The sequence below is a fragment of the Stenotrophomonas sp. SMYL20 genome (genome assembly GCF_036320045.1).
Lineage (GTDB): Bacteria > Pseudomonadota > Gammaproteobacteria > Xanthomonadales > Xanthomonadaceae > Stenotrophomonas > Stenotrophomonas maltophilia_A.
The window spans coordinates 153245-207144 of sequence record NZ_JAWIRT010000001.1 but is presented as its reverse complement, the minus strand read 5'-3'; the positions used below and the strand labels follow the sequence as shown (position 1 = coordinate 207144).

61 protein-coding genes and 3 pseudogenes (1 of these 64 cut by a window edge) are annotated in these 53900 nt (G+C 64.4%); 25 read left to right on the top strand and 39 right to left on the bottom strand.

Annotated elements, in window-relative coordinates:
- From V3B48_RS00955 to V3B48_RS00900, 12 genes are all read right to left on the bottom strand, one after another.
- Positions 1–1488: the 5' portion of an ATP-binding protein gene (locus V3B48_RS00955; protein ID WP_329892997.1), read on the bottom strand. 837 nt of this gene lie to the left of the window's left edge; the window shows 1488 of its 2325 coding nt (coding positions 1–1488); its start codon is at positions 1486–1488; the stop codon falls past the left edge of the window.
- Entirely contained in the window at positions 1485–2231 is a 747-nt protein-coding gene (locus V3B48_RS00950) for a response regulator transcription factor (protein ID WP_235202836.1), read from the bottom strand. The genes V3B48_RS00955 and V3B48_RS00950 overlap by 4 nt, the downstream gene beginning before the upstream one ends.
- A 44-nt stretch (positions 2232–2275) precedes the next feature.
- Positions 2276–2803: a GNAT family N-acetyltransferase gene (locus V3B48_RS00945; protein ID WP_032127338.1), complete on the bottom strand. Its 528-nt coding sequence runs from the start codon at positions 2801–2803 to the stop codon at positions 2276–2278.
- 135 nt (positions 2804–2938) lie between these two features.
- Positions 2939–3472 (bottom strand): lipocalin family protein, encoded by a 534-nt coding sequence (locus V3B48_RS00940; protein ID WP_032127337.1) that lies wholly within the window; start codon positions 3470–3472, stop codon positions 2939–2941.
- An 8-nt stretch (positions 3473–3480) separates the two neighbouring features.
- Positions 3481–4554, bottom strand: a complete 1074-nt coding sequence (locus V3B48_RS00935) for a class I SAM-dependent methyltransferase (RefSeq protein ID WP_329892996.1) — start codon at positions 4552–4554, stop codon at positions 3481–3483.
- Positions 4551–5336: a DUF1295 domain-containing protein gene (locus V3B48_RS00930; RefSeq protein ID WP_121503240.1), complete on the bottom strand. Its 786-nt coding sequence runs from the start codon at positions 5334–5336 to the stop codon at positions 4551–4553. Before V3B48_RS00930 ends, V3B48_RS00935 begins: the two co-directional genes overlap by 4 nt.
- Positions 5333–5878 (bottom strand): DUF2878 domain-containing protein, encoded by a 546-nt coding sequence (locus tag V3B48_RS00925; protein ID WP_329892995.1) that lies wholly within the window; start codon positions 5876–5878, stop codon positions 5333–5335. The genes V3B48_RS00930 and V3B48_RS00925 overlap by 4 nt, the downstream gene beginning before the upstream one ends.
- Before the next feature lies 1 nt (position 5879).
- Positions 5880–7139 carry a cyclopropane-fatty-acyl-phospholipid synthase family protein gene (locus V3B48_RS00920; RefSeq protein ID WP_329892994.1) on the bottom strand — a complete coding sequence of 420 codons (1260 nt, stop codon included), beginning with the start codon at positions 7137–7139 and terminating at the stop codon, positions 5880–5882.
- Positions 7136–7903 (bottom strand): DUF1365 domain-containing protein, encoded by a 768-nt coding sequence (locus V3B48_RS00915; protein ID WP_329892993.1) that lies wholly within the window; start codon positions 7901–7903, stop codon positions 7136–7138. The genes V3B48_RS00920 and V3B48_RS00915 overlap by 4 nt, the downstream gene beginning before the upstream one ends.
- Entirely contained in the window at positions 7900–9177 is a 1278-nt protein-coding gene (locus V3B48_RS00910; protein WP_329892992.1) for an FAD-dependent oxidoreductase, read from the bottom strand. Before V3B48_RS00910 ends, V3B48_RS00915 begins: the two co-directional genes overlap by 4 nt.
- Position 9178: 1 nt before the next feature.
- Positions 9179–10129, bottom strand: a complete 951-nt coding sequence (locus V3B48_RS00905) for an acyl-CoA desaturase (protein ID WP_032127330.1) — start codon at positions 10127–10129, stop codon at positions 9179–9181.
- Between the two features lie 82 nt (positions 10130–10211).
- Positions 10212–10979, bottom strand: a complete 768-nt coding sequence (locus tag V3B48_RS00900; RefSeq protein WP_329892991.1) for a hypothetical protein — start codon at positions 10977–10979, stop codon at positions 10212–10214.
- A 135-nt stretch (positions 10980–11114) separates the two neighbouring features.
- On the opposite strand from V3B48_RS00900, the gene V3B48_RS00895 reads away from it, so the two are divergent.
- From V3B48_RS00895 to V3B48_RS00885, 3 genes are read left to right on the top strand one after another with little or no spacing between them, the layout of a single operon-like run.
- Positions 11115–11738, top strand: a complete 624-nt coding sequence (locus tag V3B48_RS00895; RefSeq protein WP_285302503.1) for a sigma-70 family RNA polymerase sigma factor — start codon at positions 11115–11117, stop codon at positions 11736–11738.
- Positions 11735–12409 (top strand): ChrR family anti-sigma-E factor, encoded by a 675-nt coding sequence (locus V3B48_RS00890; protein ID WP_121503245.1) that lies wholly within the window; start codon positions 11735–11737, stop codon positions 12407–12409. The genes V3B48_RS00895 and V3B48_RS00890 overlap by 4 nt, the downstream gene beginning before the upstream one ends.
- Positions 12410–12422: 13 nt before the next feature.
- Positions 12423–13115 carry an oxidoreductase gene (locus V3B48_RS00885; protein ID WP_121503622.1) on the top strand — a complete coding sequence of 231 codons (693 nt, stop codon included), beginning with the start codon at positions 12423–12425 and terminating at the stop codon, positions 13113–13115.
- Between the two features lie 2 nt (positions 13116–13117).
- Here V3B48_RS00885 and V3B48_RS00880 read toward each other — a convergent pair whose 3' ends face one another.
- Genes V3B48_RS00880 through V3B48_RS00870 form a run of 3 tightly spaced genes read right to left on the bottom strand, consistent with a single transcriptional unit; the run spans position 13118 to position 18211 of the window.
- Positions 13118–15517 (bottom strand): response regulator, encoded by a 2400-nt coding sequence (locus V3B48_RS00880; protein WP_125894041.1) that lies wholly within the window; start codon positions 15515–15517, stop codon positions 13118–13120.
- On the bottom strand, positions 15510–15977 hold the full coding sequence (locus V3B48_RS00875) for a response regulator (RefSeq protein WP_032127326.1): 468 nt from the start codon (positions 15975–15977) through the stop codon (positions 15510–15512). The genes V3B48_RS00880 and V3B48_RS00875 overlap by 8 nt, the downstream gene beginning before the upstream one ends.
- Positions 15974–18211 carry an ATP-binding protein gene (locus V3B48_RS00870; protein WP_329892990.1) on the bottom strand — a complete coding sequence of 746 codons (2238 nt, stop codon included), beginning with the start codon at positions 18209–18211 and terminating at the stop codon, positions 15974–15976. Before V3B48_RS00870 ends, V3B48_RS00875 begins: the two co-directional genes overlap by 4 nt.
- 252 nt (positions 18212–18463) lie before the next feature.
- On the opposite strand from V3B48_RS00870, the gene V3B48_RS00865 reads away from it, so the two are divergent.
- Positions 18464–18757, top strand: coding sequence for a hypothetical protein (locus tag V3B48_RS00865; RefSeq protein ID WP_032127324.1), 294 nt, complete (start codon positions 18464–18466; stop codon positions 18755–18757).
- Between the two features lie 16 nt (positions 18758–18773).
- On the opposite strand, the gene V3B48_RS00860 is transcribed toward V3B48_RS00865, so the two are convergent.
- Entirely contained in the window at positions 18774–19259 is a 486-nt protein-coding gene (locus V3B48_RS00860; protein ID WP_329892989.1) for a TspO/MBR family protein, read from the bottom strand.
- Between the two features lie 71 nt (positions 19260–19330).
- The gene (locus V3B48_RS00855; RefSeq protein WP_329892988.1) at positions 19331–21526 is read right to left on the bottom strand and encodes a hypothetical protein; all 2196 of its coding nucleotides are present in this window, start codon (positions 21524–21526) and stop codon (positions 19331–19333) included.
- A 133-nt stretch (positions 21527–21659) separates the two neighbouring features.
- Here V3B48_RS00855 and V3B48_RS00850 point away from each other — a divergent pair, with 133 nt between their 5' ends.
- On the top strand, positions 21660–22139 hold the full coding sequence (locus V3B48_RS00850) for a GNAT family N-acetyltransferase (protein ID WP_329892987.1): 480 nt from the start codon (positions 21660–21662) through the stop codon (positions 22137–22139).
- 20 nt (positions 22140–22159) lie between these two features.
- On the opposite strand, the gene V3B48_RS00845 is transcribed toward V3B48_RS00850, so the two are convergent.
- A complete protein-coding gene (locus V3B48_RS00845; RefSeq protein ID WP_329892986.1) occupies positions 22160–23008 on the bottom strand; it encodes an AraC family transcriptional regulator in 849 nt (282 codons plus the stop codon).
- Between the two features lie 89 nt (positions 23009–23097).
- On the opposite strand from V3B48_RS00845, the pseudogene V3B48_RS00840 reads away from it, so the two are divergent.
- A pseudogene (locus V3B48_RS00840) lies at positions 23098–23436 on the top strand (DUF6265 family protein); the annotation flags it as partial.
- On the opposite strand, the gene V3B48_RS00835 reads toward V3B48_RS00840, so the two are convergent.
- Positions 23387–24022, bottom strand: coding sequence for a DUF3693 domain-containing protein (locus V3B48_RS00835; protein ID WP_329892985.1), 636 nt, complete (start codon positions 24020–24022; stop codon positions 23387–23389). The pseudogene V3B48_RS00840 and the gene V3B48_RS00835 sit on opposite strands and share 50 nt — an antisense overlap.
- 159 nt (positions 24023–24181) lie before the next feature.
- Positions 24182–24844 carry a hypothetical protein gene (locus tag V3B48_RS00830; RefSeq protein WP_329892984.1) on the bottom strand — a complete coding sequence of 221 codons (663 nt, stop codon included), beginning with the start codon at positions 24842–24844 and terminating at the stop codon, positions 24182–24184.
- 62 nt (positions 24845–24906) lie between these two features.
- Here V3B48_RS00830 and V3B48_RS00825 point away from each other — a divergent pair, with 62 nt between their 5' ends.
- The 10 genes from V3B48_RS00825 to V3B48_RS00780 all read left to right on the top strand — a co-directional run bounded on the left by V3B48_RS00825 (position 24907) and on the right by V3B48_RS00780 (position 30517).
- Positions 24907–25185 (top strand): hypothetical protein, encoded by a 279-nt coding sequence (locus V3B48_RS00825; protein WP_329892983.1) that lies wholly within the window; start codon positions 24907–24909, stop codon positions 25183–25185.
- Positions 25182–25358, top strand: coding sequence for a hypothetical protein (locus V3B48_RS00820; protein WP_329892982.1), 177 nt, complete (start codon positions 25182–25184; stop codon positions 25356–25358). Before V3B48_RS00825 ends, V3B48_RS00820 begins: the two co-directional genes overlap by 4 nt.
- Entirely contained in the window at positions 25348–25479 is a 132-nt protein-coding gene (locus V3B48_RS00815; RefSeq protein WP_329892981.1) for a hypothetical protein, read from the top strand. Before V3B48_RS00820 ends, V3B48_RS00815 begins: the two co-directional genes overlap by 11 nt.
- Positions 25469–26575 carry a replication initiation factor domain-containing protein gene (locus tag V3B48_RS00810; RefSeq protein ID WP_329892980.1) on the top strand — a complete coding sequence of 369 codons (1107 nt, stop codon included), beginning with the start codon at positions 25469–25471 and terminating at the stop codon, positions 26573–26575. The genes V3B48_RS00815 and V3B48_RS00810 overlap by 11 nt, the downstream gene beginning before the upstream one ends.
- 4 nt (positions 26576–26579) lie before the next feature.
- Positions 26580–26879 carry a hypothetical protein gene (locus tag V3B48_RS00805; RefSeq protein ID WP_005413368.1) on the top strand — a complete coding sequence of 100 codons (300 nt, stop codon included), beginning with the start codon at positions 26580–26582 and terminating at the stop codon, positions 26877–26879.
- A 217-nt stretch (positions 26880–27096) separates the two neighbouring features.
- A complete protein-coding gene (locus V3B48_RS00800) occupies positions 27097–27231 on the top strand; it encodes a hypothetical protein (RefSeq protein ID WP_255211727.1) in 135 nt (44 codons plus the stop codon).
- 117 nt (positions 27232–27348) lie between these two features.
- Positions 27349–28305 carry a virulence factor TspB C-terminal domain-related protein gene (locus V3B48_RS00795; RefSeq protein ID WP_329892979.1) on the top strand — a complete coding sequence of 319 codons (957 nt, stop codon included), beginning with the start codon at positions 27349–27351 and terminating at the stop codon, positions 28303–28305.
- On the top strand, positions 28305–28589 hold the full coding sequence (locus V3B48_RS00790) for a DUF2523 domain-containing protein (RefSeq protein ID WP_024957393.1): 285 nt from the start codon (positions 28305–28307) through the stop codon (positions 28587–28589). The genes V3B48_RS00795 and V3B48_RS00790 overlap by 1 nt, the downstream gene beginning before the upstream one ends.
- A complete protein-coding gene (locus V3B48_RS00785; protein WP_329892978.1) occupies positions 28586–29803 on the top strand; it encodes a zonular occludens toxin domain-containing protein in 1218 nt (405 codons plus the stop codon). The genes V3B48_RS00790 and V3B48_RS00785 overlap by 4 nt, the downstream gene beginning before the upstream one ends.
- Positions 29804–29935: 132 nt before the next feature.
- Positions 29936–30517 (top strand): DUF6680 family protein, encoded by a 582-nt coding sequence (locus V3B48_RS00780; protein WP_329892977.1) that lies wholly within the window; start codon positions 29936–29938, stop codon positions 30515–30517.
- 97 nt (positions 30518–30614) lie between these two features.
- On the opposite strand, the gene V3B48_RS00775 is transcribed toward V3B48_RS00780, so the two are convergent.
- From V3B48_RS00775 to V3B48_RS00765, 3 genes are all read right to left on the bottom strand, one after another.
- Positions 30615–31064, bottom strand: a complete 450-nt coding sequence (locus V3B48_RS00775; RefSeq protein WP_329892976.1) for a DUF3653 domain-containing protein — start codon at positions 31062–31064, stop codon at positions 30615–30617.
- Positions 31065–31150: 86 nt separating this feature from the next.
- Positions 31151–31567, bottom strand: coding sequence for a hypothetical protein (locus V3B48_RS00770; protein ID WP_329892975.1), 417 nt, complete (start codon positions 31565–31567; stop codon positions 31151–31153).
- Positions 31564–32082 carry a hypothetical protein gene (locus tag V3B48_RS00765; RefSeq protein WP_329892974.1) on the bottom strand — a complete coding sequence of 173 codons (519 nt, stop codon included), beginning with the start codon at positions 32080–32082 and terminating at the stop codon, positions 31564–31566. Before V3B48_RS00765 ends, V3B48_RS00770 begins: the two co-directional genes overlap by 4 nt.
- Positions 32083–32297: 215 nt before the next feature.
- On the opposite strand from V3B48_RS00765, the pseudogene V3B48_RS00760 reads away from it, so the two are divergent.
- Positions 32298–32669 (top strand): annotated as a pseudogene (locus V3B48_RS00760) (integrase); the annotation flags it as partial.
- Between the two features lie 16 nt (positions 32670–32685).
- Here V3B48_RS00760 and V3B48_RS00755 read toward each other — a convergent pair.
- The 3 genes and pseudogenes from V3B48_RS00755 to V3B48_RS00745 form a co-directional block, all read right to left on the bottom strand.
- The gene (locus V3B48_RS00755; RefSeq protein ID WP_329892973.1) at positions 32686–34446 is read right to left on the bottom strand and encodes a hypothetical protein; all 1761 of its coding nucleotides are present in this window, start codon (positions 34444–34446) and stop codon (positions 32686–32688) included.
- Positions 34447–34504: 58 nt separating this feature from the next.
- Positions 34505–34621 (bottom strand): annotated as a pseudogene (locus V3B48_RS00750) (integrase core domain-containing protein); the annotation flags it as partial.
- 463 nt (positions 34622–35084) lie between these two features.
- Positions 35085–35801: a hypothetical protein gene (locus V3B48_RS00745; protein ID WP_329892972.1), complete on the bottom strand. Its 717-nt coding sequence runs from the start codon at positions 35799–35801 to the stop codon at positions 35085–35087.
- A 168-nt stretch (positions 35802–35969) separates the two neighbouring features.
- Between V3B48_RS00745 and V3B48_RS00740 the strand changes: the two genes are divergently transcribed.
- From V3B48_RS00740 to V3B48_RS00730, 3 genes are all read left to right on the top strand, one after another.
- A complete protein-coding gene (locus V3B48_RS00740; protein ID WP_329892971.1) occupies positions 35970–36725 on the top strand; it encodes a tetratricopeptide repeat protein in 756 nt (251 codons plus the stop codon).
- Positions 36726–37182: 457 nt separating this feature from the next.
- Positions 37183–37539: a hypothetical protein gene (locus V3B48_RS00735; protein ID WP_329892970.1), complete on the top strand. Its 357-nt coding sequence runs from the start codon at positions 37183–37185 to the stop codon at positions 37537–37539.
- A gap of 81 nt (positions 37540–37620) precedes the next feature.
- Positions 37621–38010, top strand: a complete 390-nt coding sequence (locus V3B48_RS00730; RefSeq protein WP_329892969.1) for a hypothetical protein — start codon at positions 37621–37623, stop codon at positions 38008–38010.
- A 104-nt stretch (positions 38011–38114) separates the two neighbouring features.
- Here V3B48_RS00730 and V3B48_RS00725 read toward each other — a convergent pair whose 3' ends face one another.
- The 10 genes from V3B48_RS00725 to V3B48_RS00680 all read right to left on the bottom strand — a co-directional run bounded on the left by V3B48_RS00725 (position 38115) and on the right by V3B48_RS00680 (position 47182).
- Positions 38115–38741 (bottom strand): nucleotidyltransferase family protein, encoded by a 627-nt coding sequence (locus V3B48_RS00725; protein WP_329892968.1) that lies wholly within the window; start codon positions 38739–38741, stop codon positions 38115–38117.
- Complete coding sequence (locus V3B48_RS00720) at positions 38717–39778, bottom strand: XdhC family protein (RefSeq protein ID WP_329892967.1); 1062 nt, start codon at positions 39776–39778, stop codon at positions 38717–38719. The genes V3B48_RS00725 and V3B48_RS00720 overlap by 25 nt, the downstream gene beginning before the upstream one ends.
- Positions 39779–39787: 9 nt before the next feature.
- Positions 39788–41992: an aldehyde oxidoreductase molybdenum-binding subunit PaoC gene (gene paoC / locus V3B48_RS00715; RefSeq protein ID WP_329892966.1), complete on the bottom strand. Its 2205-nt coding sequence runs from the start codon at positions 41990–41992 to the stop codon at positions 39788–39790.
- Positions 41992–42942, bottom strand: a complete 951-nt coding sequence (locus V3B48_RS00710; protein ID WP_329892965.1) for a xanthine dehydrogenase family protein subunit M — start codon at positions 42940–42942, stop codon at positions 41992–41994. The genes paoC and V3B48_RS00710 overlap by 1 nt, the downstream gene beginning before the upstream one ends.
- Positions 42939–43586 carry an aldehyde dehydrogenase iron-sulfur subunit PaoA gene (gene paoA / locus V3B48_RS00705; protein WP_329892964.1) on the bottom strand — a complete coding sequence of 216 codons (648 nt, stop codon included), beginning with the start codon at positions 43584–43586 and terminating at the stop codon, positions 42939–42941. The genes V3B48_RS00710 and paoA overlap by 4 nt, the downstream gene beginning before the upstream one ends.
- A 367-nt stretch (positions 43587–43953) precedes the next feature.
- The gene (locus V3B48_RS00700) at positions 43954–44286 is read right to left on the bottom strand and encodes a hypothetical protein (protein WP_032127302.1); all 333 of its coding nucleotides are present in this window, start codon (positions 44284–44286) and stop codon (positions 43954–43956) included.
- 147 nt (positions 44287–44433) lie between these two features.
- A complete protein-coding gene (locus V3B48_RS00695; RefSeq protein ID WP_329892963.1) occupies positions 44434–44928 on the bottom strand; it encodes an Ohr family peroxiredoxin in 495 nt (164 codons plus the stop codon).
- A gap of 21 nt (positions 44929–44949) precedes the next feature.
- Positions 44950–45717 (bottom strand): SDR family oxidoreductase, encoded by a 768-nt coding sequence (locus tag V3B48_RS00690; protein WP_329892962.1) that lies wholly within the window; start codon positions 45715–45717, stop codon positions 44950–44952.
- Between the two features lie 128 nt (positions 45718–45845).
- Positions 45846–46877 carry a LysR substrate-binding domain-containing protein gene (locus V3B48_RS00685; RefSeq protein WP_329892961.1) on the bottom strand — a complete coding sequence of 344 codons (1032 nt, stop codon included), beginning with the start codon at positions 46875–46877 and terminating at the stop codon, positions 45846–45848.
- Positions 46874–47182, bottom strand: coding sequence for a sigma factor-like helix-turn-helix DNA-binding protein (locus V3B48_RS00680; RefSeq protein WP_329892960.1), 309 nt, complete (start codon positions 47180–47182; stop codon positions 46874–46876). The genes V3B48_RS00685 and V3B48_RS00680 overlap by 4 nt, the downstream gene beginning before the upstream one ends.
- A gap of 89 nt (positions 47183–47271) precedes the next feature.
- Here V3B48_RS00680 and V3B48_RS00675 point away from each other — a divergent pair, with 89 nt between their 5' ends.
- The 3 genes from V3B48_RS00675 to V3B48_RS00665 all read left to right on the top strand — a co-directional run bounded on the left by V3B48_RS00675 (position 47272) and on the right by V3B48_RS00665 (position 49168).
- On the top strand, positions 47272–47751 hold the full coding sequence (locus V3B48_RS00675) for a carboxymuconolactone decarboxylase family protein (protein ID WP_154349089.1): 480 nt from the start codon (positions 47272–47274) through the stop codon (positions 47749–47751).
- Between the two features lie 55 nt (positions 47752–47806).
- Positions 47807–48211, top strand: coding sequence for a cupin domain-containing protein (locus V3B48_RS00670; protein WP_285301808.1), 405 nt, complete (start codon positions 47807–47809; stop codon positions 48209–48211).
- A 75-nt stretch (positions 48212–48286) separates the two neighbouring features.
- Positions 48287–49168 carry an RNA polymerase sigma-70 factor gene (locus V3B48_RS00665; RefSeq protein ID WP_329892959.1) on the top strand — a complete coding sequence of 294 codons (882 nt, stop codon included), beginning with the start codon at positions 48287–48289 and terminating at the stop codon, positions 49166–49168.
- Between the two features lie 115 nt (positions 49169–49283).
- On the opposite strand, the gene V3B48_RS00660 is transcribed toward V3B48_RS00665, so the two are convergent.
- The 3 genes from V3B48_RS00660 to V3B48_RS00650 all read right to left on the bottom strand — a co-directional run bounded on the left by V3B48_RS00660 (position 49284) and on the right by V3B48_RS00650 (position 51584).
- The gene (locus V3B48_RS00660) at positions 49284–50204 is read right to left on the bottom strand and encodes an MBL fold metallo-hydrolase (RefSeq protein WP_329892958.1); all 921 of its coding nucleotides are present in this window, start codon (positions 50202–50204) and stop codon (positions 49284–49286) included.
- Positions 50205–50476: 272 nt separating this feature from the next.
- On the bottom strand, positions 50477–50953 hold the full coding sequence (locus tag V3B48_RS00655; RefSeq protein WP_329892957.1) for a nuclear transport factor 2 family protein: 477 nt from the start codon (positions 50951–50953) through the stop codon (positions 50477–50479).
- A gap of 61 nt (positions 50954–51014) precedes the next feature.
- Positions 51015–51584: a TetR family transcriptional regulator gene (locus tag V3B48_RS00650; RefSeq protein WP_329893038.1), complete on the bottom strand. Its 570-nt coding sequence runs from the start codon at positions 51582–51584 to the stop codon at positions 51015–51017.
- Positions 51585–51753: 169 nt separating this feature from the next.
- Between V3B48_RS00650 and V3B48_RS00645 the strand changes: the two genes are divergently transcribed.
- Both V3B48_RS00645 and V3B48_RS00640 read left to right on the top strand, forming a co-directional pair.
- Entirely contained in the window at positions 51754–52707 is a 954-nt protein-coding gene (locus V3B48_RS00645) for an alpha/beta hydrolase (RefSeq protein WP_329892956.1), read from the top strand.
- A gap of 828 nt (positions 52708–53535) precedes the next feature.
- Entirely contained in the window at positions 53536–53802 is a 267-nt protein-coding gene (locus tag V3B48_RS00640; RefSeq protein ID WP_329892955.1) for a hypothetical protein, read from the top strand.
- The last annotated feature ends 98 nt before the right edge of the window (positions 53803–53900 follow it).

Below are 53900 nucleotides of genomic sequence, written 5' to 3'. Positions count from 1 at the left end.
ACGTCTCGGGCCCTCCTCGTTCTGCTGGAATGGTCGGAACAGAAGCGCCAGTTGAGCGGGTGCGATGCCGATGCCGCTGTCGATCACATCCAGCAGCAGCTCCCGGGGAGACAGGGCGGGTTGTAGTTGCAGGCGCACCTCGATACCGCCGACATCGGTGAATTTCAATGCATTGCCCAGCAGGTTGTCGATAATCTGGCGCAGTCCATCAGCATCGAGCACAACCACCGGCGCTGGATCGGGCGCGCGATCCAACTGGAGTGACAGCCCTCTCCGTAGTGCCTCCGGCCGGATTGCTTCCAGTGCGCGGGCACAGAGTTGGCCGACGTCGCAGGGCGTGGGATGCGGCCTGAAGCTGCCGCTGGCAAGGCGCGAGAACGCCAGCGAGCGATCGAGCAGCCTGCGCAGCGAGTGGCCGGCGGCAAGGGCAGCCGCGAGCAGTTCACGCTGCCCCTTGGGCAGGTGTGACTGGCTCAGCAGGTCGATCGAAGCCAGTACTGTCTGCGCGGAATTGCGCACTTCATGGCTGATCATTCCCGCCGCGCGCCCGAGGCGTTGTTCCGCGCGGCTGATTCGCCAGCGTAATGCCTGCCAGAGCACGGGCAGGCCGATGAGTGCCGCGGCCAGACACAGCAACCAGAGCAGGAGCGGGGAACGCACCCGATCCAGTGCGCTCTCGATGGATGTGGGCAGCATCTGCTGCGCCCACAACTCCAGCAGGCCTGCGTGCTCTTCGAGGGTGATGGCGCGCAGCGCCTGATCGATGCGCGCCAGCAGCTGCTGGTCCTCCCGGCGGACAAGCAGGTGCAGATCGGTGGAGAATCCGCTGTCGAACGGGTGCAATTGCAGGCTTCCCGTGAAGTGCTGCCGGATCATCGAGTGCAGCGTTGCTTCCAGGCCGATCGCAGCATCGGCGTTGCCGCTTTCAACAGCGGCCAGGGCCGCATGGCGGTCGGGGAGATGCAGGAGGTGGATCCGGGGGTGGTGGATCGTCAGCCAGTCGGCATAGGGGCCGCCGTCAACCACGGCCAGCAGCTGCGCCCTCACGCCGGTAATGTCACGGGGCGGGTGCTCGCCTTTACGCACAGCCAATACCGTCTTGCCGCCATGGAAAGCGCCGGAGGCCCTCAGGTCGGGACAGGGAAGCGGGTGATGCGAGGGGCTGCCCATGACCAGCACCAGGTCGGCCTCGTCCCGGCAGACGGCAGCGACCGCTGCGCTCGTGCTGGGGTAGTTGAGATCGCGGAAGCGCAGGCCGGAATGCCGAGCCACAAGCCTGGCATAGCCATGGGCGAGGGTGGGCAGTGCGCTTGAATCCGCCAGCGTTGGGGGGAGCGGTCGCAATGATGGCGCGGTGGCAACCCGCACTTCGCGGCCGGCGGACCATCTCCGCAACTGTGCATCCTCGGCCGATGCAGCCGGCAGCAGGATCAGGGCCAGCAACAACGTGCACGACGTGCGCAGACGGAGGCGAACGCGCCGCCTCATTGGAGCTCCAGCTGCTGCCGCAGTGCATAGATCTCCACGTCATTGCGCAACCCGAGCTTGCGCAGGGCGGCGACCTTCTGGGTGCTGACCGTCTTGACGCTGCGGTGGCGGCGCAGCGCGATCTCCGAGACAGTCAGGCCGGCCAGGAGCAGGTCCAGCACTTCGCGTTCATTGCGGCTGAGTTCCTCGCGGCACGCCGGGAACAGGCAATCGGCAGGGAGGCGGCACAGCCCCTGCGAGATGCGCACGATGGCATCAGACAGCATCTCCAGGGGCTCGGACTTGCTGACTACGCCGGAGATGCCGCTCGCCAGCAGGTGGTCGATGCGGGTGGTTGGCGTCAGCGTGGCGAAGGCGAGCAGGGGGATATGTGGAAAACACTTGCGCAGCAGGGGAACCAGCTCATCACTGCTGCGGTCGCCAGGCGCCAGGGTGAGATCGATGATGGCGACATCCACTGCCAACTGGCGCAGGCTGCCGATGAGCTCATCGCTGCGGGTGTGGCTGGCGACAATGCTGAAGCGGACGTCGCGGGACAGGTGCAGGGCGGTGCCGCGGCGGACGATTTCGTGATCGTCGAGGAGTGCCAGCCGCAGTCGGCGCGGTGCAGGATATCCATTCATGCGCAGGGAGGTGATCGGCGCCCGCAGGGCGTGGCGATCATTCTGGCGCCGCTGTCGCGTCGAGCATCGAACTTGTTGGAATTTTGCGATTATTCCTAAGAATCGATGCGTAAAGCCCATCAATTCAATGCCGCCGATTGATGAGGTGGATCGTCAGTACCCAATCAAGCGCTTCGGGGTACTTCGCTCGCGCTGCGCAGGTCGCGGGCCATTTCGCTGGTCGCAGCCCATCCGAGATCCGCATACAGTGGTTTCCCTTGGGTGGTAGCGTGCAGCACCGCGTAGGCCACCGCTCGTCCGGCGAATGCATGGTCGGCCAGTTTCATCAGTTGGCGGGCGATGCCGCGACGCCGATAGCCGGGCTCCACGTAGACATTGAGTACGTAGCCGCGCGTGTCCTGCTCTGGATGGGCGGGGTGGGGCGGCCAGTCGATCAGCATCAGACCAATGCCTGCGATGGGTTGTCCATTGTCGGAAAGGACATGGCCGAAGTAGTCGCCTGACACCAGGCGCGGTTCGAGCCAGGTACGGAACGGGGCCGCCATCTGCTGAAGGATCTCTTCGCTCCGGCCGCTTTCACGGAACATCGCTTCTCGGTGAGCGCAGATGAGGTCGAGGTCGCACGGAAGGATCTGCCGGACTTCGAATCCATTCCAGGAGGTTGTGATGGCATCGTCCGCGGGGCTGTTCATCGATCGTGTATCCGTTCCGGCCTTGCTGGCCTGCCCAGCATCGTATCTGCAGGGCGCGTCGCGAGTGCACCACGTTGCAATGATTGATGATCGACTGATGCTCCAGGACGATCGACCCGGGCAGAAGGTGCCGCGTCATCGCACCGATTGCGGCACCCGCCTCAGCTTGCGGGTGTCGTAACCCATGGCCGCAATCCGCTCGACCGCCTGCTGGTAGTCACTGTCCGACACCTGCGGGGTGCGGGCCATGTACCAGACGTAATCGCGCTTGCTTCGTGCCACGATGGTCTGGCGGTAGCTTTCATCGAGCCAGGCGATCACGTACTCAGCCTGGATCGGCCAGATGAACTGCATGCCCCAGACCGCGCCGTTGCCTTCCTTCTCGACACGGCCGATGGGGTGCATGGACTTCTGTGGCGCTTCGAAGCTGCCTTTGCGGTACGTGAAGGTGGTCTGGATGCGTCCATCGGGGCGCAGGGCATAGCTCTCCACGGCGTCGAAGGCCTCGCGCTCAGGGCGCGACGGGATATGCGCGATTACGTACCAGTCGCCCATGAAGCGCGGTACATCCACCGACGGCGGACGCGGCAACGGGCGGGTGTCGCTGGAGTTGCAGCCGGAACCGAACAGGCCCACCGCGATCAGGGGGAGCAGCGGAAACATGCGCATCGGGCACCTCAGCGGGGTCGGAACAGATAGTGGGCCACCAGCCACTGCTGGCCGTCGTCGTAGCCGAACAGCTCGGCGCATGCCATCCAGAACATCCGCCAGCGCTGCCACCAGACCTTCGCTGCAGCCTGGCCATAGGTGGCGATCAACACCGGCATCACCCGCTCGCGGGCCGCATCCTGGTTGGCCAGCCAGTGGTCGGCCGTGCGCTGGTAATGGGTGCCGTCCAGTAACCACCGTTGCTTCAGGCGCAGGTCGCGCTGGAAATGCAGCAGTGTGTCGGCTGCCGGCATCAGTCCGCCGGTAAAGAAGTGGCGACCCATCCAGTTGTCGCCGCCGTCTGTCTCGAACGGATACATCAGTGTGCGATGGGCGAAGATGTGCACGAACAGTGCACCGTCTGGTTTCAGCCACCGTGCGATGGCTGCCAGCAGGCGCTGGTAGTTGCGTACGTGCTCGAACATCTCCACCGAGACACAGCGGTCGAACCGGGCCGTCGGCAGGTCAAGCTGGTTGACGTCGCGGGTCATCACCTCGACGTTGCCCAGGCCGCGCGCCTGGCACTGCGCCATGATGTACTGGCGTTGGCTGTGCGAGTTGGAGACGGCGGTGATATGCGCCTGCGGGTAACGTTCGGCCATCCACAGGGTCAATGAGCCCCAGCCGCAGCCCAGCTCAAGTATCTGCTGGCCATCGGCCAGTCCGGCGCGCTGGCCGTACAGTTCCAGCATGGCGTCCTCGGCCTGGTCCAGCGTTTCGCGCCCGGTGGCGTAGTAGCAGCTGCTGTACTTCAGCCGCTTGCCCAGGCAGGCCTGGAAGAATGCCGCGGGAACTTCGTAGTGCTGGCGGTTGGCCGCTTCGGTATGCAGCGCGAGTGGGCTGTCGGCCAGCTCGGTGATGCGCTGGCTGAAGCGTGCCGATTGGCCTTCGATGCCGCCTTCGCTTTCCTCATGCAGGCGTTGCGCGCACAAGCGGCGGATGCCCGCACGCAGCGCCGCATCGGGCACCAGCCCACGTTCGGCCCAGGCGATCAGCCCGGTTTCCGCATCTTCGGCCGGATTCAGTGACGGGATCGCGCTCATGCGGAGTGCTCCTTGGAAGAACGGGGGAACCAGGGAAAGAACATCGATGTAGTGCGCTGGTAGGCGCGGTAGTCGTCGCCGCGGCTGCGCAGCGCTTGCTTTTCAGTGAAGGGAATGCCGCTGAGATAGCGCAGGAACACGTACATCAGCAGCGGGCCGGCCCAGGCCAGCCACCACAGTGGCGAGCCGACCGCGAGCAGGACGTAGCTGAACCAGTGCAGCCACTCGAAGAAGTAGTTGGGGTGGCGGGAGTAGCGCCACAGCCCCTCGCGGCAGGTTCGGCCGTTGTTCGCCGGGTCGGCGCGGAAGCGGGCCAACTGGTGGTCGGCCAGGCTCTCGCCGCCGACGCTCAGCAGCCAGACAAGTGCGGCGGCCACGATCCACAACGTCGTGCTTGTCTGCGGACTGGCCGCCACCGCGACGAAGGGCAGGGCGAACAGCACGACCAGCAGCGCCTGGGCCATGAAGAAGCCGAAGATCTTGCCTTGATGCCCTTGCCAGTGCTCGCGCAGATAACGGTAGCGGCCGTCTTCCTGTTCGTGGCGGACCCGGCGCCACAGGTGAAAAGCGAGTCGACTGCCCCACAGGCCACCGAGCATGCCGAGCGCCATCCGTGGCGCCGCCGCACCATCGCCGAGCCACGCCAGCAACAGGGCTGACGCGCCCACGCCCTTGGCCCAGAGCACATCGACCACGCCGATGTTGTGATGGCGGCGCTGCCAGGCCCAACCCCAGCTCATCACCAGTACGGCATACAGCAGGACCCACAACAGATTGATCATGACGGTGCTCCTGCCAGGGGCGGCGGGAAGGTGCGGGAGCCGCGACGAGCGGCCATGCACAGCAGCGAAAGCGCGATGCTCCAGCCCACACCCAGCACCAGCAGGCCCTGCCACAGCGGCGCAGTGAAACGCACCGCCTCGAAACCGCGCGCTGCGGAGAGATACGCCAGCGGGGCCAGCAACAGGCCAAACAGGGCTGGCAGGGCAGGGTGGCGCAGCAGGAAGCGCATCGAAGTGGTCAGCGTCATCGCAAACGCGGCCCACAACGCCATGATCCAAAGGGGCGGAGCCCAGCCCAGCGGGGCAGCAGCGTAGCGCACGGCGCCGCTGGCGGCGGCACTGGCGTCGACCAGCCACGCGCAGGCCAGCGCCAGCAGCATCAGCCGAAGGTCCAGCCGAGGGTGCGGTGAAGTCAGCAGCTGGCTGCCGATATAGATCGTTGCGGCCAGCAGCGCCGGCCACTGCCAGCCTCGCCCTGCGCCGGCCACGGCACACAGCCAGACCAGCTGGTTGCCAAGCAGATTGGTCCAGAACCGGCGCATGTCAGCGGCTGTCGCCCGCAGCGAGGACGGGCCGGTGGTCCGGACGGGCCAGCAGCAGATGCGAGACGCCGATCGAACGTTCCAGGAAGCCGCCCTCGCAATAGGCCAGATAGAACTCCCACAACCGGCAGAAGTGCGCATCAAAGCCCTGCGCCTGCACCGCAGGCAGCTGGGCCAGGAAGCGCTGGCGCCAGGCGCGCAGGGTCAGTGCGTAGGAGTGGCCGAAGTCCTGCTGGGCGATCAGCTGCAGGTCGCTGGATCGGGTCTTGGCGGCCATGATCGCGTTGATCGATGGGATGAAGCTGCCCGGAAATACATAGCGCTTGATGTAGTCGACGCTGCGCCGGGCCTGTTCGTAGCGATGGTCCTCGATGGTGATGGCCTGCAGCAGGGCAACGCCATCCGGCTTGAGCAGGCGTTGCAGTGTAGCCATGTAGGTGCCCAGGTACTCGGCGCCGATCGCTTCGATCATCTCGATCGAGACCAGCTTGTCGAACTGGCCATGCAGGTCGCGGTAGTCCTGCATCAGCAGCGTGATCTGATCCTGCAGGCCCGCCGCCACTACGCGTTGGGCGGCCAGCGCATGCTGTTCCGCGGAGATGGTGGTGGTGGTCACATGGCAGCCATAGTGCTGGGCGGCGTGTACCGCGAAACCGCCCCAGCCGGTGCCGATCTCCACCACACGGTCGCCTGGCTTGAGCTGCAGCTGCTGGCAGATGCGGTCCAGCTTGCGCCGCGAGGCGGATTCCAATGACTCGGATTCGCTGTCGAACATCGCCGACGAATACATCAGGTCCGGCGACAGGAACAGGGCAAAGAAGTCATTGCCCAGGTCATAGTGCGCGGCGATATTGCGGCGGCTGCCTTCACGGCTGTTGCGGTGCAGGCGGTTCCAGACCCGCAGCATCCCCCCACCCAAGCGGGCCGGGCCACGCTCCATGCCATCGAGCAGATCGCGATTGCGCACCAGCAGCCGGATCAGTGCCACCAGATCATCGCAGTGCCACTCGCCCTGGATGTAGCTTTCACCTGCGCCCACGCTGCCTTGCGCAGCAACCTTGCGATAGAACGCCGGGTCATCGATGGTGACGGTGACATGCAGTTCACCACGGGCATCGCCCAGCCAGACTTCGCCCAGTGCATCGCGCACGCACAGCCGACCGTCGCGCATGGGGGCAAGCTGGGCCAGCAGGCGGCGGCGCAGGAACGCGTCCAAGGCACCGGGGCGCGGCAGGGCAACCCAGGGAGTCATCGAGTTCATCTCGGTTTCTCGGCAAGAGTGGGATGGTCGTGTACCGGGTTGCGTTTCAACCACAGCCGCAGTGCGTGCCAGTGAATGGCGGCCACCACCTGGGTGGTCATCAGGGGATAGCAGGCCAGGACCCGGGCCAGCCCGCGGCCATCCAAGGCACGCCGCTGCATGGCCTGGGTGGCATCAAACTGGCGCACGCCGTCCCGCCAGACCTGCATGTGCACGCGCAGATCCTCTTCAGGGCGGTTGAACCGCCAGTCGTAATGGCAATCCATTGGCATGAACGGCGAGACATGGAAGCACTTGTCGAACCGCCAGCGCAGTGAGCTGCCTTCGTGCGTGGCGGTAGCGACCGGCAGCACATAGGCGTGCCGTTCCTTCCAGGGCGTGTTGGTGATCTCGGCGACAATGCAGTCCAGCGTGCTACCGTCGGCCTGGTAGCAGTAGTAGAAACTGACCGGGTTGAACACGTGCCCGGCAAAGCGGAGATGGGTGAGCAGGCGCACCGGGCCGGTCGGCCGGTAGCCAAGCGTGTGGGCAGCGTGATCGCGGATGGCATCGGCCAGTGGCCGTGCGGGATCGCCGAAGTAGTCGCTGCGGCGGAACTCGGCCAGGTTGCGGCGATTGACCGACCACAGCCAGCGCCCGGCGAACACCGTATCGAGTTCGTCCAGATCGAGCAGCAGCTGGGCGATGGGGTAACGGAAGGCATGCGGGTGCGGATGATGCCGGCGATGCATCACCTGCCCGATGTAGAGCGCGCTGGCACTCATGCCGCCACCTCATCCGCGGCGGATGCCAGCCGATGTGGAGCGCAGGCCTGCAGGGCATCGACCACGCGGCGGGCGCTGCGGATGCCATCCTCATGGAAGCCCCAGCCCCAATAGGCGCCTGCGAACCACGTATGGCGACGGCCCTGCAGTTCCGCCCAGCGCTGCTGTGCCCGCACCGCGGCGTGGTCGTGCACCGGGTGGGCATAGCGCAGCGTACGCAGTACTTTGGCCGGATCGATTGCCTCGCTGCGGTTGAGCGTAACCACCAGGGGCGTATCGCCGGGCAGGCCCTGCAGCAGGTTCATGCAGTAGCTGACCGTGCAGGGCGCGGCGCGATCCTCTGGCACGTGCGCGTTCCATGCCGCCAACGCCTTGCGGTTGCGCGGCAGCAATGACGCATCGGTGTGCAGCACCGCTTCATTGGTTTGATAGCGGATGGCGCCGAGCACGTCGCGCTCGATGGGGTCGGCGTCGCGCAGCAGCGCCAGCGCCTGGTCGCTGTGGCAGGCCAGGATGACCTCATCGAAGCCTTCCACGCCGGCCGCGCTGTGCACGCGCGCGCCCCAGGGCATGCGCTCGATCGACTGCACCGGGCACTCCAGCCGCTCATGCACCCGCCAGCGGGCGCGCAGGGCATCGACATAGCGTGCCGATCCGCCGCTCACCACCCGCCAAGGCGCGCGCCCGCTCATCTGCAGCATCTGGTGGTTGGCCATGAACTGGGCCAGGTAGCGCGCCGGGAAGTCCTGCACGGTGGCGGTCGGTGAGGACCACAGTGCCGAGGCCATCGGCAGCAGGTGCTCGTCGATGAAGGCCTCGCCATAGCGCTGGCTGCGCAGGTACTCGCCGAGCGTGGGGCCGTCTTCCTCGGCCAGCAGCAACGGCGCATCCCGATAGAACCGGCGCAGGTCGGCCAGCATGCCCCAGAATCGAGGTGACACCAGGTTGCGGCGCTGGCAGAACAGGCCATCCAGCGAGGTGGCGTTGTACTCCACGCCGCTGCGCTCGCTGTGCATCGAGAAGCTCATCGTGGTCGGCTGCGAAGCCACACCCAGCTCGTCGAAGAGCGCGGTCAGCAGCGGATAGTGCTGGGGATTGAACACGATGAACCCGGTATCCACCGCCATGCGTGTCCCATCCACCTGCACGTCGTGCGTGTGGGTATGACCACCGAGGTAGTCGTTGGCCTCGAACAGCGTGACGTCGTGCTGGCCATCGAGCCACCAGGCACTGGCCAGCCCCGCGATACCCGAGCCGATGACGGCGATGCGCATGTCAGTACCTCGCCTTGGCCAGGACCCACTCGGGGATGGGCTTGAGACCTTTGACCAGGCCCAGGGCGGCCATCGCGCGCAGTCCGTACCAGGTCAAATCCACTTCCCACCAGCGGAAGCCCTGGCGGACAGTGCCGGGGAAGAAGTGGTGGTTGTTGTGCCAGCCTTCGCCGAAGGTGAGCAGCGCCAGCCAGAGGTTGTTGCGGCTGTCATCGCGTGTGTCGAAGCGGCGGCGGCCGAATCGATGCGCCAGCGAATTGATGGTGACCGTGGCATGGAACAGCACGATGGTGGAGATGAAGAAGCCCCACACAAGCAGCTGTGGGCCGGAGGTGTGCAGGCCCGGTGCCCAGCGCTCCAGCCCGGCGCCCAATGCATACAGCGCTGCGGCCAGCAGTACCGGTACGGCCGTATCGAAACGGTCCAGCCAGCGCAGTTCGGGGAAGCGCGCCAAATCCGGTACCCGTGACAGATCGGTGGCGAACGCCTCGCGGGTCAGGAACCAACCCATGTGGCTGCGCCAGAAGCCGCCCTCGCGTGGCGAGTGCGGATCCAGCGGCTGGTCGGCATGCCGATGGTGATGGCGATGATGGGCGGCCCACCAAAGCGGCCCACGCTGCACGCTGGAGGCGCCGATGACAGCGAACACGAACTGCACCGGCCGCGATGCCTGGAAGGTCCGGTGCGAGAAATAGCGGTGATAGAACGCCGTGATGGCGAACATGCGCACCGCATAGAGCACTGCGGCGACGATCACCGCTGTCCATGAGATTCCGACCCAGAGCACAGCGATGCAGGCCAGGTGCATCAGTGCAAATGGCACGGCGCGCAACCAGTCGATGCGGCCGGGCTGTTCGCCGGTGGTCTCTGCGACGTTGCCGGTGTCGATCCAGCGCTGCAGCGTACGCAGCAGGCGCGAGCGTCGACGGGGGAGGGGCGCTACAGAGGCCATTGGGGGATCTCGGCGGGTGTCGTGTCTACCTGTACGCAGCAGCGCGTGCAATGGATGCGCTGCGACGCGAAGAATCTCGACTTCACCTGGGCGTCACGGCGCAGCGGTCGACCAGAGGACGCGTCCAGGCCTGCTGCCATTCCGCGGCAGTCTGCTCGGCAGCAGGCGAGCTGAAGCGCACCGTCACCTGCGGGTAGCTGCCGCGTGCATCGCGCAGGTTGCTGGTACCGCGGAATTCCAGCAGGCGGCGGTCGGTGCTGGCATAGACGAGTGACAGACGCGGGGCGATGCCGCCGTACCAGGTGTCCAGACTGACGTCGATCGACTGCCCATCAATACCCTGCCAACGTACCGGACCGATGCGCCGCACCTGCACCGGGAAGTAGCGCTGCCGCCCCGGCACCAGGAAGGGCAGACTGATGCGTTCGCCGCGCAGCAGCGCCGGCCAGTGCAGGCGCACCGCAGCGTCGAACCCTGCATCGATCACCGCGTCCGGCGGCAGTTCAAGCCGGCGCTGACGCGGCTGGCTGGCGGCATCTTCCTTCCAGGCAATCGACACCGAGTCGCCAGTGGCGTCGACTTCGGCGGTCTGGCCGCTGCGGCGGTCCTGCAGCGAATAGCTCCGTGCCTGCGGGCGGGCGCTGGCGGGCAGATGCTTGCGGGCGAAGGGCTGGCCATCCGGGCACTGGTACAGCACCCAGCGCTCGGCACCCTCTGTTGCCTCGCGCCGCCAGTGCACTTCACGGTAGAGGATGTCGCCCTGCGCGGAGGTGGCCACACCCTCACTTCGCAGCCAAGGTGCCGCCAGCGCGGCATGGGGCAGGCACAGCAGCAGCCAGGCAGTGCGCATGGTGTTCATCCGGAAGGGTAGGTCTCTCAGGTCATACGGCGGGGGCGCCCGGTTGGATGCGCAGTGCCGACTGCATCCAATGGCTGCCCCTGCACGTACAGAGGACAGACCTTCACCCGCCCGCCGCGAACGCAGATGTACCCTGACGCCGCCAGCACACTCCTCAACTTCGATACCGCACGTACCGTGTCCAGTTCCCAGCAGCCGAGCAGCGAGCCGACGAACTGGGCCGGTGACATGGACGGCGTGGCGCGGCTGCGCGACCGCGAGTGTTTCATGCGGATCTACGACTACTTCATGCCGCGGCTGTGCGTGTACCTGCGCGGCCTGGGCGCACCCGATGCCGTAGCCGAGGAGCTGGCGCAGGAATGCCTGTTGCGCCTATGGCTGCGGGCCGCCGATTTCGATCCGGCACAGGGGGCGCTGAGTACGTGGCTGTATCGCATCGCCCGCAACCTGCATATCGATCGAGTGCGCCGCGAGCGCAGCTGGATGCAGGTGCAGGCGGCAGTGGAGGACGCGGCGACGCTGGATGTGATCGAGCGCAGCAGCGCCGAGCAGTTCGCCGACCAGGCGCGTCTGCGCCAGCGCATCAACGAGCTGCCTGCGGTGCAGGCGCGGCTGGTGCGGATGTCCTATTTCGAGGCCAAGAGCCACAGCGAGATCGCCGAAGCGCTGCGCATGCCGCTGGGGACGGTCAAATCGCACCTGCGCCGTGCCTTCCTGCAACTGCAGGCGAAAGTGGGAGGTGTGCTGTGAATCCGCACCACCACCTGCACGAATCCACGCTGATGAGCTATGCCGCGGGTGCGCTGCCGGCGCCGTTGAGCATCGTGGCCGGTGCCCATCTGGAGCAGTGCCCGCATTGCCGTCAGCGCCTGCGCGATGCTGAGGCGATCGGTTCGGTGCTGCTGGAGCAGACCCAGCCGCCTGCAACCGATACGCGGCGCGAACAGTTGCGCGAGGCCATGCTGATGCAGCTGGTCGCGGAAACGCCGATGGCCATGGCGGAATCCATGCGCCCTATGCCGAAGGAGCGGCCCGAGGCCGATCCCGATCATCTGCCGGCGTCACTGCATCCCTACTTTGGCACCTCGCTGGGTGACCTGCGCTGGCGCTGGATGGCGCCGGGGGTGCACTGCATCCGGGCCGAACAGATGCCCTCGCTGATCATGCTGAAGATCGCCCCCGGCAAGTGCCTGCCCATGCACAGCCATGGCCGCAGCGAGCTGACTCAGATCCTGCGCGGTTCCTACAACGACGCGCTGGGGCTGTTCGCGCCGGGTGACGTTGCGGATCTGGACGAGGAGGTGGAGCACCAGCCGGTGACCGCGCCGGGTGTGCCGTGCATCTGCGTGTCTGCGTTGGATGCGCCGTTGGTGTTCAGCGGTTGGCTGGCGCGGAAGATCCAGCGTTTCGTGAAACTGTGAGGCGGGTGCGCTGATGGTCGGGACGGGTGCATTGCGGATTCTGTTGACCGGTGCCGCAGGCCTGGTCGGGCAGGGCGTGGTGCTGGCCTGCCAGCGCTCACCGCAGGTCTCCCGCCTGACCGCGCTGGTCCGCCACCCGGGTAGTCTGCGCGGCACCGGCAGCGAACTGATTGTCCCGGACTTTCTGCGTATCCAGGAGCGGGTGGAGGAGCTTGCCGGGTTCGATGCATGCCTCTACTGCGCCGGTGCGCCACCGGTCGGCACCGCCGAGGCCGAGTACCGACGCGTTACCGTGGACACCACGCTGGCGGTGGCCCGTGCCTGGGCGGCCGCGAATCCCGAGGGATGCTTTCTGTATGTATCCGGTGCGGGTGCAGACCCTCAAAGCCGGCTGATGCCGCTGAGGGTCAAGGGCGAGACCGAAGTTGCTTTGCAGGCCCTGCCGGTGCGCTCGGTGATGCTGCGCCCGGGTGGCGTCAGGCCGGTCGCGGGAACCGGCACCCGTCATGCCCTGTTGAAGCCCTTGTACTGGGGCGGCGCGCCGTTGATGAAGCTGGCCGGTGCGATTGCGCCTTCGTTGATGACCAGCAATCTGGCCCTGGGCCAGGCGATGATTGCACTGGCCGCCAGGGAGCATCCGCCGGCCACGGTGGAGTGCGCGGACATCAACCGGATCGCCGCTGGCATGCGCGATCCGGCGTCCTGACCTCAGTGCGGCGTCGCCTCCAGCGCGGTGCGCACCGCCGCTGCAAGATCACTGCGGGTAAACGGCTTTGGCAGCAATGAAACGGCGCGTCCCTGGCTGCCCACCTGGTCGTGGTCGCGTGGATAGCCCGACGTGAACAGGACGGCGACTTCCGGCCAGCGTTCACGTACTTCGTGCACCAGTTCCCAGCCCGACATGCCGGGCATCACCACGTCCGAGAACAGCAGATCCACCTTGGTATCGGGGCGTTCCAGCAGCCGCAGTGCGGAGGGGCCGTCGTGGGCTTCCAGCACGCGGTAGCCGAGCAGCCGCAGCGCATCCACCGTGTGGGCGCGGACATCGTCATTGTCCTCGGCCACCAGAATGGTTTCCTCGCGCGGTGAGTAACCCGCCAGGCCGGTCTGTGGGGTGCGTGCTTCGCAGGGCAGGGACAGCGGAGAGCGCGGGAACATCATGGTGATGCTGGTACCGCCGCCTTCCACCGAGTCGATCAGCACGTGGCCGCCGGACTGCTTGACGAAGCCATGCACCATCGACAGGCCAAGCCCGGTGCCGCGGCCAACCTGCTTGGTGGTGAAGAACGGCTCGAACACGCGCGCCAGGGTCGCCGCGTCCATGCCGTGGCCATTGTCGCGCACCCGCAACATCACGTACTCGCCCGGCGTTGCATCGGGAAACAGGGCGGCGTAGTCGTGGTCGAGGTGGCTGTTGTCGACTTCGATCACCAGCCGGCCGCCATGCGGCATCGCATCGCGGGCATTGACCGCCAGGTTCAGTACGGAGGCCTCCAGCTGGCTGATGTCGATCTCCACACACCAGATGTCCTCGGCATTGCGGATCTCCAGCTGCACCAGCTCACCCAGTGCACGCTGCAGCATGTCGTGCATGTCCAGCAGGCGTTCGTTGAGGTTGGCGGCCTGGCTGTGCAGCGGCTGGCGACGGGCAAACGCCAGCAGGCGCTGGGTCAGGCTGGCGGCACGGCCGACGCCTTTCAGTGCATTGTCCAGTGCACGGCTGACCATTGCCCCGGGTTCTCCGGCGCGTTCATTGAGCAGCATGGCGTGCTCGACGTTGCCGGAGATGACCGTCAGGATGTTGTTGAAATCATGGGCGATGCCGCCGGTGAGCTGGCCGACCGCCTCGATCTTCTGTGACTGGCGCAGCGCGTGTTCTGCTTGTAGCCGCGCGGTGGTTTCCACCGCCTCGGAGACCACGGCGGTGACCACGCCTTCGGTGTCCAGCAGCGGGCGGAACGAGAAGTCGAAGCTGCGCCGCCCGGTCGGGAGTTCCAGTTCCAGTGCATGCAGCGAACTGCGGCCCTGTACGGCTGCGGCGACGGCCTGGTCGATCAGCGCACTGATGCCATCGGTTGTGGCAAACCAGAGCGATTCCCCGAAGCGCGCGCCAACGGTGTCCTTCTTGTCCGCAAGCACCGCGGCCAGTGACGCGTCATTGGCATCAACCACGCGTCCGGACAGATCCAGCAGCACCTGATGCTGGAAGCTGGATTCGAAGATCGCCTGCAGGCGCCGCTTGCTGGCCCTCAACTCGGCGGTGCGTGCCTGCACCTGTCGCTCGAGAACCTGGTTGTCCTCGCGCAGCGCCAGTTCGGCCTGCTTCAACAGTGAAACATCGCTGCCCATGCAGATGTAGCCGACCACGCTGCCATCGGCCGCATGTTCCGGCACGCAGTCCATCTGCACGAATCGTGATTCGCCGCTGCGGTGGACCAGTTCGACCTGGAAGCTGGTGCGCTCGCCCTGCAGTACCCGCTCCAGGCTGGGCAGGGCGTGCTCGAAGGCGGAAATGCCGCTGACATCCCGTGCCGCGCGACCCAGCAGTTCGGCCAGGCTGACGCCGTGCCAGTCCAGGAACGCCTTGTTCGCGAAGCGGTAGCGATGCGCCGTGTCGAGCTGGGCGATCAGCGCAGGGACGGCATTGGTTACCTGCTGCAACTGCGCCTGGCTGTCGTTCAGTGCGGCCTGCGCCTGCACAAGCTGGGTGCGTTCATGGGCCTCCTGCCGCGCACGACGGATCGCATCCGGCAGGCGCTGCAGGCGCTGCTTGACCACGTAGTCGCGCGCGCCGCGGGTCAGCGCCTGCACGGCCAACTCCTCGGTAAGCGTGCCGGAGACGAAGATGAAGGGCGTCTGCGGAATCCGCTCGCGCGCCAGCGCCAGTGCAGCGTCGCCGTCGAATCCGGGCAGCACATGATCGGCCAGGATCACATCGAAGGCGCGATTCTCAATTGCCTCGATGAAGGCATTGCGGGTCCACAGGCGCTCGGCCTCGAAATCGAGGCCGGCACGCTGCAGCTGTGCGCTGATCAGCTCCGCATCAAGCGCGCTGTCCTCCAGCATGAGGATGCGCAGGCGCTCGCTGCGGCGCGATCCATCACGCATTGTGCTGCCCTGAGCCGTTGGGCCGATGCGGCGGGGGCTGGTTGGTGATGCCCCAGAACATGCCCAGCCCCTGGATGGCGTCGAAGAACTCCTTGAAGTCCACTGGCTTGACCACGAATGCGTTCACGCCCAGTTCGTAACTGCGCACGAGATCCTGTTCTTCGCGCGAAGAGGTCAGCATCACCACCGGGGTGCTGCTCAGCTGTGGGTCACCACGCACCTGTTCCAGCACTTCCAGGCCGTTCACCTTGGGCAGCTTCAGGTCCAGCAGCACCACCACCGGGCCGCCGTGCATGGCGCCGGCGAACTTGCCTTCGCAGCGCAGGTAATCCAGCGCCTCGGCACCATCGCGTACATGGATGACATCGTTCAGCAACTGGCAGCGCGACAACGCGGCCAGCGTCAGCTCGGCATCCTTGGGGCTGTCCTCCACCAGGAGGATCGGCCGCAGGTCCCTCATGGGTGATCTCCTGTGGAACGGGGTAGGGTGAAATGAACTGTGGCGCCCTTGCCGGGCTCGCCCTCGGCCCAGGTACGGCCGCCATGGCGGCCGATGATGCGGCGTACATTGGCCAGACCGATGCCGGTGCCTTCGAATTCTTCGACGTGATGCAGGCGCTGGAACACACCGAACAGCTTGTCCACGTAGCGCATGTCGAAGCCGCAGCCGTTGTCACGCACGAAGAAGTGGTCTTCGTCGACGTTGCGCTCGTGACCGACCTCGATAACGGCCTGCTCGCGCTCGCGGGTGAACTTGATCGCGTTGGCCAGCAGGTTCTGCCAGACCAGACGCAACATCGTGGGATCGGCCTCCACCTCCGGCAGCGGCGCCAGCGTCCATTGCACGTCGCGTCCGGCGTAGTCCAAAGCCAGGCTCCGGTGCACATCTTCGGCCAGCGCCGCCATATCCAGCCGTACCCGGCCGAGCGTGGAACGGCCCATCTGCGAGAAGCTCAGCAGATCGTCCACCAGTGTCCCAGCGGATTTGGCCGACTCCACGATCGTATCCAGGAAGCGGCGCTCGGTATCGTTGAGGCGTTCGCCGGCCGAGCTGCCCAGCAGCTCCGAATAACCGACGATGTGGCGGAACGGCGCGCGCAGGTCGTGGCTGACCGAATAGGAAAACGCTTCGAGTTCCTTGTTGCTGCGGACCAGCTGCTCGTTGAGCTCGGCCATTTCCTCGGCCTTGCGCAGCACGATATCGACGATGGCCGTGCGCATTTCGTGTGCGGCATCGCAGTCGGCGTCGGACCACGGCAGGCTGCGCTGCTGCACGGTCTCTTTCCAGGCTTCGAATGAACTGCGCGGGGACAGTGCCACGCCGGGCGCCGCCGCTTTGCGTGGGTCGCCACCCCAGCGCACGGTGCGCACCACTTCCGGGCGGAACCACATCAGATAGCTGTCGTGCAGCTGTGAAATGGACACCGCCAGTACGCCGCTGGCCACATCGGACAGGCGCGCGCCGGGCGCCCAGTCGGCTGCCAGATGGTCACTGCAGTACGTTTCCTGCCCGGTCTGCTGGGTAGCCAGCCAATCAGCCAGGGCCAGCACGTCGCTGGCGGGTGGGCACTCACCCACGCGCATGCAGTCGCCCTTGTGCACGATGGCCGCACCGGCAGCGCCGGTCAGCGACAGCAGGCTGGCTTCATCGTGGCGCAGCGCAGCCATGAAATCCTCGTCGCCGGCCATGCGTGCCAGCAGCTTGACCAGCACCGAACGGCGCGCCACGCGCTCTTCGATGGCGCGTGCACGCTCCTTCAGGGCGATCTGCAGTGACAGGATCTGGCCCATGAACTCGCAGGCAGTGCGCACGTGGTAGGGCAGGCGGCGTGGCTGCACCGTGTGGCAGGACACCAGACCCCACAGCTGGCCCTCGTGCACCAGTGACACCGACATCGACGCGCCAGTGCCCATGTTGCGCATGTACTGCAGGTGCACGGGCGAAACGCTGCGCAGCACGGCCAGGCTCAGGTCGGTGGCCGGCGCGTCGCGATGGTCCTCGGCCCGCATCAGCGGGGTAGGGGTATAGCTGTTGTCCGCGATCAGGCGCACCCGATTGCGGCGGTACAGCTCGCGGGCCTGCGCAGGAATGTCCGACTCGGGGAAGCGCAGGTCCAGGTAGGACGGCAACAGGCCGTTGCCATCCTCGGCGACCACGATGCCGTTCCAGCCGGGATCGAACTGGTAGACCAGGGTGCGATCGAAGCCGGTCAGCCGGCGCATGTGCGCGGCCGCCAGCTGGCACAGATCTTCCACGGTGGCAGCCGATTCGATGCCTGTCATCAGTTCGCGGATCGACGGATACAGTTCTTCCAGCGAACCAGGCTGGCCGGGAACCGGCGCCTCCAGCTCGATCAGCAGATCGGTGGCGGAGCGATGCACCAACAATTGATGGCGGCCGTGGCCATCCAGGTGCACGGCGCCGACATGCGCGCTGCTGCCCACCGTGGCCTGCTGGAACAGCGCCTGGAAGGGCGCCAGCACGCCGCCCAGTACCTCGCTGACATGCTGCATCAACGGTTCGCCGAGCTGCTGCAGCAGCCCGGGATGACTGACGGCGCGCTCGCGCACCCGCAGGGACTGCGGTTCAACGACCAGAAGCACGCCGTAGGGCTGGATCGCGCCGGGGGTGTGGATCGGTTCGCGCGCGCAACTGGACAAGGCAGTGTCGTGCGTGGACTCGGCAGAAGGCATCAAAGGCGGGACTCATGATTCGTGGATGGCTGGAATGGCCCAGCGTTGCATCCGGCATGCACGGATGGTGACGCAAAATCGTGCATTCGCATACCAGCACGTGCGTGTGAAGAACGTTTCATTCAAACCTGAATTCTTCATTTGAGCATTCCAACAGCACTTGCATGTTTCGCGAAAGGTACATGTGCGCTGCACGCGCGCTCGACACCCACTTGCCTAGGGTGAACGCACATTCCTGAGTGACCACGCCCCGTGAACCTGCAGACCTTGCCTTCAACGCCATACCGCATGCTTGCCGACAGCTGCCAGTTTGAGCTGCTGGATGTGGATGCCCTGCAGGATCCGGCCAGCGGGCGCCTGCTCCACCTGTACTCGCTGGTTGCGCGCTGTCTGTGCTGCGAAACGGTGTTCAAGGCGGAGGAAGGGCAAGGGCTGGTCAGCCACACCGCCGCGCGCGTGGTGCGATGCCCCACAGGTTGTGGCCAGCAGGCGTTCAAGCCGGCGTTGCTGCGTGCATGGCAGCCGCAGCGCGTCGCACAGGCCTGAGAGTCCTGATACGGGGTCACAGCACCCCGGGATTGGCACGCCATACCGCGAGGTTGAGCGCGGATGCGAACGATATCCAGGCCAGGTAAGGCAGCAGCATCACCGCCGCACCACGATGGATGCGGGCGAATGCAACGATCGTTGCGCACACCAGCGTGATCAGTACCAGGATGTCGACGAAGGCCAGCGCGCCCAGCTTCCAACCGAAGAACAGCCAGCTCCAGAGGGCATTGACGGCCAGCTGCACCAGATAGAGCACCAGGGCCGGTTGCGCGTTGCGCCAGCCGCGTTCGCGCCAGACCAGCCACGCCGCAATGGCCATCATGGCGTAGAGCAGGCTCCATACCGGGCCAAACACGCTGGCAGGCGGTGCCCAGGCGGGCAGGTTGAGGGTGGCGTAGAAGCTGGCGGCGGAGGCCGATGCCCATGCGCCGACTGCGGCCGCCGCAAAGGTGATCACGCCCCATCCCAGAAGACCCATAACCTGTGAACGCCGCTTCATTCCGTGCCGCTCCATCCTGCGTTTACCCGCTCATACGAACGGAAGCGGCAAATGGATGCAGCCCGGGGCGATCAGTCTGAAGAACCCGCGGCGCTTTCACCTTCGGCAGCCGGCAACAGCGAAGGGCGCTGATCGAACCATTCGCGCGCCTTGGCCAGATGCCACTGGCGCTGATCACCATCAAGCTCGATGCCCGCGCCCAGCAGCCCCCAGCGCAGATAGAGATCGCCACGCTTGCGCTGCTCCAGCAGATCCAGCCGCGCACGTACCGACAGGCGATCATTCTCGGCCTGAAGTCCGTCGATCACCAGATGCCCCGGGCGCCAGCGCAACGTGGCCTGTGCATCGACCTGGCCGGAATCCAGCAGGGACAGCGTCCAGCGCGGGTAGTCGGTGCGCTTGGCGAACACGGCCAGCAAGGGGCGAGCATCGCTCAGGGACAGATCGGTGGTAGCGTCCACCTGGAACGGGGACTGCGCGTCGATTCGCCCTCGTTTGAAGGCGGCGCGGCCCTTCCACGCCGTGGTGCGCTCGCTGCCGGCCACCTGCACATTACGCAGCTCCACGGTGGTGCCGGACAGATCGAAATGACGCTGGTTGAAGTCCCCGCGGCGAAGCGTCGCGTTCACGTCGACATCGCCGCCCATGTCCAGGCCCGCCACCTTGGCGCTGGCATTGCGAGCCAGCAGCCGCGCGGTGCCGTGACCGACGCGGCCATCGGTGTCGAGCGTGGCGTCGCCGCTGAGGCTGCCGGTGCCACGCAGCAGGCGCACCTGTTGGGAACCAAGGTAGCGGTTGTAGGCGGCCAGGTCCGGGATGGTCGCTTGGCTGAAGCGCAGCCGCGCACGAACGCCCTTGCGCAGTTCCTGCAGGCGGCCATCGCCGGTGAGGTCCACGGCCAGGTCGCGACCGTCGAACAGGCGTACATCCTTCGCATCGCTTGGGCGAGCGGTGAAGCGGGGCAGCCGGATCGCCAACTGTGCCTGAGTGGGGCTGTCGGCCTTCAGCTCGCCATGCGCACTGGCCGTGCCGGCCAGCCGCACGCCAGCGACCTCGGCCACGGCGGCAGCCGAAGGGATGTCCACGGTACTGCCTTCGATCAGTTGGCCATTGCGCAGGTGCAGATCTGCTTTCAGGGTGCCGCCGCCATCCAGCTGCAGCCACGGCTTGCGCACGAACAGGGCAGGGATCCAGTTGAGCGAGGTGAAGGTCCATTCGCCGCGCACGGTGCCGGAGCTGCGTTCCAGCAGCTGGGCAGGGTGCTGGAAGGGAACCTCGCGCCCGGTGATGTGCAGGTCGGCATCGATGCCGGCGGCCGAATCCGGGCGTGGCGGCAGGCGGGCCTGCAGGCGCAGGTCGTTGGCCACATTGAGCTGCAGGGCCAGCACGCCGCGATTGGGCGCGCCATCGCCGAGAAAGAGCGGCACCTGCCAGAGCGCGCGGTCACCGGGTTGCAGTTGGCCCTCGATCAGGTGGACCGCTAGTTGCAGGCGTCCGGGCACGGGCGCGCTGGAGATCTTTGGCGTTGTGGCATCCGTATCCATGCGCAGGCCCTGGCTGCGCGCATCCACCTCAAGTTGCGCATGCAACAGCTTCAACTTGGCCAGGCCGGGCGCCTGGTCGCGATAGTGCCGCGGATAGCTGAAGCGCGCGGTCAGATCCATGTCGCCCAGCAGCTGCACGCCGTCATAGCTGGTGTCTGCCTTGCTGAACGAGACCTCGGAATCGAACAGTTCCGATGGGCCGCCGCGCAGCTGCTTGAGGAACCCGACCGTGCCCTGGCCCTTGCCGATGATCAACAGCTTGCCGAGCCGGGCGCTGCGGATGCTGTCGCTGTGGATGGCGTCGAAACGCAGGGTCCAGCCCTGGTCGCCGCGCGGGGGCGACGGAATGGCGTCCTCGACGCGACTGATTTCGGCCGACACGCCTGTGGCCTGCAATCGGGGAACCCGCACTTCGCGACGGAACAGGGGCAGCACGGCCAAGCGAGCGCTCGCACGCTCGGCATGCAGTACGTAGACGGTGTGGTTGACGTGGCCGCGCATATGCACGTTCCAGGCAATGACGTGGCCCGGCAGCAGCGTGATGGCCGGGCCGGTCGTCATCACGAACTTGTGCGGCTTGCGGTTGGTGACCTGGTCGAACAGCGGGGTGTTGAGGAAGATGTTGCCGGTGAGCAGGTAGAGAACGTACACGCCCAGTAGAACGTAGCCAGCGACGCGCCATCGGTGGAACCGGAGCGGGATGCGCGCGGGAATAGGTGGCATGTACTGTTCCAACGGCTGGAATTCACTCAACTATTGCGGAACCGATGGCGGTGGCGCGTGAAGCGCGTGCGGGGCGCTTGCTGGATTCTGCTAGTGTCCGCCTTGTGCATCACGCCACTCCGCGAGGAATCGCATGGAAATCCGACCCGCCAGCGCGGACGACATCGAGACCATGTGGGTGATCTTCCAGGCCGCCATTGCGACGGAAGACGCGCTTCCGTTCGCCGGCACCTTCGAGGCCGGGACCTTTCGGAGCCATTGGTTTGGAGTGCAGCCGGCCTTTGTGGCCGTTCTGGAAGGGCGCGTGGCCGGAATGTACAAGATGGGTGCCAACTATCCAGACCTGGGAGCGCACGTGGCCAGCGCTACCTATGTGGTCGATCCTCGGGTACAAGGTCGCGGCATTGGTCGGGCGCTGGTGGAGCACAGTCTTGATCGAGCCAGATCGGAAGGCTTCCTGGCCATGCAGTTCAATTACGTGGTCAGTACCAATGCGCCAGCGGTTGAGCTGTACCGGAAGCTGGGTTTCGCCGTGGTCGGGACGCTACCGGCGGCGTTCCGGCATCCGGCACTGGGGTTGGTTGATGTGTATGTGATGCACCGGTTTCTATAGGGCGACGTGGGGTAGGGGGCTTACAGTAAGGGGCCGTCGCTGGTTCCGCGCACGAAGGCGGCGGCCAGCCGCAGCGCATTGTCGCTACCGCGATCGTCTCGCAGCGCGTGGACCAGCCGGGCGGGCGTGACACCCGTCCAGCGAACCAGATCATGCGTGGCATGGGCCTGATCGCTGTAACCGTGGCGCGCAGCGGCGGTCGCAATGGTCATGGTTTCTCCATCCAACGTGCGCAAGAACGCCTGCAGGCGGCGCACACGGGCGTACTCCTTCGGCGTCATGCCCACGGCCGCCAGAAAACGGGACTGTAAGCCACGCAGGGACATACCAAGCCGCCGCGCCAGTTCGGCGATGCGCAGATCGCCCTCCATCGCATCCAGCTGCGCAACGGCCTGTTCGACACGCTCGTCCAGAGCGAAGCTGGCACAGCGATCCCGCAGGACCTGCCAGAGAGGCTCGGGCGTGTTGGACACCGCACTGGCGCGTGCGGCTGCACTGAACGTTTCGGCAAAGAAGGCGTCCAGCGTGTACAGGTCCGGCGCCTGGTCGCAAAGCCCTGGCAGGCGGGCGCCGGCAATCAAGGCGCTCGCGGCAGGCTGCAGGCGCACGCCGATGCAGGACACCGGGCCGACAGCCTGCAGACGAATCGGGCCGCATTGCTGTGCAGCGAAGCAGAACGGCAGATCGGAGCGGATCCGGCCATCTGCCCCATGCAGATACAGCGGCACGCCCAGTTCCGCAAGCAACTCGCAGCGGCCATCGGGATAGATGACCTGCACGTCATTCCCGGGTGCATCGTCGCGCAGCCACCAGAGGCACTGGACATGACGGCGCAGGTCGTCGGGGGCAGGGCGCTCGCGGTAGTCCATGCGGCATCGGACGCCATCCTGCGCATTTTTACAAGCGCCCTTGGTGGCCCTGCCGCTAGCCTGCAGCCAACCATCCAGGAGGTCAGTACATGTTGAAGTCGAAGGTGGCGTTGTTGGGCGCAGGCCTGGCGTTGGGAAGCGGCGCGGCCATGGCTGCACCGGCCGAGTTTGACTGGCTGGCCGGGCATTGGTGTGGCGGTACCGAGGAGCGCAGGCTTGATGAGGTCTGGCTGCCCGAGGCCGGCGGCGCCTTGCTTGGCATGTCGCGCACGCTGAGCCACGGCGATATGGAGTCATTCGAGTACATGCGTCTGGTGCCTGCAGGCAAAGCGGCTGGCCTGCATGTGCAGCCCAATGGCGTGGCGCCGACCACGTTCGTCATTGCCGAACATGGCGCGAACTGGGTGGTGTTCGAGAATCCGCAGAATGACTTCCCGAAACGCATCGAGTACCGGCGGGATGGAACGTCATTGCAGGCGAGCATTTCGGGACCGGGAGATGATGGGAAGATCCTGCGGATTCCGTTTGACTATCGACGCTGTGGGGATTGAGTGGGAACGCTGGCCAAGAGTGAGGGTCAGGGATCTGAGGACTGGGGGGCTCTGGCTTCCTGGGCAGCGATCTTGCGCGTAACATAATATACATACTGCCGCCCTCGGCACCGCTAACCGCCTGAATTTGGGCGGTTTTTGCGTTTGCTAGGCCTGGCATCGACAGCGCTACCAGCGCGACGACCGCAGCCGCCGCGCTCATTCTGTCCAGCATGAGGCGCCATAGGGCCCTCTCCGTGGCTGACTGCGCGCGCTCCGCGTGGATCATGGCAATCCAAAGCGGGCCATCGAGTTTTCCAAGAGCGCAAAGTTGCGCAATTCGCTCGTCCGGGATCGGATTTCGACCGGAACGCCAGGTGCTGACGACTGCGCGGGTCATACCCAGGCGCTGAGCTAAAGCATTGTCAGAAGGGAAGTTTCCGGCTTCCCGGACCTTGTCAAGTAGATCGTTGACGCTGCTCATGTATGCGATTCCGTTGACATGCCGTTTGCGGATCACTATACATCGTCCCCGTATGCGGATTCGCATACATCGCCATCGGTACCCCAGGGCCGTTGGCGGACCCCCAAGAAGCTCTGAACAGGGACGCGAACTATGTCGAGGCGCAAGCAGAACGGCGCGCTACTTGTCCTGCGAGGAATTGATGACACGCATGGCCATTGCGCGGAACTCAGCGCACATCTGAATCAGCTCGTCGCCGACATCAGCGATCTGCTCACACAGGTCTACATCAAACGGCTCTACGTCATCTTCATTTCCAAGCGGGTGCCCTCCGTCCATATCAATGGCATCAATAAGGCCTTGCACGGCATCAAGGGCGGCGTTGATACGAGCGGCCAGCGGCGACGCGTCCAAGGGCATGTGCTTGAGGGCGTCAACTCCTACGTCAACGGGTTTCGAAACTGTCCGAAGTACTTTGGTGGTGATTCGAAGTCTTCCGTAAACTCGCTGATCCGCGGGCAAGCTCAGGAACCTGTCGACGCTACTCTTAACCAAAGCGGCGTCGGCGAGGGCCAAGATCGCGGAAGTTACGTGTGTCCGGCGCTCATCTGCTGCCGCTGCCTTGGCGTGACGAATTTCGTCCTTCCGCTGCAGGTGCCCGACCAGCGCAAAGAAAATTGCGCCGAGTCCAATAGCCCACGTCCCGTAGGCCGCAAGCCAATCAGCGTTACTTCCCGAGCCGTCGCCAGGAAGACTCCAGGTCATTTCTGCAGTCACCCATACGGCAGCAGCACCTACGACAAATGCGATGGAAATGACCGCTGCGAACAAGCCTACGGACATTTGAAGCCTGTTCTTTCCCATGTCGCCCCCTGTGGCGTCCTTGTCAATACGGGGATTCTGGCATGATCCAGCCCCTTTTCGCATTCTCCCTTCTCGCATCCATCGTGGCCGTCTCCATTGGCTGCGCCCGCATCGTCTCGTGGCTACTCGACCGGCGTGATTACACCGCCTCGCATCAGTCCCGCGAAGCCGTCTTCGTAGCCCAGGCCCGCGCCGAGCTGGCAGCAACCGGCTGGACCCCTGATCACGAAACCCTCTATCAGGCCGAAATCGCCGCCACCAAGCGCGGCGATTTGCTGGGCGCCGCTCGCTACGCCGAAGAGCAGGAGCGCGCCGCATGAGCAGGTATCCCTCATTCGCCGAGCTCGCCGAGTTCGATATGGGCCTCACGGCGTGCGCTGTCTTTCTCGCGCTCGCTCTCGGCGGGGCCATCGTCTCCATCGTCATCGAGCAGGCATGGCTGGCGCTTCGACGCCTGTGGAAGCTGCGGAAGGATCGCTCCAATGGCCGCTGATATTGCTGAGTTCCTCCGCGATCCGCTCGTTGTCGCGACTGCCGGCGGCGTGCTGGCGACGGTCGTGTATTGGACTGTCGTGTTCGCGCTGCGCAAGAAGGGGGCGGGCAATGGTCGGTGATCGCGCGGTGCTGGCCGAGTCGGGACTCCCCTCGTCTAACAGGGGAGTCAGTGAATTCAGGAACCCCGAGGGAACCCTGACGGTCGGCATTGACTGGTTCTCCGCCTCTGTAGACATGCTCGCAGTGTTGAACGAACTGGCATTCCGTGAGGGCGAGTCATACGAAGAGATTCGGCAGTGGGTCGATTTCAGCGCCGACAACGCCCGCGTAGTCGCCCTGCAGATCTTCTGCTGGTTCTTCGCCGGGCTGGGGCTGGAACTGGACGAAGTAGCAGGGGGAGGGCGGTTCTACCTGTGGCGCATCAAGATCCTCAACGCTGAGAAGAAGTTCGTTGGAATGATCGAACTTGGCGGCGAGAACTGCCGTCGTGCTGATGGCACCTATACCGCCCGAATTGAGTTGACCGGCGATGGATGTAGGGCAGTAGCAGCAGCGCGCTGCGGCCATGCGCAGCGGTGGCTGGAGCTTCGAGCGAAGCTCGAAAGCTGCGGCGGCAGAATCACCCGTATTGACGTGTGCGCCGATGATCTTGTGGGCAACTACCCCTTGCGTCTGGCACAGAAGTGGTACGCCCAGGGCGAGTTCGACAACCGTGGTCAGCGTCCCAAGGCACAGCTGGTTCACGACTACGACAGCGGTGACGGCAAGACACTTTACGTGGGCGGCAAGAAGTCGGAAAAGCAGCTGCGCGTCTACGAGAAGGGCAGGGAGCAGGGCGACAAGTTGTCACCGTGGGTGCGCTATGAGGCCCAGTTCCGCGCATCTAACCGCAAGGAACTGCCCCTCGACATTCTGCGCGACCCCGCCTCTTACCTGCTCGGCGCGTATCCAGTTCTGTGCTTCCTGCGCTGCGTTGCCACACGCATTGAGATCACGAAAGCCGCCGTTGAGGCGACGTGGAAGAGCGTTCGTCGCCACATCCGCCGTCAGTACGGCGCGGCACTGAACTTCATTTCCAAGAACTGCCCGGACGATCAGTCACTGCGGGCGGTAATCGATTCCTGCACTTCGCCATCGCTGCCGAAGTGGGTCACAGGTGACACAGCAGCGCACTGGCCCGAAATCGCGGCCGTACAACCAACCTCCAAGGGGTAACGAAATGATCAAGGTCACCGTACTGGATTCGCAGATCAACGAGCGTGGCGGCAGCTTCACCAACGACCGCAATGAGAACGTTGAGTTCACCACCCGCAAGCAGCGCGGCAAGCTGGAGGCGGATGGCTTCGCCTATCCGTTCGACGTGCGCCTGGACAAGGGCCAGCCCGGCTATCAGGCGGGCGAATACGAGCTGGATGTTCCGGCCATGCTGCAGGTCAATAAGGGCGTTGCAACCCTGAGCAAGTTCACCGTGCTGCGCCCGCTTCAGAAGGCAGCGCCGCGCCCGGCGGCGCAGGCCTAAGTCATGGCGCGGTACGTCTACGAGTGCCTGCAATTCAACGAGCAGACCGGCACCTGTGAGCAGGCCGGGTTCGTGCCGCGCACCGATATTCCCGCACTTACCACTGCCGAGGTGTCGGGATTGTTGTCCATGGTCGCAGTGTGTTTCGCCGTGGCCTGGGCATACAAGCAACTAGGCAGAACCATCCGTTCATAACTACCTAGCAAGGGGAAACAACATGTTGAGTGCATCTGAGGCCCTCGAGATCCTGGCCGGTCTCTCGGCAACCATCGGCCTGATCGGCGCGGCCAAGCTCGCACCGGCCGCAATCTCGGTCGGCTTCAAGTGGATCAAGGGCGCGATCTTCGGTTGATCGCGGTAACACCGGGGCCGGGCAATCCGGCCCCTTTCTATGGGGGGAGTCGTGATGCTTGGTCTATTCGTCCTCTGCGTCGGCAGTGCCGCGCTCTACATCGCGTTTGGTGACTAGATGACGCGCATTGCCTTGGCACCGCTGATTGCGGCGCTCTACTTCTTCTCGCCCTCGTTGCAGGCTGCTGAGTGTTCATCCAGCCCCGATGTGGGCTATATGGATTGCGAGGATCAGGGTGAAGCGTATGCAGCGGCATGGGCTGCGGCTACCGAGCAGGCGGCCCGATCTAACGCCGCTGGTGCCTTCACTTGGAACCCTATGATTGAGCAGGAGGGCAATGCCTATGTTGGCTTTGTTCGCCCGTCATATGCGTCTAGTGGGCGATACGCGTCAGTCAAGCGCGGGTGGAAGACCAAGTGCAGCGCACGCCCGTACGAACTCGGCTGGGAGGGCAGCGGTACCGCCGCCACGGTGAATGTCTGTCACAAAGGGTGCATGTATGAAAGCTCCCTTGATGCGGAGGCAACTGCCGGAATCGGCTACTCGCCCACCGGGGGCACATGCAAGGAAACGGACGCTCCTGCGCCGAAACCCGTGGGCGATGGTGGCGGCGATGATGGTGGTGGTACTGGGGGCGAGACTGGCGGCGGCGATGGCGATGGTGGCGGCGATGGTGGCGGTGATGGCGATGGCGGCGGTGATGGCGGCGGTGACGGAGGCGGCGACGGCGGTGGTAGCGGGGATGGCGACGGCGACGGGGATGGAGATGGCGATGGCGATGGCGATGGCGGAGAGAATCCCAGCCTCCCTGAGAACCCTACGTATCCCGGCGACGTGCCGATGCCCTACATGGATCCGCCCATTCCAAGCAGCTACCTCGGCCAGTGGTCTAGCGGCCTAGGCAACGGCTCCTGTCCTGCGGCCAAGGTTGTCTCAGTGGCCGTGGGTGGCTTCGGCACCAGCATCAATTTCGAGTTCAAACCGCTCTGCGATTTCGCACTGATGATCAGGGGTCTTGTGATCGCATGTGCTGGTATCGCAGCGGCTTACATCGTTTCGGGAGTGCGCAAATAATGCCTTGGTTAGCTGCGTTCCTCGTTCAACTCCTGGGCAACTCTCTGGCCCGTGTCCTCACTGGCGCGGGGCTTGGCCTTGCTACCGGCGCAGCGCTGCTGCCACTGGTCAAAGGTGCCCTCAACCTCATCACTCAGAAGTGGTCTGGCATTGCCGCCGATCTGGCGAACGTCATGCTGATGGCCGGGGCAGGGGAGGCAATTACCCTCATCGGCTCTGCCATCGTTACGCGGGTCGTGATCGACGCAGGCAAGGTCGCCGTACAGAAGGCAGCGTCCAAATGATGTATCTAATTTCGGGGCAACCCGGTAACGGCAAAACACTGCGCGCCATGTCGATGGCGCAGGAGTTCTACGAGCAGAACCAGCAGCAGGTGAAGGACGGCAGCGCACCGCCGCGGCGCTTCTTTACCAACATCGCGGGGGCTACTACGGAAGAGAATCCGAACGCCTTCCCATGGCTCGAAAAGCTGCCAGAACACAATGACTGGAGCCAGCTTCCCGATGGCTCCTTCGTGCTGTACGACGAAGCCCATTCCGATGGCAATACTCAGGGGCTGGAGCGCTATGGCAGGCTGTTCCCGTCCACCGGCAAGCCGGGTGAATCGGAAGACCCACGCATTCGCTCGATGTCCACGCACCGGCATCGCGGTTTCGATCTGGTGTTCGTCACTCAGTGGCCGAGCAAGATTCACCACCAGGTGCGCAGCCTAATTGGCTCGCACACCCACATGAATCGTACGTTTGGCATGCAGCGAGCTGGTGTCCTCACGTGGTCCCGTGTGCAGGCCGATCCCTACGATGAGCGTGTGCGCGATAAGGCCGAAGAAGAGATATGGGCCTACCCGAAGGCACTCTATGAGCGCTATCGCAGCGCCACGCTGCACACGGCAAGTCATAAGTTCAAGGTGCCCAAGCGCGTTTGGCAGGGGCTGTCGATGACTGTGGCCCTGATTTTCGGCGTGTGGATGGTCTGGTTCTTCATCGTTAAACCCTCGCCCGAATCCAACAAGAAGGAAGAGCAGGGGGCCGGGGCTTTGCCGGCCGTCAGTGCCCTGGCGCCCTTGGGCGCAGGCATGGCGGCGGCCCGGCCCCTCACCCGCGAAGAGTACGTGGAGAAGCACAAACCACGGGTAGAGTTCCAGCCGTGGTCTGCCCCTGCCTTCGATGACCGCACCGTGCAATCGCAGCCCGAGCTGTACTGCATGGCCTCCGGTACCACTGAGCAGGACACCACCTGCACGTGCGTAACGGAGCAGGGCACAAAGGCAAAGATTTCGATACCGATATGCGTGGCGATCGCACGCGATGGACCGGCCTATAACCCCTATCGAGCGCCGCGACAGGAGAGCGAACCGGCGCGGGATGATCCAGCCCGAGTCGTCGCTCAGTCCGGGGCCTCAGCTTCCCATGAGCCTTCGCCGCACTCGCTCGTTGAGGTTGGGAAACGCCCCTTGGGCACGTTCCCAGAGACGCCGCCTTATCCGGCCAGCTTCTAATTATCGTGACGCATCACGAGCACGCCGCGCCACTCTGGCTGCAGGCGCACGACCAGATGGTGGGACTACAATCGAGGCAGCGGCGATTCCTGAATCCAGCAAGGGGGACATATGGCAGTTCAAGTAGTCACGGTGACAATCAGCGACATCCTGATCATTGTCGCGACACTTTTGGGGCCGGTAGTAGCAGTGCAGGTTCAAAAGTACTTGGAGTGGCGTGGCGCATCAAAATCGAGGAAGCAAGCTGTATTTGAGGCCCTCATGACGACGCGAAATTCGGCGATGTCCATGGAACATGTTCGTGCCTTGAACATGATAGAAATCAGCTTCTATGGCAGAGGGCCGGGTCGACGTAAGCGAACCGAAGATGCGGTCCTCTCGGCTTGGAGCTACTACTTAGCGTTCCTCAATGATGTTGGGACCCGGATTAGCTCTGCCTCTATTGCGGAGAAATTCATTACTCCAGCAGAGGTTGACCGCCGCGTTGACTTGTTCGTTGAGTTGCTGTCAGCAATCGCATCTGATCTCAACTACAACTTCGAACGTGCCACCTTCAAGCCGACGCGAGCTTATATGCCTCAGGCCCATGGTGACGCTGAGGAACGAGCTGAGGCTATATCTGCTGCTGCGCTCGATGTTCTTACCGGTCGCGCTGCGATCACTACAAAGATTCAGCTGCCGCCTGACTACGGGTTTCGCCAGCATTCGCTGTGAGCCCTTCGGGGTTTCCAAGGCGTGCAGGGCTATGTCAATGGCACGCACAGAAAAGTGCTCCTACGGGGTGTAGGGGCAGAGCCCCTACGTAAGCGCCTCACACGCGCTGGCGAGGTCTCGGCCCTGGTGCCGGCGGGGCTGCCGTTGTTGGTTCGGCGCCGGGACCAGCCATCACCCTGGACAACCGCTTCTCGGTGCGCCGTTTGACAGCATCTCGGAGATCTACAACTTGGGCAGCCTTGTACGCCAAGGGTTTCCGCCGATCTCGAGCTCGAGTCTTCGAGCTCGCAGCATCCTCCATCAATCGTCGCCATTCCTGCGCCTGTGCGGCAGTGAGCGACAGCCAGGCCAGATCCTGCGGCTCCAGCTCGCGGCCTTCGGGGGTGACCAGTCGGCCTGCCTTAAACGAAAAACCGGCCCAAGGGCCGGTTAGGTTGCGATCACGCACAATCAGGCTCCATGCCACAGCAGGGCCGAGGGTCGAGGCAAGATGCGTGCCACCCACCCTCGAATTGCTTTGAACATAATATACATTATGCGAAATCATGAGTCGACCGACTCCGCGCCTTCGCCCCCCCCCGCATGGCAATGAGACACCTGTCGCAGTTCATGTCCTATCGTCGGCACCCGTGGTCACAGATCCAGCGCTCGTTTGTGCGCCAGCGCCGCCTTCGCGCGCCAGCCCATCAGCGCTCCGCCCGCCGCAAAAGCGATCGCGTAGTGCAGGCCGACGTTGGGTGCAGTGCCAAACAGTGCAATCACGCCACTGACCAGCCCGAGCACGGGATACACCATCCCCACCAGCAGCACCCGCAGTGAACGGGACCGTTCAATGCCCGCCACACCGGCGTGACGCCAGCGCACGAAGCCATCGTGGAGCAAGGCTTGACTGAGCGCGGCGATCCCGCCGAGCAGCACGCCGGCCAGAACGTGATAGAACTCGTTGGAAATCCGGTCATGCAGCGCTGACATGACCGGAAACAGCGCGATGAAGAGCACGAGCATGGTCATGTCGGCTGCGTGCGCGCGTCGGGAAATGGTGGGTGTCATCGGGTTTTCTCCTTCTGTCGTGCGATGAAGTGGGCGGTGGCGTCGGGGTTTTCCCATAGGGGTCGCACGTGTGCTCGGTCAGCCTGTTGCTGTGCGGCCAAGGCTTGGTCAGGCGACCAGCCGTGGCGCGCTCGCCAGGTCTTGGACGGACGATAAAAGTTGGCGTGCTGTAGCTCGATAAACCCTTTGCGTCTGAGGAAGGTGGGCAGCCTGGGATTCTGCACGCGCTCCACGAACAGGGCTGGCCACGGAATCAAGGTATCGCATAGTTCTACGAATTCGGTCAGCCAACCCCGGCCTTTGAGGCGCGGGTTGAGCTGGATATTGCTCAGGGTCAGCACGGGAACGTCATCACCCAGTCCGGCCAGCACCTGTCGCGCGTGCTTGATCCAGATCCGGGTGCCTGCGCGCTTGAGCTCAACACAGTCGGGGATCTGGTCAGCCTCAACCAGTGAAATCCATTTGAAGAGCTGCAGTTCGATGCTGGGGATTCGGTTCAACTGGGCGTTGCTCATCATGGAACAGTTCCCTTTGCGGGTCTGGTGCAGCGAGCAGCATCCGTGGCGATACTGACGCCGCAATTGCCGGATTCGCGGTCTCATTCACCTGCGACGTTTCTACAGTTCTCGCGCTTGCCGCGCACGCGGCGCGCTACGGCATCGAGTTGGCGTTGCCGGTACCCGAAGCCATCGTGCTGCAGTTCGTTGTCGATCACGTATAGCGGCTCTCGATCGACGGCGAATTGGCCTGGGAACTTCCACCAGCCGTCGCCCCAGTCTTGGTGGCCGCTGGCCTCAAAGCCAAGGTCGGCCCGAGGACCTTGGCCGCCGTGCGCCATCGCGTTGCCGTGTTGTCCACCGCGCACCGGCTCAAGCACGTGGCCAATCCCTGCGAGCAGCCTGCAGTTCGCACCGTGCTCAGCCGCGCGGCGCGGGTCGCGGTTAAACGCGGCGAGCGCCCACGCAAGAAGACTGCGATCACCCTGGCTGAGCTGGAGGCCATGTTGGCCACTTGCGACGACAGCCTGGAAGGAATTCGGGATCGCGCCCTACTCTGCTCCGGGTTCGCTAGTGGCGGTCGCCGGCGCAGCGAGATCGCCGCTACTGCTGGTCGGCGGCCTAAGGCTTGCAGTACACAGCCGGGTAGCAGGTATTTCCTTGGCACGAATGAATAAAGGAGGAGATGATCCAGAAAAGTTGCGTGACATGCCCTTTCACTGGAAGGCCACGCTTGAGCTTCTCAAACTCGGCCGTCACATCACTCTTCGAAAGGGATGAGCAGGCCACAACGCACTTCCGATGAAGTCGCGGGTCCGCCAGTAGTGCCTTGACGTCACTGTTGGCCTCCCTGTAATTACCTATTCTTGTTCTATCTATCTGAGACCCCTTGTATTTCTTATTAAACTTCTGGTTGACCTTCGCCGAGAAGGTGGTGGCCGTGAAGTGCATGTTGCCAAGATTTTTTATGGCTTGGCCAATGACTTCATGGAGGGCGCTGGCTGAATTGCTTGATTTCTTGGCATGCTTGGAATGTACGAATGTGACGCGTGCCGCACTCAGGTCGATGGTTATATGGTCAGCCCACTCAGTGCCAAAGTCATCGCAGAACACGTAGCTGTCTTTTCGGTGAATGTATTCGACCTTCGCGAACAGTGAGGAGGGATCAAATTCTGTGCTAATGGCTGACACGTCCCCCTTCTCGCTTGTGGCCGTTGAGAAGCTTTTCTTCGGCTCCAAGCATGTGAGAATGGCATCGACTTCAGCCCTTCCAGCGCGGTTCTCAAAGCAGCTCTTTTTGATATATAGGTAGTCCGGACGATCAAATGAGACGACGAAGTATCCATGATCTGTGATCCAGGACTGGAAGGTGATGTAGTCCTTGGGGCCTTTAACTTTCAGCCTGCTCAGTGCGGCAGAGTTTGGTGACAAAGTCTTCTTGTTGATTCGAAGCTTTCCGCTTCTAGTGCCGATAAGGTTCTGGTGGTTGTCGATTTCGAAAGCAACGTCAAGCGTGTTGAGAAATCTCTTTAGAGATGCAGGCTCAAGCTTGTGGTACCGCCCGTTCTTTGTGTACCAAAGATCTATTTCGTCCTCAATCAAGTGCTCCTCGATCGCGAATCGCTCGAAGAGAATGCTCGCGGGTCGAGCAGACTTTAGGACTTCTTCAAGCGATATTCTTCTCGCGAACGATGAAAAGAAGCTCTTATTGACTCGCCTCCGTGACATGGCTGTGAAAATTTGCGATGACCAGTCTATCGCCTTACCAACATTTACGCGATCAGTAAGCTGATTGATGCGACCAGTATTTAGGCTGATCGAGCGAACCTCATTCTTTGTGCGAACTTGAGTGAAGCGCGGAATTGACCGGCCCGCGGCGTGAGGGGACATGTGGCCCTTCAGGTCGGGAGCTTCATAACTTCTGGCGCGTAGGCCCTTGTCCGATACATTCATTTCTCTCGTGCTCAGCTTCTGAATCTGAGACCGTGAGTCATCGAAGGTGTTCAAGAGATCTTCATACTCAGCGATCTCGTATTCCTTCTCAAGAAGTGGAGTTATGGTGGCGCAACTTTTCTTGAAAAGAGTGAACTCGCGCGGTCCAACTTCGACGATGACAAGGTAGGACGCGATAGTGTCAAATAGGTCGTGGTCGGGAGCGAAATATGCCTCCCTTTTGGAGTAGAAGACGATTGCTGATACTTTGGCGGCGCCTACAGCCTTTCTTCTTACTTCGAGAAGCGGATTGTATTCGCGATCCTCATTGGCGCGAGCGGATTCGATTAGCTTTTCCACGTCGCGATCGCCAATGTCCTTGGTCGATCTCACGAACGTTCCGTTAAGCGTGATGCGTAGGTCTTCGAGCCGAAGCGGGTTGGCGTTCACTTGGAGTCCGTTCTAATGAGTCCATGAATGCAAGACTATCGCACGAGCTTAGGTTTGCAAGGGATCCGTGCTCGAGGAGCAAGGCTGCGAACTCGGCCGGGGTGCTCTTGCCGAGTGAGCCGTGCGGCCGCACCTCGTTGTAGTGCTGTCGCTGGACAGTGACCGCAGCCCTGGCGCGCCCATCGGAATTGACTTCCTCGATCGAAATACAGGATCACCGGGTCGTTGGCCTGTCCCTGCTGGCCCTAATTGGCACTGCCCGGATCACCATGGGCCGGTCCTGCCTGCAGTGCATTGACCAGCCCGCCACCCGCCCGTTGAACAGGCCCCGTGCGATGCACAGTTAGAGCCGGCCAAACGCGTCGAATCGGCTGCTTCGACTGCTGCCAGCCATCTGCCATCAGTCGCGCCACCTGATTCAAGCTGGCGGTCTCGGCTTGATAAATCAAGTCTTCCTGCATGCTTCCGGCGGCCAGACTCCCGGCCGTCCTCTTCCAAATTGCGGATCCGCGCGGCTGGGCGATGGTTGCCGCGCTATCGGGCGCTGGGCAATCGCTGGCTCCATCTGTGGTAACCGTTGGTCGGCGCCTTCAAGCAGCGGCACATCAGTCCAATGCCTTACCCCTGATAAATCTTCCTTATCGCGACGGGACTGACTTGGCAGGCAAAACGGGTTTCTGCGCAATCACCAGCCTTCTTACGTCGCCCACAGGCACAAGAACTGCAGCCTTCTGGACCGGCTCCCAAAGCACATAGCTATCCCCCAAGCGCCCCACCAGGCCCAGATTGCGCTGCACTTTCTCATCAATAGTCACATTGACCGTGTACTCGCTGCTGCCAGAAGTAATCGACTTGGCGCGCTCGAAGCCAAGCCAGTTTGACGAGATCGGGACATAGGCAATCATCACGAGCGCATAGACCAGCCACGGTGAGTCCTTCACGGCGGCAGGCAACACTGGGGACAGGCGTACTGCCATTGCACATATGCCCGTCAGCGCCACACCTATCAGAACGGGCCAGGCATTGGACCACCAAAGCAAGGCGCCCATTCCAACAAGACAAAGAGCCAGGGTCAGCCACATCAGCAGATTGGCTTGGGACGGCGCCGCTGTCACCTTCCCCTCGACCCACCCTCCAAGCAGCAGCGCAAACAGTATGAAGAACAACACCATGCCGATCCCAGCAAGCCCTGCCAGCGCAAGCTCACTCACCGCAACAAACTGAAAGGGATCCAGGCCGAAGTGGCCCCAATACGCCTTCAGATAGAAGGCGCCTTGAATCAATCCGAACGTGACGAGCGCCGAACCCCATCCAGCAACATCGGCCATCGTCAGTGTCTTTTTCGTACGCTCCATGTATCCCCCTCCATCGATGCAGCTCCACCACATAGTGACATGCAGCGCTCTACCTCGCAGAACCCAACTCCATTAGCGTGACGCATCACGCCCGATCACCACCACCCCATTGGCGCCCCACCCCTCCCCCACTATAGTTCCACCCCTCATAAGGACGAGGCGGCACACATGCCCTATATCGGAATCGGACTCCACGTACTGGCAGCCATCTACTTCGCCGTGCACGCCATCCGCTCAGGCCAGAGCCTCTACTGGCTCATCCTGCTCTTCTCGTTCCCGCTGCTCGGCAGCGTCGTCTACTTCCTGGCGATCTACTTCCCGGAAGTCCGTCACTCGCGCGGCGCCCGGCAGGTCGTCCGCTCCGCCAAGCGGCTCATGGACCCGGGCCAGGACCTGCGCAACGCTCGCGCCGAGCTGGCGCGCACGCCTACCGTGCAGAACCGTGTTCGCCTGGGCATGACGCTGCTGGATGCCGGCCAGGCCGAGGAAGCCAGAACCCTGCTTGAGCAGGCGGCCAGCTCGCCGTTGGGCGACGATCCCCACATCCTGACCGGCCTGGCGCGTGCCCGCCTCGAGTCCGGGCATCCCGCGCTTGCGGTTGAGACGCTGGACGGCCTGTTTGCCCGCCACCCCGACGTGCGCCGCAAGCCAGAACAGACCCTGCTTTACGCGCAGGCACTTGCAGCCTCTCAGGCGCCCGGAACCCGCGCCGCGTTCGAGCGCGCTGTGGAATGCGGAAACGATGCGGCCGCCCGCTGCCTGTACGCCGAGTGGCTGATGGCACAACCGCAGCCCGCCGACCGTGAGCAGGCCCGCAGCCTGTTCGCCAGCATCATCGACGATGCCCAACACTGGTCGCGCCACGCACGCAGCCACAATGCCGCATGGCTGGAGCGGACCAAGGCCGCGTTGAAGGGCTACTGACGCCTGGCAGCCTTTGGCAATCCTGTCGCATCCGACTCGCTCGTGATCCCTGCGTGCGGATGCCGACAGTCCGCAGGCCTGCACCACCGACATCGCCGATAGCATTGCAGCGCAAGGCTCCAGTGTCATTGCGCGGTATGCAACGATTCTGAACATGTTGAAAGTTGTGTCGGCATCGGCCTTACTGCATTGGCATCACGCATAGGTCCGCGTATTCCTTGCCGTGCCACCGTGCATCGGTGGTCGGGATTCGAAACCCCGGTTGTGTGGATGTTGCTCGCACTTGCCAGCCGGCACCGCTACGCGCGGTGTCGGCTGGCAATCCGTCGGCCAGCTCTGGCGGGCGGTGCGTGGAGGCCTTGCGCCTGCCCGGTCATCCACACACGGGGTTTCGAACCATGCACCGTCCGCCACCTTTATCGGTGGCGGCTTCTGCCTGCACGCAAGGAGCCCAGCCATGACCCACCCCCACTCCCCTGCCCTGCACCCGATCTACGACGCGCCCACCAACGGCCCCGGACTGGATCCGAACACGCTCGTCGCCCTGCTGCATAGCATCGGCTCCGGCGCTGCCTCCGATGGCCAGCCCTGGCCTGAGCGCCATCAGATGCCTGGGCGGCGCATTGCCCTGGCAGACACTGATTGCTCGTTGGCCGGCCTTCGCGTGGTGCTGGAGATCCTGCTGGCCGCACAGCGCGCCCGCGAGAACGGCGAACTGGAACAGTACGTCGGCCCGCGCGTCATGGAGGGGCTGATCATGGCTGGGTTGGGACTCACGGCGCACGCCATCGATCGAGTGCGTCCGGAGGGCTGAGTGGCTTGCTGCCGCTGGGCGGCCACAGCGCTGTTCTTCACGGCAGTGGTCGCTGCACAACCTTGGTGGTCGGCGCCGCCTGTGCCCGAGCCGCTCGCGTTCCAGAGCATCACCGACAATCGCTTTTCTCAGCTGCGCCGCCACGCGGTGCAGTTCGTGGAGGCTCGGCCTCGGCAGGGCTTCCAGTTCGTTGAACGGCAACGGGATGTCTCTTTCCAGATTCGCTGCAACGGCATTCCGGTGCTCTTGCTGGAGAGGCGCTCGCGACATCTGCTGTTGCGTGCCTCACTGGACGCGAAGCAGCGGGCGCCCGCCGTTATGCGGTTGCGGGCGCTCCTCCAATGGCAACTGGAGCCGTTGGATTACCTAGAGCAGGTGCTGGCTGGCGTGCCGGAACCTGTTCTGTTGGATCGGGTGCTGCAGATTCTTGCTGGTGATGTGCCTGATGGGGCGCGATGTGGCGTGCCGTAGTCGAGCATGGCTCGACTCTACAGAGCCGCGGGCTGCGAGGGTTCGGGCTCTGGCTCTGCCGCTAGTCACCAGCGCGATGGGTATTGGCACCGTGATCGTGCGACTCACCTGCCGGCATCGATCCAGCCCGCAAGGCGCGCACGCGCGAGATCTTCCGGCGTGTCGATATCCAGGCCCAGCTCCGGCGCTTGAAGGGCATGCACGGCATCGATGGGAAGCTGCCTCAAGCGCGCTCCGAAGCCGCGGTCACCGCTTGCACCCACCTGATTGAACCATGCGCGTGGCACCACTGCAGGAACGCCAAGGACGTTTCCGTGACGGGTGCCAGCGCACCCTGACGCCGAAGCGCGGGCACCCAAAAGCAGCGCCTGCAGATGGGAGCGCTCGATTGCGGGCTGGTCGCATGCCACGACCATCACGGCGGCCGCTGCGGGCAGCAGGTGTGTGCCAGCAACCTGCAGGCTGCTGGCCAGGCCGCGTTCCCAGTGGTGGTTGGTTACCGGAGTCGCATCCAGTCCGGAAATACTGGATGTCACGGCCTGTGCGTTCCCGCCCACCACCACCAACACCTGCGAAGGCGCGAGCTCCAAGGCCAACCGCACTACGCGATGTACGAGGGTCTCGCCCTGTCGGGTCAGAAGCTGCTTGGGCTGGCCAAGCCGGGTGCTCCCGCCCGCAGCAAGCACGACGACTGCATGCGCGGCGGTCACGTGCCGGCGGTGCTTCGCCATTGCTGCAGCTGCGCCGCGATGCTGAGCGAAATCGCTTCCGGCCCCCGCCCTCCGATGTTGAGGCCGACCGGTGATCGAAGTCTGGAAGACAGGCGGTTGCGCTGATCCGGTGTCAGCAGCTTGAACAGATCCTCACGCCTTCGCCGCGGACCCAGAAGTCCAATGAAGGCAACCTCGGTATCGGCCAGGGCCACCAGTGCCTCGCGGTCCAGCTCGAAGTCGTGGTGCATCACCAGCACCGCATCGCACGGGTCGGCATGTAGGGCCTCGGCCGGGCTCGCCTGGAGCTGTGCATCCGCGCCCTGCCCCGCTGAGGACCAGCGCGCTCGTCGTTCGGCCACGCTGACCCGCCACCCCAGTCCCCGCAGCAACGGAACCAGGAAGGGCGTTTCGGGACCGCCCCCGAACAGCAGGGCCCGCGGAAGCCGGGGCAGGCTCAAACGCCATGCGCCCTCGCCAAAGGACTGCGCCCCGTCCATCGGATGCAGCTGCCATGCCTGCTCGCGATTGCCGGCGCGGAAAACGATCTGGCCCGACGTACGAAGGTCGCGCTGGAGTGACACACCCTCGCGCAACCAAGCCTCGATCACGGCGTCGATGCCGGACATGGCACGCAATGGCAGAAGCGCAATCCGAAGCCGGCCGCGGCAGCCGAGCGCGGATCCACTCAACAGGTCGTTGTCACTGCGGGTGTCGATCTCGATCCAGTCGACCCTCCCTGCCGCGCTCACCTGCTCCGCGCGTCGCGCGAGCTCGGGCTCCAGGCATCCGCCGCTGAGCCAGCCGACCTGGCTGCCGTTGCAGAACAGCACCATGTCGCCGGTACCGGCGTAGGTGGAGCCATCGGTTTCCAGCACCAGCGCGAGCACCGCGTGTTCTCCCGCGCGCACGCGCGTCAAGGCCTTCTCGAGCACGCTCCGCGGGCTTCCTTCGGTGAGGAAGCCCGGCGCTGCGGACACGTCCCCGGCGGGATCCCTGGGCTCCACTCCCTCTGCCGCAGAGGCCTCCAGGACGGGTGAGGCTACGGGTCGGTCCATGCGCAAGGGTCAGCCCACATCGGGCAAGCCGGGCAACAGCTTGTCCAAGGTGATGGGATAGTTGCGCACGCGCACGCCGGTTGCGTTGTAGACCGCATTGGCGATCGCGGCCCCGACCCCACAGATGCCCAGCTCACCCACGCCCTTGGCTTTCATCGGCGAGATCACCGGATCCAGTGTGTCGAGGAAGACCACTTCCTGGTGCGGAATGTCGGCGTGCACGGGAACCTCGTATCCCGCCAGGTCGTGGTTGATGAACAAGCCAAGCCGCTTGTCGACCACCAGCTCCTCCATCAGGGTTGCGCCCGCACCCATCACCATCCCGCCGATGACCTGGCTGCGTGCGGACAGCGGATTGAGGATCCTGCCGCCATCACATACGGCAAGCATCCTGCGGATGCGCGTCTCTCCGGTGTAGGCATGCACGGCAACCTCGCAGAAATGCGCTGCATAGGTACCGACGTCGTACCCCTGCTTGAACTTGCCGAAGGCAATGCCGTCCTCTGCCGACAGTGTGCCCGCTTCGGCCAGGTCGATGGTCCGCCCACCCGCCTGGATACGGCCATTGGCGAAGTTTGCGGTGTCGCCCTCGAAGCCCAGTTTCTCGCCCACCTTGCGGCGCAGGCTGACGCACGCCGCGTACACGCCTGCGGTGGAGCTTGCCGCGCCCCACTGGCCGCCGGAACCGGCGGAGGCGGGATGACGGGAATCGCCGAGGGTCACCTGGACCCGGTCCAGCGGCACGCCCATGGTCTCGGCTGCCGTCTGCGCGATGATCGTGTAGGAGCCGGTGCCGATGTCGGTCATGTCGGTTTCCACGATCACCCCACCCTGGCCGTCAAGCCGCACCCGCGCCGCCGACTTCATCGTCGGTGCGCCGCGATAGCCCGCAGACACGCCCATGCCGACCAGCCAGTGCCCTTCCCGTACCTGCGCCGGCTTGGCGTTGCGCTTGTTCCAGTTGAAGCGCTCCGCGCCCTCGCGCAGGCAGCGCACCAGGTTGCGGTCGGAGAACTTCTTGGACGGATCACCGGGCACGACCTCGGGTTCGTTGAGGATGCGGAACGCGATCGGGTCGAGGCCCAGCTTCTCGGCCATTTCGTCCATCGCCACTTCCAGCGCCATGTGGCCCGGTGCTTCGCCCGGCGCGCGCATCGCATTGCCTTCGGGCATGTCGAGCGTGGCGATGTAGTTGGCCACCAGGCGGTTGGCGCCTGCATAGAGCTTGGGCGTCTGCAGGGTGCCGTTCTCGCCGTCCTCGCCGTTGATATTGCCCGACCAGTTCTCATGGGCGATGGCGGAGATCCTGCCGTCCTTCGCGCAACCGATCCGGACGCGTTGGATGGTCGCGTGCCGGTGCGTGGTGTTGTTGGGCATCAACGGGCGTTGCAGCGCGATCTTCACCGGCCGCCCGACCTGCCTGGCGGCCAGTGCGGCCAGCACTGCATCGGCGCGGATGAACAGCTTGCCGCCGAAGCCGCCGCCGATATAGGGCGAGTCCACGCGCACCTTGCCAGCATCGATGCCGAGGATCGCCGCCATGCCCTGCTTGGCCCAGTCGATCATCTGGTTCGAGGTCCACAGGGTGAGCGTGTCCCCTTCCCATGCGGCGATGGTGGCGTGCGGCTCCATCATCGAATGACTTTCGTCGGCTGTGTGGTAGGTCTCGTCGAGCTTGACCGCCGCGCTCGCGTAGGCGGTGTCGAAATCGCCGAGCGTCTGCCGGTCGGGCTTGCCACCGCGCCCCTTTGCCAGCGGCGCGGACGGCGCCAGCGCTGGGAAATCGAAGCGCCCCTTGCCGCGCTCGTAGCGGGTGCGGATCAACGCCGCAGCGGCGCGGGCCTGCTCGAAGGTCTCTGCCACCACGCAGGCAATGGCCTGGTGGTAATGGGCGACCTCGGGCCCGCCGAACAATGGCGCATTGTTCCAGTTGGATGTGCCGACCGGTTTGGTCTCCGGTGCGGTGATCACCGCCAGTACGCCGGGGGCGGCACGTGCACGGGAGGCATCCATCGAGATGATGCGCCCCTTGCCGATGCCCGCGCCGACGATGTAGCCGTAGACTTGGTTTGGCGCCACGTCATGGCGCTCGTAGGCATAGGGGGCGGTGCCGGTGGTCTTGCGTGGGCCGTCGATGCGCGGCGTCGACTTGCCGACCACCTTGGCCTTGTCGAACAGGTTGTCGCCGGCGGGGGCGTTGAATTCGAGGGGCATCAGCGCTCTCCTTCGGCCAGAACGGCTGCGAGGGTGCGCTCGGCAAGCGCGATCTTGAACGCGTTCTCCTGCGTTGGACGGGCACCGGCGAACACCTGCCGGGTCGCGGCCTTGACGCTGTCGCGCAGCAGGGGTTCGGCTGCTTCGATGCGCCACGGCTTCGGCGCGACCCCGCCGAACGCGAATCGCGCCGAGCCGTCACGCTGCACGACCGCGGCGACCGACACCAGTGCGAACGCATAGGACGCGCGGTCACGTACCTTGTGGTACACGTGCCGGCCGCCCAGCGGTTCCGGCAGCGTGACGTGGGTGATCAGCTCACCGCGCTGCAGCACGTTGTCCTGCTGTGGCGTGTCGCCCGGGGAACGATGGAACTCGGCAATCGGGATGCTGCGCGTGCTGCCATCTCCCTTGACGGTCTGGATCGTAGCGTCCAGCACGCGCAGCGCCACCGCCATATCGCCCGGATAGGTCGCGATGCAGCTGTCCGAGGTACCGATCACCCCCATCTGCCGGGAGAACCCTTCGAGCGCGCCGCAGCCTGATCCAGGCAGGCGCTTGTTGCAGGGCAGATGGGGGTCGTAAAAGTACGGGCAGCGCGTGCGCTGCAGCAGGTTGCCGCCGGTGGTGGCTTTGTTGCGCAGCTGCCCGGACGCGCCTGCCACGATCGCGCGGGTCAGCACACCGTAGTCGCGGCGCACGCGCTCATGCGAGGCCAGCGCGGTATTGGTGACCAGCGTGCCGATGCGCAGGCCGCCGTCGTCTGTAGGTTCGATCCTGTCCAGGCCGATGTCCTGCACATCGACCAGGTGCGCGGGCGTCTCGACCTCCAGCTTCATCAGGTCGAGCAGGTTGGTTCCTCCCGCCAGGAACTTCGCGCCCTCGGTGCCGGCGACGGCCTTGGCGGCCTCGGCAGGAGACTTCGCGCGCTCGTAACTGAAGACTTTCATGAGCGCTCCCTTCCAGAGGTAACGCCAGCGACCTCTTGCATCGCCTCGGCAATGTTGGAATACGCGCCGCAGCGGCACAGGTTGCCGCTCATGCGTTCGCGCATTTCCATGTTGGTGGCCTGGGGCCGTGCGCTGACATCGGCCTGCGCATGGCTGGGGACACCGCGCTTGATCTCGTCCAGTACCGCCATCGCCGAACAGATCTGCCCCGGCGTGCAGTACCCGCACTGGTAGCCGTCATGCTTGATGAAGGCGGCCTGCATCGGATGCAGGTCATCCGGGGTTCCGAGGCCCTCGATGGTAGTGATGGTATCGCCCTGGTGCTGCACCGCCAGGCTGAGGCAGGCATTGATGCGTTCACCGTTGACCAGCACGGTACAGGCGCCGCATTGACCGTGGTCGCAGCCCTTCTTGGTGCCGGTCAGCTTCAGATGTTCGCGCAGGGCGTCGAGCAGCGTGGTCCGCGTGTCCAGCTCGAGCTCACGATGCGTGCCGTTGACGGTCAACGCCACCGTGCTGATGACCGGCGGCCTGGGCGGTGGGGACGCCGCCAGTTCGGCGGCAAGCGATGATGCCCCCGGTGCGGCGGACATCGCCATGGTCGTGGCGCCGCCGGCGATCACCTGGCGACGCGTCAACTTCATTCCTTCGTCCCAACTTGGCACAGTGACCTCCTGGCGTTCGGGGAAACCCCGTGGCTGGATGGACGCGCTCAAACTACCCAAGGGCCACTATGCCCGGCTGGGTAGTACAGATCTGTGAAGCCAGTCCAGGGTGTGCCGGCATCATCGGCCGAGCCTGCTGGCCGGTCATCTTCAACGCCGCCTCTGGCAAACGTGCGCCTGGTGGACAGCGTATTGATGCCCAGATAAAGCCGCCCAGACAGGCCCAAAGCGCGCCGTGGGCTGGTCTGCGGAACTGCGCCATACGGCGCTCGGATACGGTGCTGCGTCGGTGGTCAGCAAGCGCTGTGGTCCGGGCGAGCTGCCACGGCCGTGCGTGATGCTGGACTCATTGCCGTGTGGATCGACTGCGGGAAGACGCCAGAAGGATGAGCAGCACATAGCAGGCCAACGCCCCCAGGGCCAGGCCCATGGCCTCGAGTTCCCAGTTCCTGCGGTACGGAGAAGGCCCGATGAAGGCCCAGATCAACAGGAGCGCCCCAATCACGAGCATGGTCTTGTTGGCTGCTGAGATGAGCTTGGCAGCAGAGGGATACCCTAGATTGGGGTCGAACGGGCCGAGCATCCAGCCGAGGCTTTTGAAGTAGTCACGTGCAAGAAAGAACAGGAAGACAAACACCCCCATGAGCACGCTCGCCAGCAGCTGATAGTGCGGTTCCATGGCAGCCTCTTGAGGGGATCTGGCGTTTCCACGCGTGGACGCGCCGCAGCTTAGCCGGATTTACATGAGGAGTGCATCCGTTGGCCGGAAGCGGACGTCAGGGCAATAGTCGAACATGGCTCGACTTTACAGAGGCGCAGCCTGCGGTCAGACCTGCACATGCACCACATGGCTGATGCCACGATGGAACATCTTGGCGTACGGGCAGACGCGTTCAGTGTTGCGCACCAGTTCGCCGGCCAGGTTCGCATCCATGCCGGGAAGATGGACCACGATCTCGGCCGACAGCAGGTACAGCCCATCTGCCGGATCACGGGCGAAGGTGACCGCCACTTCGACGCTGGGGTTGTGCAGCAGCAGGCCGGCACGCGCGGCCACCAGTACCATGGCGCCGTGGAAGCAACCGGCGTAGCTTGCCGCCAATAGCTGCTCGGGATTGGAGCCACCGCCGGGCCCGCCGAATTCCGGCGGCAGGCGCAGGTCCACCGCCAGTGCACCGTCGTCCGATCGCACCACGCCGGACGCGCGCCCGTGCTGGGCCTGGCCACCGCTCACCCGCACGCGGCCGGTGTACAGCGGCTGCACGTCGTCGCCCTGGTAGCGGTCCAGCATGGCGGGCGAAGGTGGCTTCAGCTCGGTCATTGGCAGGCGATCGATGGCCGCTCAGGCGGGCTGCCGCTGCAACAGGCCGGACTGCTGCAGCCAGGCGTCGAAGCCGACCTGCCCCAGCCACGCCTGCCCGACCGGCACCAGCGTATCGATCTGCAGCGGCGCACCGAAGTACAGGGCCTCGGCGTCTGCCACGACCTGCCGCGGGTCGCCGGTCCGCTGCAGATACTGCCTGGCCAGATCCGCCATCGCGACGCGCTGGGGGCCCGCAATTTCCACGACGCCATTGCGGGGGGGCTGCTGCGCGATGCGTGCCACCGCTTCGGCAACATCCTCGGCGGCAATCGGCTGTACGTCGGCGGCGGGCAACCGCACGGTCGCCCCATTGCCGGCGGACTGGATGATGCCCGGCAGGAACTCGAAGAACTGCGTGGAATGGATGATAGTGTACGGCAGGCCCGAATCGCGGATCAGGCGCTCCTGCGCGATCTTGCCGCGGAAGTAGCCGCTGGCCGCAAGCTTGTCGGTGCCTACGACGGAAAGCGCAACGTGGTGGCGTACGCGGGCACGGGCGGCGGCGGTCAGGACGTTGTGGCCAGCGGTCTCGAAGAACGAAAGCACTGCCGCATCTTCGAACGAGGGCGAGTTGGCCAGGTCCACCACCACGTCGACCCCGTCCATGGCGGCGTCCAGGCCTTCACCGGTCAGCACATCCACGCCGGTGGAGGGCGCGGCCACTACGATGTAATGCCCGGCGGTGCGCAGGCGCTCAACCACCTTGCTGCCGATGCGGCCGGTACCACCGATGACGAGGAATTTCATGACGTGTCTCCTGGAATGTAGAAGGGGCGACCGGCTGTCGCCGGGCATGCTGGAATCGTAGGCAGCGTGGGTGCGGGGCAGTAGGTCCGCGCTGGGGCGCGCACTGTTGCCCGGCACGCACCAATGCTTCAGGCCCAGGCGGGCTGTGCCTCTGGCTTCATGGACGTGGCCTGTTGGCGCGCTTCCCAATGCGAGATCACATCCAGCTCGAGCGCGCGCACCCGCTGCGTGCTGAAGTCGATGAAGGCCCGCACGCGCTTGGGAAGCTGGCGGCGGCTGAGGTAGCACAGGTAGTGGCCGCGATCGAGAGGCGCATGCCGATCCAGGCAGGTCACCACCCTGCCCGCCCACAGCGCTTCACGTATCTGATAGCTGGGCAGCTGGGCGATGCCCAGCCCGTCGATGACGGCCTGCAGGGCCAGATCGGCATCGTTGAACACCAGTGCGGCTGGCGGCTGCAGGTGCACATCGATGCCGTCGACCCGGAATTCCCAGGGCTGCATGCGCCCACCCGGCAGGCGCCGCCCGATGCAGGCATGCGTGGACAGCGCATCCACCGACGAGGGTAGACCCTGCGCCTGCACGTACTCCGGAGATGCACACACGACCAGCTGCATCGGCACCAGCTGCTTGGCGATCACCTGGCTGTCTTCCAGCAGGCCGTCGCGGAACGCTACGTCGATGCGGTCACCCGCCAGGTCGGGGGCCTGCTCGTCCAACAGCAGTTCTACCGAGACCTGCGGGTACTCGGCGCGGAAGGCGGCCAGCAAGGGGGCGATCACCCGCCGGCCGAAGCCGTGGCTGGCACTGATGCGCAGGTGCCCGCGCGGCGGGCCCTCGCGCAGGTCGCGCATTTCCTCCAGCGCCTGCAGGATGCAGTTCACGCCCGGGTTGCAGCCCTCCAGGAACAGCTCGCCTTCGCGGGTCAGCGTGGTTGAGCGCGTGGTGCGCAGGAACAACCGCACGCCCAGCTGGCTTTCCAGCTTCTGCACGCTGCGGCTGACGGCCGAACGGCCGATGCCGAGGCGGTCGGCCGCGCGGGCGAAACTGCCCTCGGCCGCCACTGCAATGAAGGCCAGCACGCCGGCGTAGCTGGTGGAGAAGGATGCATTGAGCGCATCGTGGCCGTCGCTGGCCGGGCTGGGCTGTGCGATGTTCATGGGCGGCATGACTCCAGGCGGGCACGGTGCGCGTGCAGGTGGTTCCGCGCCAGCGCCAGGCGCTGCCTGCACGCGGAAAGGTCGAGCCCCAGCAGGGGCACGATGTCCTCGAACCCGGCGCCCAGCACGTCGTGCAGCAACAGCACCGCACGTGCATCGGGCGGCAATTCGCGCAGTGCAGCCAGGAAGGTCTGCCAGACCTGCTCACTGGCAGGGCGGAATGCGGTGCGCAGGTGCGTTGAGGTGTCCATGCCCGGCAGACGGCCGAGCATCGGCCGCTGTGACAGGCCATTGGTGTTTTTCATGCAACAGCATGCGGCCCGGCCCCGGCCTACCGGCAGTGCGGTCGCAGGCCTAGCCTCGCTGTGTCCTTCACTCGCTACAGGAACACGCCATGACCGCACGTCTGGATTACGCCGCGCAATCCCCCGAACTGTTCAAGAAGCTCGGCCTGTACTCGCATGCCGCCCATACCGCCTCGATCGAAGCGGCCATCATCGATCTGGTCAACATCCGTGCATCGCAGCTCAACGGCTGCGGTTTCTGCCTGGACATGCACGTGAAGGAGGCCACCCTGCGCGGCGAGCGCCCGCTGCGCCTGCATCACCTGGCGGCATGGCGTGAATCGACGCTGTTCAGCCCGCGCGAGCGCGCCTGCCTGGCCTGGACCGAGGTGCTGACCCAGCTGCCGGCGCAGGGTGTGCCCGACGAGCTGTACGCGCGGGTGCGCGGCCAGCTGTCCGAGCAGGAGATTGTCGACCTGACCCACGCGGTGATGGCGATCAACGCCTGGAACCGCGCGAACGTCGCCTTCCGTACCACGCCCGGCACCCTGGACGCGGCCTTTGGCCTGGACAAGGCCGGCCTGGCCTGATCGATCCGCCGCTGCCCCATGCAGCGGCCCTCCCCTACCGCACTGGAGACCTGCCATGCGTCGTTCTGTTCTGGCCCTGCTTGCGCTGCTGCCACTGTGCAGCGCTGCCGCCACCGCGCCCCCTGCTGCGCCCGAGCCCCTGGTGCACGAGGTGATGACCCGCGCCCTGCCGGAGCAGCCCGGCAAGGAAGCGCTGATCCTTACCGTGGAATACCCGCCGGGTGGCGCCGATCCGGTGCACCGCCACGATGCCCATGGCTTCGTCTACGTCCTGGAAGGACGAATCGTGATGGGCGTGGCCGGCGGCAAGGAAGTCACCCTCGGCCCGGGCGAGGCCTTCCATGAAGGCCCAGCCGATCTGCACACTGTAGGTCGTAACGCCAGCGCTACCGAGCCGGCGAAGTTCGTGGTGTTCCTGATCAAGGACATCGGTAAGCCGGCGGTTCTGCCGCCGCACTGATCGCACGTCCGGCGCTGGTGCCAACGACAGGTCCCCGGGTGTCACAATCCGGGGACCTGTCCCGTCTACGCTGGCATGGACGATTCCACTGCGCTGTTCTCCCGCCTCCGCCCACGCCTGTTCGGCGTGGCCTACCGCATGCTCGGGTCTTCGCACGAAGCCGAGGACGTGGTGCAGGATGTCTGGCTGCGCTGGCATGGCGCCGACCTGTCACAGATCGAGAATCCCGAAGCCTGGCTGGTGGCCACCACCACCCGTCGCGCCATTGATGGCCTGCGCCTGGCACGGCATACGCGCGAACACTATGTCGGCATGTGGTTGCCCGAGCCGCTGCTGACCGATGACACCAGCACCCCTGAGTATGTGCTGGAAACCGCCAGCGATCTGTCGGTCGCCTTCCTAAGCGTGCTGGAGCGGTTGGCCCCGGATGCGCGTGCAGCCTTCCTGCTGCACGACGTGTTCGATCAGGACTACGCGGTGGTCGCGCGCACCCTGGACAAGACAGAAGCCGCCTGCCGGCAGATCGTGCATCGCGCACGCCTGCAGCTCAGGCAGGAGCGCCCGCGCTACAACGTTCCGCAGGAGGTGCACCAGAAACTGCTGCGCCGCTTCGCCGAGGCCGCATCCAGCGGCGATTTCCGTACGATGAAGGCGCTGATGGCCGAGTCGGCCGAGCTGGTGGGTGATGGCGGTGGCATCGTCACCAGCTTCCCAAAACCGATGGTCGGGGGTGCACGCATTGCCCAGCTGCTGTATGCCCCGCACCTGCGGCGCAGCGCGCAATTGCGGATGGTGCCGGCCATGCTCAACGGACGGCTGGGACTGCTGCGCTATTTCGATGGCGAGCTGGAAGCGGCGATGGCCTTCGAGACCGATGGCGAACGGATCACGCAGATCCTGGTGCAGCGCAACCCGCACAAGCTGCAGCGGCTGGCACTGCCCACCTCCATCCAGTAGATACAAGCGCCGCGTGGATGGCATCCATTGTCGACGTCGTTCTTGCGGGATTCAACCGGGGCGCCGATGCGCCCCGATCGTTAACGCCTGCCTGCGCAATGGCCGCAGGACCCGATCAGAAGTCCCAGAACACCGGCACCCAGCGGAAGGTCTCGCCCTCCAGCGACACCCGGCCCACTGACGGGAACGGAAGATGCGTGGCCACCAGCATTTCGCCGGTGCCTGCCAGGTCCTTCAGCAGGGCGATGCGGACGCGCGCGGATTCCTCCGGGTCGTGCTCGAAGCCGTTGTGCCAGTTCGGCTGGTCGAAGCCGACCGCGAACACCGCGTCACCGGCGAAGGTCAGGGCCTGCCCGGCAGACGCCACGCGCACCACGCAGTGGCCTGGGGTATGCCCTCCGGTGCGGCGGGCCATCACGCCCGGCGCGATCTGCTGTTCGTCCTGGAAGGTGTGCACATAGCTGCTGTACTCGGCCCAGAAGTGCTTGGCCGTAGCGCGCAGCGCATCGGGAAACCCCTGCGGCATGTTGGTGCGGCTGAAGTCCGGCGACTTCCAGAACTCCACCTCTGCCGCGGCCACGTGGATCTTCAGGTCCGGGCGCAGCTGTTCCTTTACGCCTTCAACCAGCAGCCCACCGACGTGGTCCATGTGCATGTGGGTGATCACCACATCGGTGATTTCGCCCAGGTTGATACCGGCGGCACCGAGGCGGCGGATCAACTGGCCGGCGCGCGGCAGCTGCAGGTCCGGGTCCATGCCCAGGCCGGCATCGATGAGGATGGTGCGATCACCGCTGTGCACCACCATCACGTTCAATGCCCAGTCGAAGGCATCCTGCGGCAGGTACATCTCTTCGAACCATTCGGCACGGTCGGCGGCCGGAACGTTGTGGCCGAGCATCTGGGTGGGCAACGGCAGGACGCCATCGCTGATCACCAGCACTTCGACGTCGCCCACCTTGAGGGCGTAGCGCGAGGGCACCAGCTCATCGAGGGCGGGGGCAATGGGCGCGGCGTTGTTTTCCAGACTGAACATGAGGGATCTCCACGAAGGGGCATTGGGCGGGCAGCGATGCAAGGCTGGCGCGAACGATTCCGGGCGCTTTCCCACGGCGCAGGGCGTGGCGTTGCCAGGGCACGGATGCCTGGCAGGCCAGCGCTGCAGGGTTCATGGGAAGACGGGCCACTGCGCAAGCGGTGGGCCCGGAACACGGCATATGCCGTGTGCGATCAGCCTAGGCAGCACACCGTTGCCGCGGTAGGCCCGTGGAGGGGGACGTGATGTTGCATTCCGGGAAGCAATGCGAATCACATACCCAGATCAGACAGCCCCGGGTGATCATCCGGGCGACACCCCAGTGGCCAGTGGAACTTCCGATCGCTTTCCTTGATCGGCATGTCGTTGATGCACGAAAAGCGGCGCTGCATCAGGCCATCCGCACCGAATTCCCAGTTCTCGTTTCCATAGGAGCGGAACCAGTTGCCGGAGTCGTCATGCCACTCATAGGCGTAGCGCACGGCAATACGATTGTCGGTGAAGGCCCACAGTTCCTTGATCAAACGGTAGTCCAGTTCCTTCTTCCATTTGCGGGCCAGGAACTGCCGGGCTTCCTCGCGGCCATGGGTGAACTCGGCGCGGTTGCGCCACTCGGTGTCCAGTGAATAGGCCAGCGCGACTTTGTCGGCATCGCGGGAGTTCCAGCCATCCTCGGCAAGGCGCACTTTCTCGATGGCCGATTCACGGGTGAAGGGGGGAAGTGGCGGACGGGGTGCTTCAGTGGACACGGTGGGGCCTCCAATCAAGTGGATGAGCGGGGTGCTTCGACGGGTTTCGATCACTCAGGCGTCAGCGCCTGGACTGCTCCAACAACACCGCTGCAACATCCCTTGCAGTGTCTGCGGCGTCGTAGTCGCCCATTACGCGTGAAACGGTGATGGCGCCTTCCATGAGAACCAGCAGCTGCCGCGCCAGTGCTTCCGGCTGCTTGATATCCAGTTGCGTGGTGAGTTCCAGCGTGTAATCCAGCAGCTTCTGCTTGTGATGTTTGGCGATGTGGCGAATCGGATCGTCGGGATTGCCAACCTCGCCTGCGGTGTTGATGAAGGCACAGCCGCGATAGCCCTCGGACTGGAACCAGCCCTTGAGCACGGTGAACATGCTCAGGATGCGTGCTTCCGGGGTGTCGGCCTTGTTGCACTCCTGCTGGAACCAGGTGAGCCAGCGCACGTCACGCGCATTCAATGCCGCAGCGGCCACCTGGTCCTTGTTTTCAAAGTGCCGGTAGATGCTCTTCCGGGCAACGCCGGAGGTCTTCACCAGCAGGTCCATGCCGGTGGCGTGGACCCCGTTCTGGTAGATCAGCGCCTCGGCCGTGGCCAGGATCTTCTGCTGGGTGTCGGTGGTGATTGTGCTCACGGCGCCAAGGTAGAACGATCGTTCTACCCTGTCAACGGGCGGCATCGCCACCTCCCGGCTGCGTGCATCCGCTCAGGACGATCTATCAAGAAATTCGTACATGTCATCATCCAGACGCCCGATTTCGGCCGCAAAGTACGTCTCACCACCCGCCCATGAGACGCCCCGCATGAACACCTTTGCCCGTTCCCTGGCCGTTGCCGCCCTCGCCCTCTCGGTCCAGGCCGGCCTGTCCGCGCAGGCCGCCGAACCGGCCAAGCCGGCAGCAGTCACCAGCATTGCGCGCACCGCCAGCTACATCACCACCGCCGATGGCGTGCAGCTCTACTACAAGGACTGGGGCCCGAAGGACGGCCCGGTCGTTACCTTCAGCCACGGCTGGCCGCTGAACTCAGACAGCTGGGAATCGCAGATGATCTTCCTGGCCAACCACGGCTACCGCGTCATCGCGCATGACCGTCGTGGCCACGGCCGTTCCAGCCAGCCGTGGGATGGCAACGACATGGATCACTACGCCGATGACCTGGCCACGGTGATCAACACGCTCGACCTGCACGATGTCACCCTGGTGGGCTTCTCCACCGGTGGCGGCGAAGTGGCGCGCTACATCGGCCGCCATGGCACCGGCTGGGTGAGGAAGGCGGTGCTGATCAGCTCGGTGCCGCCGCTCATGCTGAAGACCGCCGACAACCCCAATGGCCTGCCGATGGAAGTGTTCGATGGCATCCGCAAGGCGCAGATGGACAACCGCGCACAGCTGTACAAGGACATCCCGTCGGGCCCGTTCTACGGCTTCAATCGCCCGGGCGCGAAGGTGTCGCAGGGCCTGATCGATGCCTGGTGGGCGCAGGGCATGCAGGGTGGTCACAAGAACACCTACGATTCGATCGCCGCGTTCTCGGCCACCGACTTCCGCGCCGACCTGAAGAAGTTCGACGTGCCGACGCTGGTGATCCACGGTGATGACGATCAGATCGTGCCGATCGACATCTCCGGCCGCCAGTCGGCGAAGCTGATCAAGGGCGCCAGGCTGATTGTTTACCCGGGCGCGCCGCATGGCCTGACCGACACCCACAAGGACAAGGTCAACCAGGATCTGCTGAACTTCCTGCAGGAGAAGTGAGTAACCGGGGCTCCGGCATCGCGCCGGAGCCCGTCTCACATCAGAGTGTTTCTGCCCCGCCGCGTGTCCGTTCCCGGTCAGAGTCGCCCCGGTGCGGATTCGGGCGGTGCAGAATTTCATCCGGGCCCGGCTGCAAGGGCGTGGAAATGGCCATGCCAGAACCTCGGCACCTGGCAGTAATCCTCTACCTCTCGTTCGCAAGATAACTCGGCTTTACACGGAGCGAGCGGGTAATCTGAAAACACGCGTTCGTGAAGGTGGTAACGGTTAAGTCCAGGGAAAGTCCATACCTTCAATTTCGCTGTAACGTAATTGTTGAAGATGCGAGTGGATTCCGGGCGGGCCAACAATCAGCTGTGACATGGAGGTGGGGATGTGCACGGTATCTTGCAGGTCTTCAGCAAAGCTTGCGGCTCTCCTTTATTTGATGATTGCCTCCTGCATCGCCGCGATCATGCCGGTTGGCGCCAAAGAGGGCCGATCACTTGTGCTTGTCAGACTCTCATCTGAGCAGGGGACAGTCCTTGCAACCGGGCTACTGAGAGGGATGCTGAGGCCAATCAATGGCTGTGTCTACTTCGTGGATCCAGGCGGCACGGCATATCTTGCAGCATGGCCTCACGATTACTCGCTCGCCATGAAAGGGGGCGTTCCCGTAGGCGTGCAGGACGAACGATCGGGGGAAATGATGGAATTCGGAATCGCCGCATCATTCGGAGGGGGGCATGGAGGTGAATCGCTCCGTTTGAGTCTTGCTGCGTCCATTCCGGATGCCTGTACTGGTCCACTCATGACGATTCACTTGATGCGTCAGGCAAAGGAGCAGCCATGATCAATCTGCGCACGAAGCTATCCATGCGTGCCCTGACATTGTCCGCCCTCGGTGCGTTCGCATTCTCCCTGCACGGCCAGCCGATAACTGGCAACCCCACGGCACACACCTACTCGCGAACGTTCAATGAATCTGAGGCCGAAGCAAAATACAGGTCGATGAAATCGATCTCTGCGCAGGTCTGGAAGGCAGGATTCAGGCATCTGAGCCGGATACGTTTGGTGGCTTGTACGTTGAGCATGAGCCAGAATTCAAGATCGTAGTGCTGTTCACGAAGAGGCCGAAAGAGACCTTGGCAAAGTACACGCAGGATCCTGTATTTGCCGGCCGCACTTCCGCTCAATCGCTCGAGATGCTCCTG

Coding starts and splice junctions, on each gene's coding strand:
- V3B48_RS00940 (WP_032127337.1), bottom strand. CDS start 3,472: ATGCGCATGTTTCCGCTGCTCCCCCTGATCGCGGTGGGCCTGTTCGGT.
- V3B48_RS00905 (WP_032127330.1), bottom strand. CDS start 10,129: ATGGCCTCTGTAGCGCCCCTCCCCCGTCGACGCTCGCGCCTGCTGCGT.
- V3B48_RS00875 (WP_032127326.1), bottom strand. CDS start 15,977: ATGAGGGACCTGCGGCCGATCCTCCTGGTGGAGGACAGCCCCAAGGAT.
- V3B48_RS00820 (WP_329892982.1), top strand. CDS start 25,182: ATGAGCAGGTATCCCTCATTCGCCGAGCTCGCCGAGTTCGATATGGGC.
- V3B48_RS00845 (WP_329892986.1), bottom strand. CDS start 23,008: ATGGACTACCGCGAGCGCCCTGCCCCCGACGACCTGCGCCGTCATGTC.
- V3B48_RS00685 (WP_329892961.1), bottom strand. CDS start 46,877: ATGAACATCGCACAGCCCAGCCCGGCCAGCGACGGCCACGATGCGCTC.
- V3B48_RS00665 (WP_329892959.1), top strand. CDS start 48,287: ATGGACGATTCCACTGCGCTGTTCTCCCGCCTCCGCCCACGCCTGTTC.
- V3B48_RS00680 (WP_329892960.1), bottom strand. CDS start 47,182: ATGAAAAACACCAATGGCCTGTCACAGCGGCCGATGCTCGGCCGTCTG.
- V3B48_RS00700 (WP_032127302.1), bottom strand. CDS start 44,286: ATGGAACCGCACTATCAGCTGCTGGCGAGCGTGCTCATGGGGGTGTTT.
- V3B48_RS00855 (WP_329892988.1), bottom strand. CDS start 21,526: ATGCCACCTATTCCCGCGCGCATCCCGCTCCGGTTCCACCGATGGCGC.
- V3B48_RS00795 (WP_329892979.1), top strand. CDS start 27,349: ATGACGCGCATTGCCTTGGCACCGCTGATTGCGGCGCTCTACTTCTTC.
- V3B48_RS00935 (WP_329892996.1), bottom strand. CDS start 4,554: ATGAGCGCGATCCCGTCACTGAATCCGGCCGAAGATGCGGAAACCGGG.
- V3B48_RS00945 (WP_032127338.1), bottom strand. CDS start 2,803: ATGAACAGCCCCGCGGACGATGCCATCACAACCTCCTGGAATGGATTC.
- paoA (WP_329892964.1), bottom strand. CDS start 43,586: ATGAAGTTGACGCGTCGCCAGGTGATCGCCGGCGGCGCCACGACCATG.
- V3B48_RS00695 (WP_329892963.1), bottom strand. CDS start 44,928: ATGACCGAGCTGAAGCCACCTTCGCCCGCCATGCTGGACCGCTACCAG.
- V3B48_RS00740 (WP_329892971.1), top strand. CDS start 35,970: ATGCCCTATATCGGAATCGGACTCCACGTACTGGCAGCCATCTACTTC.
- V3B48_RS00860 (WP_329892989.1), bottom strand. CDS start 19,259: ATGAAGCGGCGTTCACAGGTTATGGGTCTTCTGGGATGGGGCGTGATC.
- V3B48_RS00800 (WP_255211727.1), top strand. CDS start 27,097: ATGTTGAGTGCATCTGAGGCCCTCGAGATCCTGGCCGGTCTCTCGGCA.
- V3B48_RS00770 (WP_329892975.1), bottom strand. CDS start 31,567: ATGACACCCACCATTTCCCGACGCGCGCACGCAGCCGACATGACCATG.
- V3B48_RS00870 (WP_329892990.1), bottom strand. CDS start 18,211: ATGCCTTCTGCCGAGTCCACGCACGACACTGCCTTGTCCAGTTGCGCG.
- V3B48_RS00915 (WP_329892993.1), bottom strand. CDS start 7,903: ATGAGTGCCAGCGCGCTCTACATCGGGCAGGTGATGCATCGCCGGCAT.
- V3B48_RS00735 (WP_329892970.1), top strand. CDS start 37,183: ATGACCCACCCCCACTCCCCTGCCCTGCACCCGATCTACGACGCGCCC.
- V3B48_RS00785 (WP_329892978.1), top strand. CDS start 28,586: ATGATGTATCTAATTTCGGGGCAACCCGGTAACGGCAAAACACTGCGC.
- V3B48_RS00885 (WP_121503622.1), top strand. CDS start 12,423: ATGGTCGGGACGGGTGCATTGCGGATTCTGTTGACCGGTGCCGCAGGC.
- V3B48_RS00830 (WP_329892984.1), bottom strand. CDS start 24,844: ATGTCCGTAGGCTTGTTCGCAGCGGTCATTTCCATCGCATTTGTCGTA.
- V3B48_RS00645 (WP_329892956.1), top strand. CDS start 51,754: ATGAACACCTTTGCCCGTTCCCTGGCCGTTGCCGCCCTCGCCCTCTCG.
- V3B48_RS00925 (WP_329892995.1), bottom strand. CDS start 5,878: ATGCGCCGGTTCTGGACCAATCTGCTTGGCAACCAGCTGGTCTGGCTG.
- V3B48_RS00675 (WP_154349089.1), top strand. CDS start 47,272: ATGACCGCACGTCTGGATTACGCCGCGCAATCCCCCGAACTGTTCAAG.
- V3B48_RS00690 (WP_329892962.1), bottom strand. CDS start 45,717: ATGAAATTCCTCGTCATCGGTGGTACCGGCCGCATCGGCAGCAAGGTG.
- V3B48_RS00670 (WP_285301808.1), top strand. CDS start 47,807: ATGCGTCGTTCTGTTCTGGCCCTGCTTGCGCTGCTGCCACTGTGCAGC.
- V3B48_RS00765 (WP_329892974.1), bottom strand. CDS start 32,082: ATGAGCAACGCCCAGTTGAACCGAATCCCCAGCATCGAACTGCAGCTC.
- V3B48_RS00900 (WP_329892991.1), bottom strand. CDS start 10,979: ATGCGCACTGCCTGGCTGCTGCTGTGCCTGCCCCATGCCGCGCTGGCG.
- V3B48_RS00810 (WP_329892980.1), top strand. CDS start 25,469: ATGGTCGGTGATCGCGCGGTGCTGGCCGAGTCGGGACTCCCCTCGTCT.
- V3B48_RS00835 (WP_329892985.1), bottom strand. CDS start 24,022: ATGAGCAGCGTCAACGATCTACTTGACAAGGTCCGGGAAGCCGGAAAC.
- V3B48_RS00825 (WP_329892983.1), top strand. CDS start 24,907: ATGATCCAGCCCCTTTTCGCATTCTCCCTTCTCGCATCCATCGTGGCC.
- V3B48_RS00910 (WP_329892992.1), bottom strand. CDS start 9,177: ATGCGCATCGCCGTCATCGGCTCGGGTATCGCGGGGCTGGCCAGTGCC.
- V3B48_RS00880 (WP_125894041.1), bottom strand. CDS start 15,517: ATGCGTGATGGATCGCGCCGCAGCGAGCGCCTGCGCATCCTCATGCTG.
- V3B48_RS00895 (WP_285302503.1), top strand. CDS start 11,115: ATGTACCCTGACGCCGCCAGCACACTCCTCAACTTCGATACCGCACGT.
- V3B48_RS00815 (WP_329892981.1), top strand. CDS start 25,348: ATGGCCGCTGATATTGCTGAGTTCCTCCGCGATCCGCTCGTTGTCGCG.
- V3B48_RS00660 (WP_329892958.1), bottom strand. CDS start 50,204: ATGTTCAGTCTGGAAAACAACGCCGCGCCCATTGCCCCCGCCCTCGAT.
- V3B48_RS00850 (WP_329892987.1), top strand. CDS start 21,660: ATGGAAATCCGACCCGCCAGCGCGGACGACATCGAGACCATGTGGGTG.
- V3B48_RS00920 (WP_329892994.1), bottom strand. CDS start 7,139: ATGAACTCGATGACTCCCTGGGTTGCCCTGCCGCGCCCCGGTGCCTTG.
- V3B48_RS00790 (WP_024957393.1), top strand. CDS start 28,305: ATGCCTTGGTTAGCTGCGTTCCTCGTTCAACTCCTGGGCAACTCTCTG.
- V3B48_RS00640 (WP_329892955.1), top strand. CDS start 53,536: ATGATCAATCTGCGCACGAAGCTATCCATGCGTGCCCTGACATTGTCC.
- V3B48_RS00775 (WP_329892976.1), bottom strand. CDS start 31,064: ATGATTTCGCATAATGTATATTATGTTCAAAGCAATTCGAGGGTGGGT.
- V3B48_RS00720 (WP_329892967.1), bottom strand. CDS start 39,778: ATGGACCGACCCGTAGCCTCACCCGTCCTGGAGGCCTCTGCGGCAGAG.
- V3B48_RS00710 (WP_329892965.1), bottom strand. CDS start 42,942: ATGAAAGTCTTCAGTTACGAGCGCGCGAAGTCTCCTGCCGAGGCCGCC.
- V3B48_RS00805 (WP_005413368.1), top strand. CDS start 26,580: ATGATCAAGGTCACCGTACTGGATTCGCAGATCAACGAGCGTGGCGGC.
- V3B48_RS00950 (WP_235202836.1), bottom strand. CDS start 2,231: ATGGGCTTTACGCATCGATTCTTAGGAATAATCGCAAAATTCCAACAA.
- paoC (WP_329892966.1), bottom strand. CDS start 41,992: ATGCCCCTCGAATTCAACGCCCCCGCCGGCGACAACCTGTTCGACAAG.
- V3B48_RS00725 (WP_329892968.1), bottom strand. CDS start 38,741: ATGGCGAAGCACCGCCGGCACGTGACCGCCGCGCATGCAGTCGTCGTG.
- V3B48_RS00930 (WP_121503240.1), bottom strand. CDS start 5,336: ATGATCAATCTGTTGTGGGTCCTGCTGTATGCCGTACTGGTGATGAGC.
- V3B48_RS00745 (WP_329892972.1), bottom strand. CDS start 35,801: ATGGAGCGTACGAAAAAGACACTGACGATGGCCGATGTTGCTGGATGG.